Here is a 57,671-nt window from a genome sequence, read left to right as displayed (position 1 = left end):
TCGAGATTGAATCGTTCCATTTTCATCATAGAAAGCTAATTTATCAATACATTTTCGAATAGCATCTTTCTCAGAAACCATTATGTGAATACCAGCCTCTTTGAATATTGATTTGTTTTCTGAGAAAAAGGTAAGTTCTCCGTCGCGGGAAGGAATGATTAAACGAATTTTTCGCGCTTTACACTCTTTAATGAATTCTTGAATATCAATTTGATTGATTAATGGAATTTTCCAAAAATCATCCGCGAAGTATTTTGCCAAACAAGTGTCAGAAGCATCTGCGGCAATAACTTGAATCGAAGGATGAATTTTATTTGCAGCTTTTTTTACTGCTTGAATCAGCCCGATCTTACGTGAAGCACTCGTAACCAAAATGTGCTCGTAGACTAATTCTTCAACTACCATTTTTTGTTGTTCAAAAGCAATGATTTCAGGAATAGTATCTTCTAAAGTACGCTCTGGAGACCAGTTGATATAATTTTTTAATAAGGTAATATCTGCTTCTGAGGCTTCAATCAGTTCGTCTGGTTTACGCACGTATTCTGCTTCCATTTGAGGGAAATGAGATTGAAGAATTTGAACTAAATCTCCCACTTGGCGAGCTCTTCCAGTACCTAAATTCACAATTCCTGTTTTATCAGAAAGAGCCAGTTTTAACAATCCTTTTGCTGTATCCTGTGCGTAGATGTAATCGAAAAACCCTTCTGGATTGTAAACGGTAATTTTTTGATTGTTCAGTAGATCTCGTACCCATCTTGAAATGATGTCTCGTGAGTTTTTACCATATCCACGGTAAATTCTTGCTGAAATATTGGTGAATTTATCAGATTTGAAAATAGCCAAAAAGTCCAGTTCTATTTCATGAGCCAATTTCGCCAATCCGGTTAGATTTCGCGGATTGATACTTGTTGATTCATTGAGTTTTACTGCTTTGTCTTGTGGAGTATTGAACTGATAATGAGCTTTGTCGTAGATTAAGTAACTAGATGCGTTCACGACTCTTTTCAATCCCGGAACATTTCGCATAAGTGTCATTAAATGATGGCTCAGTAAAATATTGTGATGGAAGTTTTCTTCCCAGTGTTCATAGGTTTCAGCTGAACGCTCAAATGTTGCTGCTAGATGAATGAAGTATTCTGGATTGAAATGATCCAATTCCTGTTGTGTAATGAAATTCAAATCTCCCTGACGGTAAGTGATTGTAGAAGGAAAATCAACAGGAATAGGTTTCAAATCACCTACCATGATAATTGCATCTTGTTGCTGAAGTAATTGTACCATTTCAGTACCAATGACACCAGCTCCACCACTTATAAAAACCCGTTTACCACTAAAATTCATAATCTTTGTTTAATATTCCATGTATTAACGAATCTACAAAGATACCATTAATACATACGTGAGACCTCATTCTGCCTTCAAGTATAAACCCACACGATTCCAAAATCCGAATATGTTTCTCTCGAATATCATATGTTTCTGTAAAGATTCGATTAAAACCAAGTTCTTTGAAAGTAATTTCTTTCATCAACTCAATGAAATGTTTGAAATCACGCTCGTAAATTTCAGGATCTCTAGTATGAACAGGATTCACAAGAAAAGATAATTCAACACGTTTGTCTTGCCAATGAATATTTGTCAAGCCGCCATAACCAATACATTCACCCAAGTGGAGAAAGCTAAAAAGCATAATGGAAGGTTGTTCTTTTTCGAAACTTGATTTTACAACTGATTGATAATAATTTGATTGGTCTTCATTACTGATCAATTTGGTTTGTCTTAATACATCAAGCTGTGCATTTCTCCAATCCTTGATTAAATAAATATCGCTTTCTCTCATCGGAGTTACCTGAAAGCCATTAAGCGAATAAGAAGTGTTATTCAAATAATTTGAGTAACTCATGGCTTGGTGAAATAAGCGGTTAATTGTCTTCCAGAACCTAAATTTGCAAATGCCTCGTATAGTTCGATTGTTTTTTGAATTGAGATGGAGCAATGTAGATTATCCAGCCACATGCGAGCCTGGTGACAATTCTTTCCTTTTTTTCCATCCTCAATGTAATTGCTATCGGGGTTGGCTAAAAAGTAATCTATTGGAAAATCGGATAGACATTTGTGGAATTTGAATTGATGATCTTCGCAAAGGGCTATTAATGATTCTTTCGAGAAATAATTTAAATGATCTGGTGTTTTTACCCAAAATTTCTTGGATATTTTCTGATCTGCCAAAAGGTTCTCTTGTAAAGCCGAAAAATCATTAGGAACTAAAATAATTAATAAACCACCAGTAGAAACTAATTTACGGAGTTGTTTCAAGACCAAAACAGGGTCAATGACATGTTCCAACACATTCAAAATTAAAATCACGTCGTATTGTTCTCCCTTTTCAATCAGTTCCTCAATGCGCATGTAAATATCTCCTTGTAGAACAAAAGATTCCATTGCAGGATTTTGTTTCTGTACACCGTCAAAGGAATAATCAATTCCGGTAACTTCCCAGCCTTGTTTGAAAAAGTAATTCATGGAAAAACCTTCACCGCAACCAACGTCTAGTAGTTTCCGTTTTGATTTTCTATCTGTTTTAAAAAAATCAGCGATAACTTCTGATTTTAAGTGGTTGGAATTGTCAAAAAACTGCAATTCATCTTTCGAATAAATAGCTTCATAAGCACCTTGGCTGGTTTGGAAATAAGTTTCAGCATAGTATTTTTCCAGTTCTTTCGGAGTTGGTTTTTCTGCAATTTCTAGGTAGCCATATTTGTTTTTGACAACTAAATCGGTTTTAGAAGTATTCATTTGCTAAGCTTTGAGTAGTTTATATTTCAATTCAGCTAATTTCCAGTCCGTTTCATTATCAATATCCTGAACAAAAAGCTCATCCAAAATAATGTAGCCTGTATTGTCTGTAAAAATTCCTTTTTGTTGAATTATAGGATCTATTTTCATCCAGTAAAATTGACCTGAATCGTAATAGGATTTTTCCAAGTCCTGTGATCTTGTAAAGCGATGTTCAGGATTTATGTATTCTAACTTTTCTTCTGAAACTTTTAATGCTCTTTGAATAGGAGTAGAATAGGAAACAATTGGATAAACCGAATAATAATGGTCTTCAATCAATGTATGGTACGCGACAGTCAAATCTTTTATCTGAAGCAATGGTGTACAAGGATAAATGCAACAAGTCTCTTCAAAAAATCGATTTAATTTTCGATATTCCAATATGACCTCTTCGATAACTTCAAAAGTTCCAGCAAAATCATTGCTATTTTCAAGGCTCCTCATAAAAGGAACGGATGCACCGTAATCTTTTGCAATGGAAGCTATTTCTTGGTCATCAGTCGATACCATAACTTCATCAAATAATCCAGACTCCAATGCATTTTCAATGGCATATGCAATCATTGGTCTTCCTAAAAAAGATTTGATATTTTTCCGAGGAATTCGTTTACTTCCTCCGCGAGCTGGTATTATTGCTAATCTTGCCACAATCCAATGAATTGATTTTTAATTCGTGTAAAATTCTTTGATACTTGAAATAACGGTTTTAATTTCATCCTCTTTTAAGCTTGGAAACATGGGGATACTAATACATCTGGAATAATAATTTTCAGCATGTGGTAAATCACCCTCTTTCCAACCTTGTTTTTTGTAATAAGGCATTAAATGAACGGGAATGTAATGAATTTGAGCATAAATTCCCTTTTTTCGTAAGAAATCATACAATCCTTTTCGATCTGTCACTTCCAAGATAAAAAGGTGGTATGCGTGTCCTTCAATCAATCCAGAGGAATGAATGATTCCTGGTGTTGAGTTCAAAGAATTGGTATATTTCTGAGCAATACTTCGACGTTTGGATAAATTTTGTTCAGCGCGCTTCAATTGAGAAATTCCAAGTGCTGCTTGAAAATCGGTAATTCGGTAATTATAACCCAATTCTTGCATTTCCATGTACCAAAGCGGAAATTCACCAGTTGAAACACTATTTCCAATGGCAAATTCAACAGAGTTTTCAAAGATATTTGCATTTCGAGTAATTCCGTGAGTGCGTAGTGTTAATAATCGCTGGTATAGGTTTTCATCATTGGTTGTAATCATTCCGCCTTCACCAGTTGCAATGTGTTTTACAGGGTGAAACGAGAATACGGATAATTCTGCAAAAAGACCATTTCCTGCAGTTTGTTGCTGATTGTTCTGATCTGTAAAAAATCCTCCTGGAGAATGACAAGCATCTTCGATAATCCAAAGTTGTTGTTCATCAGCGAATTTTCGAAAGGAATCTAATTGGGGAACTCGTCCTGCAAAATCAACGGGAATGATTCCCCTTATTTTTTTATCGGGGTTGTTTTTGATGACTGATTTAACCGATTCGAGATCCATTAAATAAGTTTCAGGATCGATATCTGCAAATAAAACTTGTCCTCCGCAGTATTTTACACAATTAATAGAAGCTGCAAAGGTAATGGGGGTACAAATGACATATTCATCCTCCTGAATTCCTAAAGCCATTACAGCTAGATGAAGAGCTGCTGTACCATTACTTACAGCAATAGCATATTTTGAACCAACATAAGTTGCAAATGCGATTTCGAATGCCGCTATTTGTGGTCCTTGGGTTAAAAAATCGGATTGTAAGGTTTCAATAACCGCTTGAATGTCATCTTGAGTTATTTCCTGTCTTCCATATGGAATGATTTTACTCATAGTTCAAATGTCGGATCAACGTGTTCTTTAATCAAATTTCTAAGGCTATCGATTGTTTCCCATTGGGAATTTTTATCGGAAGTATAAGAAAAACCTTCTTCAACTTTGGTGGCATCAAATTGCTGTATAAAATCCGTTATTTTCCAATTAGGTGTTTGCGGAATTATGGCATAGTATTTTCCCAAATCGTAAGTGAAAAATGAATCGGAAGAAGTAATCATTTCTTCGTGAATTTTTTCTCCAGGTCTTATTCCAACTACAGGTTTTTCACAATCAGGCCCGATTGCTTCTGCGACATCTAAAATGCGATAAGATGGAATTTTAGGAACGAAAATTTCTCCTCCCCAAGCTGTTTGAAGTGCATGCATGACCATATCTACTCCACCTTGCAGGGATATATTGAAACGTGTCATACTTTCAACCGTTATTGGTAAAGTATTGTCTGCTTTTTTTCTTTTCAGAAAGAATGGAATCACGGAACCATTTGAACCCATGACGTTTCCATAACGCACTACCGAAAATTTGACATCTTTTTTACCACGGATATTATTAGCTGCCACAAATAATTTATCAGAAGTCAATTTGGTAGCACCGTATAAATTGATAGGTGCGCATGCTTTGTCTGTAGATAGTGCAACCACATGAGAAACGTTGGTTTTTAATGCTGCTTTAATAACATTTTCTGCGCCACCAACATTCGTTTTCACACATTCATCTGGATTGTATTCAGCAATATGTACATGTTTCATTGCTGCAGCGTGAATTACGTAGTCAATGTCTGAAAAAGCCCTTTCAAGTCTTTCCATATCACGTACATCACCAATGAAGTAGCGAATTTGAGGGAAAATTCTAGCTGGAAAATCTTGTTCCATTTCGAATTGTTTTTGCTCATCCCTCGAAAAGATTACTAAACGCTTGATTTTTGGGTATTGGGTTAAGATATGCTTAGTAAGTGCTTTACCTAGTGAGCCAGTTCCTCCAGTAATAAGGATTGATTTGTTTTCCACTTGTATTGTTTTGAAATTTAAAAATACCAAAAGAAATGAAGAGTCAAGCTATCAAATTCTTACCAAATCAGTTATTCATCTATTTAAACTCTTGATACCTGCTTTAGATATTCAAAAAAGAGAGCGTCTACTTGGAATAATTGTTTCGTAATTTTATTGATGAAGCCATCTTCATTTTAAAGTCCATTGGATTTACTTACTGAAATTAAAATCACCTCGCTTAATTCGCCACCACATTTTAGAAACTAAAGACTTGTAAGATCTTGGAAATCTTTTGGAATAGGTTTCCAACCAATTTTCATCAATCACTTTTTTATAAGCAACTGGTGCGCAAATTAACGTGTCATCATGAAAGGTGATAAAATTAGTTGGTAGTTCTTGCATCAAATAGCGCATAACTGAATCAATAGTTGGGTAATTTTCGCCATGATCATGCGGATTTGGACCTAGGAAATACCTCAAATCATCAATTAAAATAACAGAATCTTTTACCTTGCTTGCTTGTTCCAATTCGTCCATAATTGGACATTCATTGTATTTACCACCTGTATTTCTTCCACACCAATGCCCGTCTAACCAAAAAACAGCACTGCCTTTTATAGATGGAATAATTTGAGGTAAAACGGTTTTGCTGTCTCCTAAATTGAAATGAAGATTTTTGATATGTTTAAACTTATTGGAAGTTTCGTTGAATATTTCCTCACTAATTTCAATGGTATGAACTTCTTTGAAAATAGTAGCAGCCCAAGAGCTCGTTCCGCCTAAATATGTTCCTGTTTCAATGAAGTTGTTTATGTTAAATTCCTTTGCCAATTTTTCTACCAAAGGTCTGTTAATACCAAAATTGATTACTCCCATTATATTTTTTTAAATTGGTCTAAAAATGATTCACTTGAATAATTGATTATTTCAATATTTTGGTTGATAGCAAATTTAGCAATTATATCAAATGAATAGAAGAAATGGTGAAAAATCAGGAAGATTTCGGAGGACGTAAATGTTCTGTTTTGACTTTTGTCTTTATAAAAAGGTTTGTAAGTAATTTCATCGTCATAAAAATGAGTTGATTTGAGACAAACGATGTTTTTTGCATCAACGATGATGTCCTGATGCTGATTCAAATCTATTCCTGCAATTTTTATTTTTTTGTATTTCATCTGAATGGCAAGCATAAGCGCCGGGATCGCCACGGTTGTTGGTCGTGGCATACCTAGTCCTAATTTGAAAAAGAAGTAGTTAAACCAATTATCACCGTTGAAATTCACATTGTTATAACCACTAATTGTAATTTTTTCATTAAAAAATTGTAGTTCCTGAATGATTTTTTGTGCTTTTTTGAGACTTTTATACGGTACAAAAAAGGTCAACTCCCAAGTTGTTTTTTCATATAAATTTCTGTAAAAATCTTTGAAAACGGAATCGCCTTCTGGTAGATTTACAAAAGAAGGGTCACAAATCACATAATAATTGGGTTTTAATTCTTGATATAATTCGGAATTACAAAAGAAATTAGTCACCATTATGTTAGAGGGGAATTCCTCTTTTTTTATTTTCTCTAAAGCGCTATTCAATGAAGGTCCATTTGCTAGTAATGCGATGGTATCACCATTATTTGGAGGGAATTTTTTGAACCATTTTGATAAAAACAAAATCTTGAAAAATGATAACACAAATTGTGAAAACGAACTAATAAAATTGCGGATTGCCAATGCTGCTTTTATCATACTTCTTATGACTGAGTAATATAATTTCCAATGAAACGGTAAGAATCGTTTACCATTTGCGTTAATTCTTTCGAATAAATAACTGCTCTTTCTGCTTTCTGTTGAATCAAATCTGTTGTAATATTCTGACAGAATTTTTGAATTTCAACATGCATTTCATGACTATCTGGAATAAACCAAGCGGCATCTTTAAACATGACCCAATTATCAGCTTCCTGATTACCGCAAAAAACAATCGATTTACCCATAGAAATGGCACTTACAGCTTTTGATGGAACAGCATAATGAGTAAACGAAGGAAGAAGTGTCACCATGTGAATATCGATATAAACCAATTGTTCTCTTGGAACGGATTTTACTAAAATTACTCCTGGTTTATTTTGAGCATACTCAATTAATGCTGGAGATTTACTGCCGTATAAGGCTAGTATTAATTGTTGGGATTCAGGTAAAACCGAATCAATCATGTATTTAATGAAATCAGGATTGTGAGCATCGTTTACATTTCCGCAATAACCAATAGTTGTTTTTGATTCATCGTACCAATCTGGAATACTTTTCGGAGGGTCTCCATCAAATGAACCACAGGGTAATAAGGTAACCGCAATCTCTTTTTTATAGCAAGTTTCGGTGATATATTTGGCTTGACTTGGTCCCAATGCGATAATGAAATCAGGATTATCTGAATATGTTTTTTTGACAATATGCTTGTAAATTGGACTTTCAGGTTTGATGTTTCCATTTGCCATCAACATTTCTGGAAATAAATCCAAATCCCAAATAGCGCGTTTTTGATCTTTTCTCAATCCGCGAGCTGCCCAAAATGGCAACATGGGTGGGGAAGTGGTAACAATATAAAGATCTGATTTTATTTTTCGCGCTTTCTTGATCAGAATGTATCCATCATAAAGCATCTTGAATAAACGCATAAATCCAACATTCTGGTCAAATTTATTTTTAATCTTTATCAGATTTCCAAGAGGTTCACGTTTTCGTCCGCCGTGTTCCGTTATCATATCAATGAACACAATATTGCATTCAATTTCAGGATAATTCTGTTGAAGAAATTCGACTAAATCACAAACGGATTCCCCATTAATATTCAAAGAAGGAGGATAATTCCGTGTAATAAAAGTCACTGATTTTTTCATAAACTAAACGCTTTTTGCAACGCGTCCTTTCATCGAATTATGAATTTGTGATACGATATCATTCAAATCGTATTTATAACTCCAATCGGGATAATGATCTTTGAATTTTTGAATATCACTGATGTACCAAATGTGGTCGCCAACTCGATTATCGTTCGTATACGAATAATTCATTTTCTTACCAGAAACCAATTCAATGGCATCAATTGCTTCAATCATAGAACAATTCGAAAAACGACTTCCTCCAGCATTATAAACTTCACCTTTTCGTGGATTTTGGTAGAAATGCCAAAACATATTTACCAAATCGTAGCTGTGAATGTTGTCTCGCACCTGTTTCCCTTTGTATCCGAAAATGGTATAATGATCACCGCTTAAATTGCATTTCACTAAGTAAGAAAGGAAACCATGCAACTTAGCTCCTGAGTGATTTGGACCAGTTAAACAACCACCTCTAAAAACAGCAGTGTTCATGTTGAAATATCTTCCGTACTCTTGAACCAAAACGTCAGCCGCCACTTTTGACGCTCCGAAAATCGAATGTGTTGTATGATCGAGTGACATTTGTTCGTCGATTCCTCGTTCAAAATAAGGATGAGAAGCATCAATTTCCCAACGTTTTTCCAATTCTACTAAAGGCAAGATATTCGGATTATCCCCGTAAACTTTGTTTGTAGAGGTGAAGATGAATACAGATTCTGGGCAATGATTTCTGCATAACTCCAGCATGTTCAACGTTCCAGTAGCATTTACTCCGAAATCCGTTAAAGGCTCTTTTGCCGCCCAGTCATGTGAAGGTTGAGCCGCAGCATGAATGATTAATTTGATATCTTTTCCGTATTCGCTGAAGATTTTTTCCAAACCAGCATGGTCGCGAATATCTATGTTGTAGTGTTTGTAATTGGAATAGTTATTTTTCAATTCTTCCACGTTCCAATTAGTAGAAGCTTCATTTCCAAAGAAATAAGATCGCATATCGTTGTCAATACCGATAATTAAATCAAATTTGTCAGCGCAAAAGATAACTGATTCACTTCCAATCAATCCTCCAGACCCTGTGATTAGTGCAATATTCATGATACTTTATTCCTTATTTGAAGTTATTTTAAGAGTATTCAAAAATAACCATTTTTATTCACATTGTGAAACGGGAAAACAAAGTGACTGTTGATAAAAAAGAGAAAATAATCCTTAATTTCGCACCAATGGGTTTGGTACAAAAAGATGCTTTCAGAACAATGATTATTTCCTATTTGGGAATTGTTTTGGGTTATCTGAATAAAGTATTCCTTTTTCTTTTATTGTTTAATCCAACTCAAATTGGATTAATTACTTTGATAATTTCAATTGGAACCCTATTTGCTCAATTGGCAAATTTTGGAGCAATTTTTACGGTTTGGAAATTCTTTCCCTTTTTTAAAAATCCAGAAAAGAAACATTTTGGTTTTCTTCCCTTTATTTTGTTGGTTGTTTCATGTGGAATTTTAGTTTTCACGATACTTTATGTGGTTTTTCGCAATCAAATTCAACATGAATATTCTGAAAATTCCCCCTTGTTCAATAACTATTATTACTGGACATTACCCATTGGGATTTCGTATGTAATTTTCCTAGTATTAGAAGCTTATCTGAGAAGTTTGTATAAGAATATTGTTGCGGTTTTTGCATATGAAATAGGATTGAGGGTCATGACATCTCTCTTGCTTATCTTGGTAATTCCGGGATGGGTTTCTTTTGATTCTTTTGTGATTCTACATAGCCTTTTGTACCTGATTCCAACGATTATTGTTTTGGTTTATCTGTATAGATTGAAGGAATTAAATTTGGCTTTTTCTGCGATTCAGATATCCAAACGATTTAAGAAAATTATCTTTCAATTTTCCTCCTTTTATTATTTGAACACACTTGGTGCAGTTTTGGTAAATTCATTGGATGTAATGATGATTGCCCAGTTAATTGGATTGGAAGGAGTGGCACTTTATTCCACAGTCATTTTATTAAGTAGTGTTATTCAAGTTCCTTATCGATCGATCATTCGGGTAAGTTCACCCTTGGTTTCTGATTATTGGAAACACCGTGAATTTGATAAAATGAAGGTTTTGTATCAGAAAGTAAGTTCTGTTTCGTTGGTGATAGGTTTAGCGATGTTTATATTAGCTTGGGTCAATATTGATTTCTTGTTTTCCTTTTTTAAAACGAAGTTTCCTGATTATCAGGATGGAATTTGGGTATTCCTTTTCATCATGATTGGAAAACTAGTCGATATGTATTTCGGGCTAAACGGCGCTATTTTCACCACTTCCAAGAAGTATAAATTTGAATTGATTTTTACTGTTGTTCTAATTGGTATTGTATATTCCTTGAATTTGGTAATGATTCCGAAATGGGGAATTGCAGGGGCTGCAATTTCAACTTCCATTGCTTTGTTGGTCTTTAATTTCGGTAGACTGATTTTTATTTGGGTAAGCTACAAAATTCATCCTTTCACCAAAAATCAGTTTATCATCATTGGCTTGGGAGTTGTAACATTAGTTGCAGGACATTTTACCCAAGGGCTTATAAACAACAAGTGGATTCAATGTTTGTTTGAATCCACCCTTGTAATTATCCTGTTTTTCGTTCCAATAATTGTCTTTTCACTTGAGAAGGAAACAATCAATTATATGAAGAAAGCACTGACGTTTATTCGTTCTAAAATCGGTTAAGCAATTTCTTGTTTCACCTTTTCGATTGCTTCTTTTAATCCGTTTGCATTTTTTCCTCCAGCTGTAGCGAAGAAAGCTTGTCCGCCTCCACCTCCTTGTATCAAAGAAGCCACTGATTTTACTAGGTTCCCTGCATTCCATCCTTTAGAAGAAACTAATGATTCATCCACTAGAACACTGATGGCACATTTGTCTTCTTCTTTGGAGCCGATGACAGCAAACAGATTTGGAACTTCACCTTTCAATTGGAATAAAATATCTTTTACCGAACCTGCATTCAAATCAATCAATGCATCGAGGTAAGAAAAATCTCCTTTGGAAATAATTTTTGTCTTCAAATCGGCTTTCACCAATTTCGCATGTTCTTTCTTGAAGTTCTCCACCTGCTTCTGAAGCTGGTTGTTTTTTGAAATCAAATCCTCTACGGCTTTTGAAACATCTTTCGGGTTCTTCAATAACTCATTTACTGATTTCAATTTCGATTCCTGATCAGCGTAATAACCCTCAACAGCGACATTGGTAATCGCTTCTATACGACGAATACCTGCAGCAACAGCAGATTCAGATTGAATTTTAAACAAGCCGATCTGACCAGTATTTTGAACATGTGTTCCTCCACAAAGCTCTATCGAATCTCCGAACTTAATCACACGAACAGTATCTCCATATTTTTCGCCAAATAATGCCATTGCACCCATTTCTTGAGCTGCATCAATTGGAACATTGCGACTTTCTTCTAATGATAAATTCTGACGAATTCCATCAATAACAATTGCTTCTATTTTTGCCATTTCTTCATCTGTCACTTTTGAGAAGTGTGAGAAATCGAAGCGCAAATAATTCGGATTCACCAAAGATCCTTTTTGCTCAACATGCGCTCCCAAAACAGTTCTAAGGGCATGATGTAATAAATGTGTTGCAGAGTGATTACTTGCAGATAAACGACGCGATTCTTCATTTACTCTTGCAGTGAATTGTCCATCAATTTTTTCTGGCAATTCATCTACTAAGTGAACAATCAATCCGTTTTCTTTTTTCGTATCAAAAATTGTCAATGATTCGTTGGCATTTGAAATTGTCCCAGTATCTCCAACCTGTCCACCACCTTCTGCATAGAAAGGAGTTAAGTTGAATACCAGTTGATAAAAAGAACGTTGTTTCTGTTTCACTTTACGGTATTTTACAATTTCTACCGTTGTAGTTAAATGATCATATCCAACAAACTCTTCTTCCGAATCTTTTTTCAAAACTACCCAATCATCAGTTTCAATACTCGTAGCAGCACGCGAACGTGCTTTTTGTTTTTGAAGTTCCGTATCAAAACCGTCTTCATCTACCAATAATTTGTTTTCTCGTGCAATCAAAGAAGTTAAATCGATTGGAAAACCGAAAGTATCGTACAATTCAAAAACTGCTGGACCTTGCAAAATAGTTTCTCTTGTTTTTCGTGCCTGAGCAATCAAATTGTCCATTCTTTTCAAGCCTTGTTCTAAAGTTCTAAAAAAAGAAAGTTCCTCTTCACGAATTACTTTTTCTACTAATTCACCTTGTTTGATTAATTCTGAGAATGGATCACCCATTACTTTTCCAAGAACAACAGACAAGCCAGAAAGGAAAGGTTCTTTTAATCCTAAAGTTTGGTAACCGTAACGAACTGCGCGTCTCAAAATACGACGAATCACATAACCAGCTCCTGTGTTGGAAGGTAATTGTCCGTCAGCAATAGAGAATGCAATAGCACGTACGTGATCTGCAATGACACGTAATGCGATATCCGTCGTTTCGTTTTCTCCGTATTTCTTTCCAGAAACCTGTTCCATGTGTTGAATCAAGGTTTGGAATAAATCGATATCGTAATTAGAAGTTTTGTCTTGAAGGGTCATTGCCAAACGTTCCAAGCCCATTCCTGTATCTACGTGAGTTGCAGGTAAAGGCTCTAAACTTCCGTCGGCTTTGCGATTGAACTGCATGAAAACGTTGTTCCAAATTTCAATCACTTGCGGGTGATCTTCATTCACATATTTTTTTCCGTCTTCTTTTGCTCTTTCGGTAGCAGGACGATTATCTACGTGGATTTCGGTACATGGTCCGCATGGTCCAGTATCGCCCATTTCCCAGAAATTATCCTTTTTGGAAGCCATGATAATACGGTCTTCAGCGATGAATCTTTTCCAGATATCATACGATTCCTGATCTTTTGGAACACCGTCTTTTTCGTCACCTTCAAAAACAGTAACATACAAGCGGTCTTTCGGAATTTTGTACACTTCTGTCAATAATTCCCAAGCCCAGGTAATCGCTTCTTCCTTGAAGTAATCTCCGAAAGACCAGTTTCCAAGCATTTCGAACATCGTATGATGGTACGTGTCGACACCAACTTCTTCTAAGTCGTTGTGTTTTCCAGAAACGCGTAAACATTTTTGAGAATTGGCGACACGACGGTTTTTTGGAACCGCATTACCCAAGAAAAAATCCTTGAATTGGTTCATTCCGGCGTTTGTAAACATCAATGTTGGGTCATTTTTGACAACCATTGGTGCTGAAGGAACAATTTGATGTCCTTTCGACGCAAAAAAATCAAAAAACTGCTTGCGAATTTCGTGTACTGTCATTTCTGTTAACTTGAGAACTAGTGTTCAATAATAATAAAGTCCACAAATTTAGTCGAATTAGTCAATTTTTAGACTTACGAAGAGCAACTATTTTCCAACAAACAGGCTTTTTAATCTGCTTTTGAAGTAATTGGTTTGATCAATTTCATAAAGAAGAGCATAGAAGCTAATGGAAGTAAAATTATAAATAGCGGATCTGTGAGCCAATAGAAAAGTAAGGTGTGTTTGGTGTACAGATTTCCGCAGGAAGAAAATACTTCTGTCCGTAACAAGTTATCGATTATCCAAAGCAATGCATGCGGTAAGAAAATGGTCAGAAAAAAACAGAGGTAAAAAGTAATGTTTAGAATGCGTTTATGAACCTTTTTTGAATAATAGAACAGGATAAGCAGTAAGTACATCAGGAACATGAATACCACAACCTGTGAGCTGACTTTTAGTTCTATATTGTAATTTGTCCCAAAACTGGAAAATCCTAAAATCAGAATATTTATGACGAGTAACAAACCACCAACTGGAATGGTTAATAATAAAGTAATCAACTCGCTGAATGAGCACAAAATAAACAAAAAAGAAAGGGCGATTGCAAGTGCTATCGAAGTTATTAGAGTCATCCAATTGATTGGAGCATGATAAGCAATTTTTACATTTTCATAAAGGCTATCTAGTTGTGCTTTTTGAATAAAAAAAGCGGGTTGATAATCTTCTGGATGAAAAAGCCGTTTTCTTTGATATTCCTCAAAGGAATGAAGTCGTTTTCTTTGCTTAAAAACTTTATCCATTCTCCAGTTTTCAGAGGATACTATATTGTCTAATCGAGTATATTCTGGATACTTGAATATATAATCAAGGATAGTATCGACTTCTAAATAATGTCTGATTTCATGCTTATTTAAGAATCCTTTATAGTTGTGAAGGAGTTTTGAGATGTCTTTTTGAGAAGCATTTTCCAAAAATTGGTTGAATTGTTCATTCATTTCCAATGTTTGAGTTCCATTCGTTGAATAATAATCGGAATAATAATGTTCAGAGAATCGGTATTTATACGAATCAAAAATAGAGTGCGAGGAAACCTTGAAATAGGATTTACTAACGACTTCGGAGCTGTAGTTTTTCAAATCAGATAACTCGTTTGTTGTCAAATCCGCATATTTTAACGGTTTTAAAACCAGAGTGATGTAATTAGGATGACATTCGTCTGCACTAAAAATTTCTTTGGTTTTCAGGAATTGAAATTTTCTATTTTCAACAGTAACGGTAGAGTTTGGATAGTTTTCAGGTAAGTATCTGATTCGCTTACTAAAATTACTTCCAGATTCATAAATGGTATTACTGGAGTTGTTCCATGTTGTATCGTCAGAATTCAATTCAAAAATCTGAACATCTGGAAATTTTAATTGGATGAGAGATTCTATTTCGTAGAGGTCGTTTCCGTCAGGTAAAAAAGCATGAGCAAGATTGATTGTATCGATTTCTTTTACGAGTTCTTCCAATGAAACCAACTCCTTCACTTTTTGCTTGACACCACTGTTGAAAGTAAAGTATGGCCAGCTTAAACTCCAAAAGATAATCACTAACTGGAAAAATAGTTTGGAAAAATAGAATCGTTGAAGCGGATAATAATTTTTGATTGCATTCTTCTTGAAATAGCTCAAGGCCCAGAAAGTAATTCCGATAATGAAGAAGATAACCTGGAAATAGTTTGCAAAGCTGCTCGTGAAGTAATAGTCAATATTCTGATAGTTTATGCGTCCTTGCGTCGTCTCGAAATATCCCCAGAAATAGAAGACAACAGAAAGGAAAATGCTGTAAAGAAGCATATAGCAAATTTTTGTATGCCACAAAAGAGGAAAGCGCTCCAGAAGGAATAAGTCAAATTTCTTGATTCTGTTCATGAGTTCGCTTTTTGAATGAAGAAACGTCTTGTTGATTTGGAAATATCTCTGACGTAGATCAGTTGAATATTATTGTTGATAAGTACTTGAAGTACTTCATTTATACACGATTTTTTATTAAAGTGTGCGATAAAAACTCCACCATTGAAATTTATTTTTTCCAAAGAGAGATGAAGTAATAGTTCTGATAACTGTTCCTTTTCAATCTCTAAATCCATCTCCAAAATAGTTTGAGATTCTTCCTCAGATGATTCACTTTCTCCGTTATGATTCACATAAATCGGTTTTCCGTTTTTTAGGAAAATCAGTTTGTCGGCAATTTTTTCTACTTCGAACAATTGCTGTGAACTCAGGACAATTCCCAGAGGGTTGGAAAGACTTTGACTCATGTTCTTTAAATCTTCCAAAACTAATTGCTGAGCCAAGACATCTAAATTTGCCAAAGGTTCATCGAGTAAGAGTAATTTGGGACGTCTTAAAAAGGTTCGTGCTAGCTCAAAACGCATTTTATATCCCGAAGAAAGTTCACTCCAAGCATGATTTCTAAATTTCCACAATCCGAATCGAATAATGTACATTAAGACTGTCAGTTCATTTTCTTCTTTAAATAATCCGTATTGAGTTGCGGTGAATTTCAGATTGCTTTTCAATGATCCGTACCATTTTGGCGTTCTTTGCGGAATATAAACGAGTTGTGTTCTCAGTTTATAATTAGTTGAATCTTCGAGTTGATAATCAATCGATCCAGAATCAAATGCTAAATCCTTTGCTAAAACACGTAGTAAAGATGTCTTTCCATTTCCGTTCTCACCAACTAATCCCCAAATCTCTCCTGCTTTCAATTCAATGTCAATTGGGCCGATTGAAAATGAACTTCTTGCATATTTCTTTTCGAGATTGCTAGTAGAAATAAGTGTTCCTCCAAAGCCTTTATCAGGGATTTGAATTCTTTCTAATTGAACAATTAATTGGTGTAGCTTATTGAGATATCCTTCTGTTTCAGTTGGATTTTCATCTTGCCAGCTTACAATCTCAATAACTTGAGAATAAAGATTTAGCTGCTGAGTATCTAAAACACAGTCAACCAATTTTCGAAACCCCAAATCAATATCTTGATTTAGCAAGTGATTTCGGCATTGATCAATTTTGATTTGAAATTTATTCATGGTTTATTTTGCCCTAAACATCAATCTAAGAACTACGAAAACGGAAATCACAACTGTTGTTACAAAGAATACATCTGGGAAATTTCCAAATGCTTCTTGCATAATTGGCTTTCCATTTTTATAGATAACCGTTTTGACATTGAAAATTTTCAATAGTGTGGCACAAATCAATAACATACCCAATAACATGATTGAACCGAAACGGTAAATATGCCTTCTAATTTCTGTATTACCGATTGTATTTCCTGTTTCGCCAAGTTTAATATTGTGCTGAAGTCCGCCTTCTTTGAAATTAGTGACGATTGTTTTAATATCCTTTGGAAGAGATTCAACGAGATACAAGTAATCTTCTGCCGAACTGACCAATTTAGATTTGATACTTTTCCAGCCAAATCGTTCTTTGATTTTATCTTTCGCATAAGGCTTCACCATTCCAATTAAGTCCAGCTTCACTTGAAGAGATTCTGCTACCTTTTGGATTGTTACCAAGGTTTTCAAAAGCATGTACAAACTGCTAGGAATCGAAATACCATATTTCATCAATAATTTGAATGTGTCAGTAAACAAGCCAGAAATGTCTACATCATCGTAGGTGTAGAAAGCGTATTTTTGATTTAATTCTCGAATCTCAAATTCCAAGCTTTCCAATTCACGTAAGTTTTCAACTTCTGTTAATTTCAACAATGCCTTGGCAATTTTGTGGGGATTCTTATCGGAAAACCCAATGAGGAAATCGATTAAACCATCAATTTGTTTGGGCTTTAAACTGGCGCACATCCCAAAATCGATTAAAACCAATTGGTTATTGCCGCGAATAAACATATTACCAGCATGTGGATCTGCATGGAAAAAACCATGTTTCAAAATCATTGTCAGGATAATATTTACGCCGTTTTCAGCAATTATTTTAGGGTCATATCCTTTTGTAACCAAGTTGGCTAGATTGTCGGGAGCTTCTCCAACAATATATTCCATGATTAAGAGCTTCGAAGTTGAATACTTGCTGTAAACCTTAGGTACATAAACGCGGTCATCGTCTTTAAACATGTTTGTAAAGCGCATCATGTTTGAAAGTTCATTCATGAAATCCAACTCTTTCAGCATGATTTCACCAAAATCCTCAATGAAAGTGATCAAATTGAAGTTGCTTATTTCAGGATATTGAGCTTGAATTTTTCGCGCGAAAATTTGTAAAAGCTTAATATCTAGTCTTATTTTATTTCGAATATTGGGGCGTTGTACTTTCAATACAACTTTTTCACCAGTAATCAGAGTTGCAGTATAAACTTGCCCAATAGATGCTGAAGCGATGTGTTTCTCGTTAAATTCAGAAAAAACGGTATCAATCGAAGCTCCAATTTCGTTTTCAATGATTTGGATTGCAATATCGTCAGGCATTGGTCGCGCCGAAGATTGCAATTTTTTCAATTCCGTTCTTAAACCTTCGGAGGCGATATCGGGTCTATCAGCAACGATTTGTCCAAATTTGATAAACGTTGGACCTAAATCTTCGATAATCAGGCGAAGTCTTTCAGAGCGTGTTTTTCTATTTTTACCTCTAGGATCAAAAATAAATCTGAGCGGACCAGTAGTGAGCCAGTTAGATATATAATGCCCGAGAATAATTCGGATAATAGATAGTAAACGAAAAAAGTTCTTAAGATTGGAGCTAAAACGAAAAATCCACATACTAGAAGGTTATATCTATCAAATGTAACTTAAAGTTTAGTAATCTAATGAATGATGCATTAAAATGAGAACAAATAGGCAGATTTTAGCATTCATTCACATTTTTTCTATCTTTAACGACTTGAAAACAAATTAACGGCTGTTTTATTACTCACAGCACAAAGAATTAACTAGTATAGCTTATGTCTAATATTTTCAAAAAGAAATCGATTTCATTATTATTAAAAGATGCGGCTGCAAACGAAGGCGGATTAAAGAAAACGCTGGGAGTGTGGTCCTTGATTGCATTAGGAATTGGAGCAATTATCGGGGCTGGATTATTTGTAAGAACTGCTGCTGCTGCTGGTGAAGCTGCGGGGTCAGGAGTAACTTTATCTTTTGCTTTAGCGGCAATTGGTTGTGCTTTTGCAGGTCTGTGTTATGCGGAATTTGCTTCTACTATTCCAATTGCTGGTAGCGCTTATACTTATTCGTATGCAACATTAGGTGAAATTGTAGCATGGATTATTGGTTGGGCACTTTTGATGGAATATGCATTGGGTGCTGCAACAGTTTCGATAGCCTGGAGCGAATATCTCAATAATTTGCTCGGAGGAGCCATACCCTATGAATGGTGTCATTCGCCATTCGAACATGTAAACAAGTTAATCGGAACTGAAAATATTACACTATTAACCAAAGAATTGGCGATGACAGCGAAGAATGGAGTTGTGATTCTTTCAGATGGTGAGTTAGCTAAATTAGCTCCTGAAGTTAAAGGTTTAGTTCAGACTACTTCAGGTTATTTGAATGCTCCTGCATTGGCTATTTTATTCTTAGTGACTTTATTATTAATTAAAGGAACTCAAGAATCTGCATTTATTAATGGAATCATGGTTTTCTTAAAAGTTGCTATTGTATTGGTATTCATATTTTTAGGGTGGCAATTTATTAATCCAGCTAATCATACACCTTATTTAATTCCTGAAGGAGTTGAAAATCATGAAGGTATTTTCCAACATGGTTGGGGAGGTATTGTTGGTGGTGCTGCAATTGTATTCTTTGCATTTATTGGATTTGATGCCGTTTCTACGGCTGCTCAGGAAGCAAAAAACCCGAAACGGGATATGCCGATCGGAATTTTGGGATCCTTAGTGATTTGTACAATTCTCTATATTCTTTTTGCTCACGTACTTACAGGTGTTGCTCCATGGGAAGAGTATGAAAAAGCAGGTAAAGAAGCTTCCGTTGCTTATGCAGTTAATACATATATGCCTGGATACGGTTGGTTGGCAACAAGTATCACAATTGCAATTTTAGCAGGATTCTCTTCTGTAATTTTAGTGATGTTGATGGGACAATCTCGTGTGTTTTATTCGATGTCTAAAGATGGATTGATTCCTAAAGTGTTTTCTGATTTGCACCCGAAATTTAAAACACCCTATAAATCAAATATTATTTTGTTTGTATTGGTAGGGTTATTTGCTGCGTTTGTCCCAGGAAGTGTCGCTGGTGATTTAACATCATTCGGAACCTTATTCGCGTTCGTTATCGTTTGTGCAGGTATTATTGTCATGCGTAAAAAATTCCCAAATTTGGAACGTCCCTTTAAAACACCTTTGGTTCCACTGGTTCCTATTTTAGGAATTTTAGTGTGTACATTTATGATTGTAGCATTAGACTTAACAACACTAACTGTTGCTGGAATTTGGATGTTTGTAGGCTTCTTGATTTATTTTACATACGGTAAACGTAATAGTAAAATCGATCAAGAACAAGAACGAGAAAATAAAATGGATAATCCAGAATAAGAATAAATTAAAGCATTTAAGGTCTCGTCTGCCACATCGTGGACGGGACTTTTTTATTACTACAAATGGAAGAAAACAACACTAAAAAATCACTCGGACTACTTGATGCAACCTTCTTAGTTGCGGGAAGTATGATTGGTTCAGGAATATTTATTGTTTCGGCAGAAATGTCGCGTGATTTAGGAAGTTCTGGCTGGTTGCTTTTTACTTGGTTAATCACGGGAGTTATTACTCTTTTTGGAGCTTTGAGTTACGGTGAATTGGCAGCGATGTTTCCAAAGGCTGGCGGACAATTCGTTTACATTCGGGAAGCTTGGGGGAAATTACCTGCTTTTTTATATGGCTGGACGACTTTTGCAGTGATTCAAACCGGAGTTATTGCGGCTGTGGCAGTTGCTTTTGGAAAGTTTGCAGGAGTTTTCTTTCCTGTTTTAGTAGATCAAACAATTCTAGAATACGGTTCGATTAAGATTAACGGAGCCAATTTTGTTGGAGTTGGGACGATTCTAATTCTAACCTTGTTAAATGTTCGTGGAATCAACTACGGAAAGATTATTCAGGCTGTTTTCACTAGTTCCAAATTGATTGCATTGGCCGTCTTAATTGTTGCTGGAATAGTCGTTGGATTTTCCTCTGGTTTTTTTGACGAGAATTTTCAAAACATGTGGGAAGCTAGTTCCATCAAAAAAGCAGAAGATGGTTCTTGGTTGTCGGCCGTTGATCTCTCAACTGTTGGGTTAATGATTGTACTCTCTACCACGATTATCAATTCGTTGTTTTCTTCGGATGCATGGAATAACGTGACATTTATTGCTGGAGATATTCGCAATCCTGAAAAGAATTTGCCGCGTTCTTTGTTCTTAGGAACATTCATTGTTACCATTTTATACATTTTGGCGAATGTGTCTTATTTGGGATTACTTCCGCTTCATGGATCTCCTTTTGAAGGCGATTTTGTGTACACCAAAGAAGCAGTTCAGTCAACTGGGATTCAATTTGCAAGTTCAGATCGAGTAGGGACTTCAGCTGCATATATGTTATTTGGAAATGTAGCGAATTACCTCATGGCAATCCTAATCATGATTTCCACTTTTGGATGTAACAATGGAATCATTATGGCTGGATCTCGGTTGTTTTATGCCATGTCGAAAGATGGATTGTTTTTTCAAAAAGCAAGTCGAATCAATCGATTTGGAGTTCCTGCGTGGGCTATGTGGATCCAAAGCCTTTGGGCAATTGCATTGTGTTTTTCAGGTTCTTATGGGATTTTAATCAAGTTCGCGACTTTTGGTTCCATGATCTTTTACATCGTTACGATTTTAGGTTTATTCAAGTTAAGAAGAACCATGCCTGATGCAGTGAGACCTTACAAAGCATTTGGTTATCCAGTTATTCCGTTTTTGTATTTGGTTTTTGCAACAGTGATTTGTGTTTCCTTGACTATTTTTACTTTTTGGGATACATTCGGAAGTATTGTCTTAATACTTGCAGGTATTCCGATTTATTATTTGGTGTTTAAAAAGAAAGAGTCTTCAAATTAATCCATCATGGTTCGCTATTTAGCGAATTGACTAATTGGCTTCCTAATAACAATCGAGATGGCAAGTTTTGTGACAAAATGACATGGATAATTGTCTTGATTGGGTAAGTTCGTCAGTTATTTTTGGCTCCAAGGTTTTAATACTGACATTTTTGACAGGAAATTTATCCAAATAGTCACTGGCACAACCTTTGACTTATGGAAGGAAATTCGAAAAACGAAAAATAAATTAAAATGGGAAAAATAATTGGAATCGATTTAGGAACAACAAACTCATGTGTTTCCGTAATGGAAGGAAATGAGCCGGTTGTAATCGCAAATTCTGAAGGTAAACGTACAACACCATCTGTTGTAGCATTCGTAGACGGTGGTGAACTAAAAGTTGGTGATCCTGCAAAACGTCAGGCGATTACCAACCCAACAAAAACAATTTACTCGATCAAACGTTTCATGGGATCATCTTTTGACGATGTGAAATTGGAAACTGGGCGTGTACCTTACAAAGTAGTAAAAGGCGATAACAATACTCCACGTGTGGATATTGACGGACGTATGTATACTCCACAAGAAATTTCTGCAATGGTTCTTCAAAAAATGAAGAAAACTGCTGAAGACTATTTGGGCCATGAAGTAACTGAAGCAGTTGTAACTGTTCCTGCATACTTTAATGATGCGCAACGTCAAGCAACGAAAGAAGCTGGTGAAATCGCTGGTTTAACAATCAAACGTATTATCAACGAGCCTACAGCTGCAGCGTTAGCTTACGGTTTAGATAAAAAAGGAATTGACCAAAAAATTGCAGTATTCGACTTTGGTGGTGGTACGCATGACGTTTCTATCCTAGAATTAGGTGATGGAGTGTTTGAAGTATTGGCTACAGATGGTGATACTCACTTAGGTGGTGATGATGTGGATGATGCAATCATTAACTGGTTAGCTGAAGAGTTTAAATCAGAAGAAGGTTTGGATTTACGCCAAGATCCAATGGCATTACAACGTTTGAAAGAAGCTGCTGAGAAAGCAAAAATAGAATTGTCTTCTACAACTTCTTCTGAAATCAACTTGCCATACATTATGCCAGTGAATGGTATTCCAAAACACTTGGTAAGAACTTTACAACGTTCAAAATTCGAGCAATTGATTGCAACTATCGTTGAAAGAACTATCGCTCCATGTCGTTCTGCTCTTAAAAATGCTGGATTGTCAACAAGTGATATCGACGAAATTATTTTGGTTGGTGGATCAACACGTATTCCGATCATTCAAGATGCAGTTCAACGTTTCTTCGGAAAAGCGCCTTCAAAAGGTGTTAACCCGGATGAGGTTGTAGCAGTTGGTGCAGCAATTCAAGGTGGTGTATTAACAGGTGAGGTGAAAGATGTCTTGTTATTAGACGTTATTCCTTTGTCTTTGGGTATTGAAACAATGGGTGGAGTTTTCACGAAATTGATTGAGTCAAATACAACTATTCCAACGAAAAAATCGGAGACTTTCTCAACAGCAGCAGATAACCAACCAGCAGTAGACATTCACGTATTGCAAGGTGAACGTCCAATGGCAACGGATAACAAAACTTTGGGTCGTTTCTCATTGACAGATATTCCACCAGCGCGTCGTGGTGAGCCACAAATTGAAGTAACATTCGATGTAGATGCTAACGGAATCATGCATATTTCTGCAAAAGACAAAGGAACTGGAAAAGAGCAATCAATTAAAATTGAAGGGTCTTCAGGTTTGTCTGACGAAGAAATCAAACGTATGAAAGCAGAAGCGGAAGCAAATGCAGATGCGGATAAAAAACGTATGGAAGAAGCAGAGAATTTGAATAAAGCGGATTCATTGATTTTCCAAACTGAGCGTCAGTTGAAAGAGTATGGAGATAAAATTCCTGCTGACAAAAAACAACCAATCGAAGATGCTTTAGCAGCGTTGAAAGTGGAGTTTGATGCAAAAAACATGGCGAACTTGGAACCAGCAATGGAACGTTTAAACACAGCTTTCCAAGCAGCTTCTCAAGAAATGTACAACGCAGCAAACGCTGGTGGTGCAGATCAAGGAGCTCAAGGTGGTAACGCTGAAGGAAATGCAGGTGATGAAGTAACTGATGTTGATTTCGAAGAAGTGAAAGAAAACGAAGGTGAAAACGAAAAGAAGTAAGGATAAATCTTCAAATAGTAAAAAATCCGTTGGTCATTGATCAACGGATTTTTTGTTTTTTATTAAGATTACTACCCTTTGGGATGGCGATGCCAGCAAAAGTATACCTTTAGATGTTAAAACTAAAAAACCTTGTAATGTGAGTGACTGGTAATTAATATTTGAATAGTTATGAGAATGAATTTAAAAATAGCAGCGTCTATGATTTTTCTATTATATGCATGCGAAATGGGAACCAAACCAATGTTCGACAAATGTGAAGAAAGACCACAAACATTAAAAGAACAGTTTTTTGTTGATAGTTTAAATTCGGTTTATAATAATCACGCATCAATTTTAAGAGTTGATTATCAATATAAACCTAATTATAAATTGACTTGCGAGGATGATGGTAAAAAATACTATTTAAATCTTTTGGGATTAATGGATAGCCAAATGAATGATACTGCTTTTAGACGACAATTAGCAAAAGATTTGTCTTTTAGATTATACAATAGGGTTCTGGAGGATTCTATAAAATATTTCATCAATAGCTTTGAAGTCTCAATTGGTAATTTTGATAGTGAATACGATAAGCGTTTCAATATCGATTTCACAATTTATAAATCAGACATTGAAAATTATATAGGATCAAAACTAATGGTGAAAAATAAGAGTTTTTTTTATAAAAAAATCCAAAAAGTTTATGAGTTAAAATATGTAGAAAAGATTGAAAATTAGGCGGTAATGCATCAAATTGTCAACTCTTTATATTCCTCCAAAATTTCATCTTCCAAAACAAGAAAAAAGTCTGCATATATTCTCAGACAAGTTGGCGGAAAGACAATTCGCGTATAAGAACAGTGGAGAGAATAAGGCGTATTAAAATCCTATCCTTTGAAACGATAATCAGAGATTACTTTAATTTACGTGGATTGTTTCTGTTATCCCAAAAGAGCAGTAAGCGTATCTTTTTCTTACTGTCTATGCGATAAAACAAAGTGCTGTGTGGATGAATAACCGCTTTTCTAGCACCTTTAAGTAATTTTGTTTCGGGGTATGCTTTTGGAAATTCAGCAATTGCGGTAAGCGTTTCTAATACTTGAATAACAAAAACATCTTCTTCCTTTTGTGAGAAATGTTTTCCAATATAATTCGTTATTTTATCTAGAGAATTTTCGGCTCTCTTATTCCAAATAATCATATTAGAGATTCAAATGCGGATACTGTTTTCTGAACTTCTTAAGCATCACTTCATGAGGTATACCAACATCGGTTCCATTGTCTGCTTCCTCAATTGCCAAACGCAATTCTTCCAATACATGTTCTGGAAGCTCCTCAGCCCAATCTGTTTTTTTTTCTTTTTTTAAACTACGAGCATACTCTAACACCTTTGAGACAAAAGTTTTATCTTCAGATTCTACAATCATCTGAACCAAGTTTAATTTATTTTCTGCCGCGCTCATAAACCAAAGGTAAGAAAAAAATGTTAGTTTTTTTATTCTAAGCAAACGTAAGTGCGAGTTGTTTGGGACGTAAGAACATTGATTGATAAGTTCTTAACTGTATTTCAAACCCTCCAGCTTCCGCTGATTCTCCAAAAGTGTTTCTTTGTATTCCCTTTTCAATTCATTCACAAGATTTGCAACTGATTCTACCTTTTCAATGCCAGTTGTACCTTGTCCTGCAGACCAAATATCTTTCCAAGCTTTGCTATGTTCATCTGATAATTTCGAGAAATCTTCTTCTTTCTTTTCAGTGAGATCCACTCCTGACTTTTCAATGCTAGGCAAAAGGAAATTTGCGTTGACACCTGAAATTCCATCTGTGTAAATAATGTCTTCAATATGTGAAGCAACAAGCATTTTTTTATAATCTGATTGCGCCAAGCTTTCTTCGGTAGCAATGAATCGAGTTCCCATATATGCGAAATCAGCACCCATATTTTCAGCTGCAAGAATGTCTTTTCCTTTGGTAATTGTACCAGCGAGAATTAATGTTCCGTCGTAAAAAGATCGAATTTCTTCTACTAATGCAAATGGATTTGCCGTTCCCCCGTGTCCACCAGCACCGTTTGCAACAGCTATAATTCCATCAACTCCCGATTCAATGGCTTTTTCAGCATGTCGTTTTTTGATCACATCGTGGAAGACCAATCCGCCGTAACTGTGTACTGCATCTACGACTTCTTTCACAGCTCCCAATGAGGTAATGATTATAGGAACTTGGTATTTGACACACAATTCTAAATCAGGCATTAATCTAGGATTGGTTTTGTTTACGATTAAATTCACACCAAAAGGAGCTGGTTTTATTCCCGTTTCTTCTTCGAATTGTTTTAATGTATTTGTGATTTCGATCAACAATTGTTCAAAAGCTTCGGAAGTTCTTCCGTTCAAAGAAGGAATCGTTCCTACAATACCGTTTTTGCAACTTTCTATTGCTAATTTACTTCCAGAAACTAGAAACATCGGTGATACAATAACTGGAAGTGTCAATCTGTTTTTAAGTTCTGTGATAGTCATAATTTGTGTTTTTTTGAACGAGTGTTTGTAACTGAAAATTACGGATAAATCGGATAGAGAAGTAAAATATTAAACTGAATAATCTTGTTTATTTCATTTATTAAGCAAGCATACAATTATGAATTCCAAGCAATTTTAAACCAATGAGTAGTCATGAATATAGCATCGTTTGTATATTTTTTAAACAAAGCTCATTGATAAATGACTTATTTTCAGTGTTCATCCGTGGACTTTCGTGGGAAATAATATTGGAAAATCTCTTACTTTAAATAATACAAATTCCCTTTTTCAATCTTTAAAGGAGCTTCAAAATTCGTTTCATACAATCCGCCGGTTCCTAAACCTTGCGGTAAATTTGGATTGTAAGTTGCTGTAAATTGAGCAATTGCATTTAAACCGATATTGCTTTCCAAAGCGGAAGTAATCCACCATGGAATCCGTCTTGCTTCGGCTAATTCGATCCATTCACTTGTTCCGCTGAATCCTCCGTGAAGACTCGGTTTCAGAATGATGAACTGAGGTTTGATAGTTTCCAGTAAATCAATTTTTCGCTCTATTTGATTGATTCCGATTAATTCTTCATCCAAAGCAATGGGCAAAGGAGTTTTCTTACAAAGAGATTTCATTTCATTCCAGGAACCAGCTTTAATGGGCTGTTCTATGCTGTGTAAATCGAGTTTTGCCAATTCTTCCAATTTCCAAAGTGCATCTTCCAAAGTAAAAGCACCGTTTGCATCTACACGAAGCACAATTTGCGAAGCATCATAACGAGTGCGAATTCCTTCCAATACTCTCAGTTCTTGTTTGAAATCGATGGCACCAACTTTCAATTTAATGCATGAGAATCCAGCAGCCAATTTTTCGGCTATTTGATCTTGCATATAACTTACTTCGCCCATCCAAATCAATCCATTGATTGGAATATTGAATCCGGAAGGATTTTTGGCAGAATCAAAATAAATTCGCTTTCCTTCATTTTTCAGGTCGAAATAAGCACTTTCTAATCCGAAAAGAATGGAAGGATAACCGGCTAACAGTTCTCTGTTTTCGATGAAATGAGTGGGATTTTGGCAAATTTCAGTCAATTTAAACTCGTATTCCTTGTCAGAACTATAATCAGGAGATAAGCCTGGTATTACCGAACATTCGCCTAAACCAATTATACCCTCTGAATTAGCTAGTTTAAGCTTCCAGCCTTGCTTTTGAGTTAAAACACCGCGACTTGTTCCACTTGGGAGTTTAAAGTCCAGTGTGAATGCTTCAAAAGAAGCCTTGAGTTGATTTAAAGAACCCATTGGTTAATAGAAACACTAATAACGTAAAGAATACTGATGAAAAAGGTTCCAAGAGCTACGATTTTCAATTGGGAATCCAATTCTTTTGGAACGGTATTCTTCGAAACAAAGAGTAGGTGTTTGATAAAAAGAATAATTGGAATTAAAGAAATGAATCCGAGCCAATTTTTAGTGAAAATCAAAAATAAAATCCAGCTAGTGAAAGCACTAAGAATTAGAAAGTAATGGTATTTTTTTGCATTTGAAGCACCGAGTTTCACAACTAGAGTTCTTTTGCCAACCTTTTCATCATTTTCACGATCTCTTAAGTTGTTTAAATTAAGAACAGCTGTACTTAGAAAACCGATTGTAATTGCTGGAAAAATTAAAATCCAAGAAAGAGTATCTGAAAACAGAGGATAAACTCCAATAACACTGACCAATCCAAAAAAGATGAAAACAAATAAATCACCCATTCCGTTGTAACCGTATGCTTTTTTTCCAATCGTATAAGTAATTGCAGCTAAAACAGATGCTATTGCTAGTCCAATATAGATATAAACGCTTGATATAGATAGATTTTTCGTTCCAAAATAAATCAAGAATCCAGCGCTTATAAATGACAAAACGGACGTCAATATAACGGCGCTTTTCATGGCCGATTTAGAAATCGCTCCTGACTGAACAGCTCGCATCGGACCAACTCGATCTGAATTGTCAGCTCCTTTTAGTGAATCTCCTAAATCGTTTGCAAGATTAGAGAGAATTTGAAATAAAAGAGTTGTAGATAATGCCAAAGAGAAAATAATCGGATTCCAGAAACCTTGAAAAACGGCAATAAATGAACCAACAAGTATTCCGGAAATTGATAATGGAAGTGTTCTTAAACGAAGCGCACTAATCCAATCAGATGAATTTGCCATGCTCAAATTTCGGTATTTTATCTCATCGATCTGTTATTTGATGAGACAAAAAGAATAGAATAATGAAAAAATATCCTTTCTTTGCTTCAATTAAACTTAATTTATGAAAAAACTAATAGGAATTTTTATTCTTTCTGTCGTTTCATTTGCTACCTATTCACAAGATGATGAAGAAGCAACAAGCAGAAATTTCGTGCTCAAATTTGCACCTACTCAAATTGTGGCAGGAGAGCTTAATTTCAGCTACGAGCAAAGAATAGCTAGAATCATCAGTTTGGAGTTAGAAGTTGGACCAACAATTTCTCAATTCGGATTAAACTTTGGAAATCAAAAATTGTGGAGAGGATCAGACGGTTTGGGGATTTGGAATTTCGACCCAATTTCTTACGATGCTTCTTCTGCGATTGGTTTTCATGTTTCCTTAGCACCAAGATTTTACCCTGCTTCAGATGATAATCTTTTGAAAGGACTTTATTTATCTCCTGTCTTTAAATTTAGACAATACAATTATAATATTGAAGATAATCAAGGATTACTGGATGATGAAACATCAAGAATCAATCAAGGGATTTTCAGATTTAACTTTGGTTTACAGTTTTGGCCAAAAGGAGGTAAGTTTAGTATCGATATGTTCTTTGGAATTGGTTTAAGTACATTCAATCTTAAAGATCATCAAGCTATTGGAGAATATGACCCTGTAACGATGGATTATACGACTAAATGGGTTGAAACTACAGATAAAGGAGTTAGATTTAATGCTGCTACAGGCATTAAATTTGGATTTGGAATGTAATTCAATAAAAAAACAGCTTTATAATAAGCCTTTCGGAGAAATTCGGGAGGCTTTTTTGTTCATTCAAAATAGAGAATCCCGATTGGTCGGGACAAGTAGTAAAATTGAAAAGTTTTTTAATTCAACTCAACTGTTTTTCATTCCGGTAGCTATCGAAACTTAAATTCATATTTTTAATTATAATATGCACGCATAATTTATTTTATATATATTTGAAAGTAATCAATTGAAAATGGAAAAGTTAGCGCTGAGCAAATTATTGAATATCGAATATCCAATTATCATGGCACCGATGTTTTTGGTTTCCAATGAAGAAATGATTGTTGCTGGAATCGAAAATGGAATTGCAGCGGCTATTCCAGCATTAAATTACCGATCTACTGAACTTTTACGCGAAGGATTGAAACGGATGAAGACTTCTGTAAAAGGACCTATTGGAATTAATCTAATCGTCAATGCGTCTAATATTTACATGGAAGAACAATTACGGATTTGTGTGGAAGAAGGCGTTGATTTTTTTATTACTTCATTGGGTTCTCCCAAAAAGGTGATTGAAGTAGCTCGAGAAAAAGGAATAAAAGTTTTCTGTGATGTAACAGATGTTGAGTATGCAAAAAAGGTAGCAGATTTGGGTGCAGATGCAGTCATTGCTGTTAACAACAGAGCAGGAGGACATGCAGGTAAAATCGACCCGAAAGCATTGATTCAAACGATCAAAAAAGCGGTTTCTATTCCCGTTATTTCAGCGGGTGGAGTGGGAACAAAAAAAGAGATGGATGAATTGATTGCTGCTGGTGCAGATGGTTTTTCTATTGGTTCCATTTTCATCGCATCCAATGAAGCGGGCGTTTCGAAAGAATACAAACAAGCGTGTGTAGATTATGGTGAAAAGGATATCATTATGACTTCAAAACTTTCAGGAACACCATGTACAGTTATAAATACGCCATATGTCCAAGAAATTGGCACAGAACAATCCTGGATTGAACGATTTTTGAATAAGAACAAACGCTTGAAAAAATGGGTGAAAGCGTTGACATTTTACCGGGGAATGAAATCTTTGGAAAAAGCTGCTTTTAGCGCAACCTATAAAACGGTTTGGTGCGCTGGACCAAGTATTGAACACGTGAAAGAAATAAAATCAGTGAAAGAAATCATTCAAAGCCTTGTCTCTCATGAATAAATCATCGATTAAAAAATACGCACTGATGTTGCGTCTCATGGGAATTTTCAAGATTCCAATGATTGGTTATGTACGTCCGAGATTGCAAAACATTACAGATGAAGAAGTAGTTGTAAAAATTAAATTGTGTAGGAGAACAAAAAATCATCTAAAAAGTATGTATTTCGGATCTTTGGCTGTTGGTGCAGATGTAACAGCAGGATTGCATGCGTTCTATTTTTGTGATGAATTGAATGTGAAACCATCATTTGCTTTTAAGGGAATGAAAGCAGAATTTTTGAAACGCGCGGAAACGGATATCGTGTTTACTTGTACAGAAGGATTAGTTATTAGAGAACAAGTACTGAAAGCAATTCAGACAAATGAACGACAAAATCATTGGGTAAAAGTAACAGCTAAAGATTTGAATGGGGAAGTAGTTGCTCTATTTGAGATGGAAATCTCCGTCAAGATAAAGTGATTCGAAGTCACTTTTGCATTTTGACTTTTGCATTTTGAATTAAAACCTATCTTTGCCAAAAAAAAGAATGAATCGTATTACCCCCGAAGCTTGTAAGCAACTAATTCAAAACAAGGAGGCCGAATTGATCGATATCCGCGAACCGTGGGAAGTTGAAATATGTGCTATCGGTGGAATAAAAACGCCAATGCATTTGATTCCTAGTGTAGCAGATACGATGGATAAATCCAAAAAATACATCATTCTGTGTAAAACGGGAAGAAGAGCAGAATCCGTTGCAAATTTGTTGGAATGTGGACATGGATTTGAAGATGTTTCTATTTTAGAAGGCGGAATTACAGCTTGGTACGAAACGTTCGAACCTACTCACGAAATATATTAATCAATCATGATAGAATTTTTTCACCAATTATTTGATTTGCAAAATTTTGGCACTTTCATAAATACGTATGAAAATTACATTTATGTCATATTATTTCTAGTAATTTTCGTTGAAACGGGCTTGGTAATCATGCCATTCTTGCCAGGCGATTCATTGCTTTTTACAGCAGGATTATTTGCCGCCTCAGGTCATTTGAGTATTGCGCTATTACTTAGTTTACTCGTTTTTGCAGCAATTCTCGGAGACAACGTAAACTATTGGATTGGCAGAAAAATTGGGTTAAATGTCTTTAATTGGAAAATTAGAGGAAGACAACTGGTAAAACCTATTTATTTGGAAAAAACGGAAGCTTTCTTTGAGAAAAATGGAGTAAAAGCGATTATCATGGCACGTTTTGTTCCATTTGTAAGGACTTTCACACCCTTTGCCGCTGGAATAGGTAAAATGAATTACCGTAAATTCTTCTTGTTTGACGTGATTGGTGGATTCCTTTGGATTTTCGGGCTAACACTTGCAGGGTATTTCTTAGGAGGAATTGACTGGATAAAAGAGAACATTGAAAAAGTTTGTTTGGGGATTATCTTCATTTCCTTACTTCCAATGATTATTAGCTTTTTGAAGTCAAAATTCACTAAGAAAGATGTCTAAATTCGGACTGGTCGGCAAGACTTTGGGGCATTCTTTTTCAAAAAGTTATTTCGAAGATAAATTCAAAAATGAAGGCTTAGAATACACTTTTGAAAACTTTGAATTGCCAGTAATCAATGATGTTTCTAGTGTTTTTAGTATTGACGACCTAAAAGGGTTGTCAGTAACAATTCCATACAAAGAAACCATTATTCCTTACTTAGATTCTTTAAGTGAAGAAGCTGTTGCAATTGGTGCGGTGAATTGCATTTCTTTTCAAAATGGAATGAAAATCGGACACAATACAGATGCTTTTGGTTTTCATCAAATGATCAAACCTTTTTTGACTAATGAGCACGAAAGAGCACTTATTCTGGGAACAGGCGGTGCTTCAAAAGCCATCGCGTATGTTTTACGGAATATTGGTTTGGATGTTCTTTGGATTTCTCGCAATCCTCAAAAAGAAAAAGAATTTTCCTACGAAGCAATCAACGAGCACATGTTGAATGCTTGCAAGGTTATCATCAATTGCACGCCTGTTGGTACATTTCCAGATGTAAATGAATGCGTTCCTTTTCCCTTTGAATTTTTGACGGATAAACATTTGTGTATCGATTTGATTTACAATCCAGAGGAAACCAAATTTCTAACACAATCCAAGTCGCATGGAGCCACCATTTTAAATGGACTTTCAATGCTCAAAGAACAGGCGAATAAAGCTTGGGAGATTTGGAATAATTAAGGTTTTAAAGGTCATTGTCATCGTATTGTAGATTAATTTTCCGACTTCAATCTTCTAACTAAAGTTCCGTTTTCTTCGTAAATTTGTAGGATGCAGTCGGTAAAACAATTGATCAAAGAAGGAGAGCATCAGCAACAGGATTTCAAATTCCGGATTGATGATTCTAAAAAGATTGCGCGAACATTGGTTGCTTTTGCGAATACGGATGGCGGCAGACTTTTGATTGGTGTGAAAGACAATGGAAAAATCACAGGAATCGATCCAACGGAAGAAATTCACATGATTGAAGCCGCAGTAGATATGTATTCAAAGCCGAAGTTGGAGTTTCAATCACGCGTTTGGCAAGAAGACATGAAATTGGTACTAGAAATTACCATCGAAAAAAACACAAATAGACCTGTTTTTGCTTTGGATGAAGAGGGTAAATGGAAAGCTTACGTTAGAAGGAAGGATCATACCTTACTAGCAAATAAAATCTTACTTAATGTATGGAAACACGAGCGGTTCGATCAAAAAATACCAGAAAAAATAGGAGCCGAAGAAACCGAATTACTTCAAATAATTGCTCAGAATCCACTCATTACATTAAGTAAAATTTACCGTTTTTCGAGTTTGGATAAATCTCATATTGATCGGTTATTGCCTTTGTTTATTTGTTGGGATTTGATTTCCATGGAAATGAATGAAAACGGTACTTTTTATCGCGTAATTGAAAATTGATTTCTCTATTTCTGTGATAATCAGATTGTTTTTTTTAGGAATTTCAAAATAAAGTCATATATTCGCGCCAAATTTGAAGATTGAATAAAGCTCTTTATATTTCAAGTTTGGTTCTTAGCGTACTATTCGGGTTTATAATCATTTATTACATTGATATGGTCAGCTACGTGAGGTACCCGGATTCATTTTGGAATGCTCCGGATTTTTACGGTCAGAATGAATGGGGCGTGAAGACAGAAGAAGCTGGTTGGATTAGTCTGTTATTCTTTTCTTTTTTTGGGATTACATTTACACTCGGATTAATTAAAATTAAGCGAGTTACAAATAAGGTTTTATCAATTATTGGCTTGTCTTTAACTGCATTGTTTTTGCTGTGGGATTTGGTAATGTTAAGTGCTAGTGAGAACTTAAGTTTTGATGAAGTAGGGATAGGTTTTTTCTTTTTTGTGCCCGTGATTACAGCATTTTCAATTGTTGGAATTGTGCAGTCAACTCGGTATAAAAGACAAGGAGCCTCAACCAAACAAATAAGGGGATCAGATTTATTAGATTCCTAAAAAAATATAATTTTAAACAAATCGTTTAATGTATTGTTATATTAGACGTACGAAAAACACAAACAAATGGGTAGACCTCCAACGAAACCAGCAAGATTGCGAGATGGTTTTTACATTGAAGTAAGAAATTCCGGATCACAGGGTATACGAATTAGAAGAGATACTAGAGAGCAAATGCTTCTTGCAGCGGATGATTATTCGCGTACGAAAGACGTAGTGATCCTTGGTGAAATGAAAGATGATAAGTGGATTGACTAATAGTCGATCATCGCAAATTGTGTAAAAGAGGTTTTTCGGGATGAAAAACCTCTTTTTTATTTACTATTTTCCGTTCTTATCAAATGATTAATATCATTATTTAACATTTTTGAAAATCGATTGGCAGCTTTTTCATTCAAATGAGTAATGTCAGTATAGTCTTTTGTATTGAAATTCGATGTTGTGCTATAGTTCAAATAATACACATTTTTGATTTTTGTAAATGTTTTAATAAATGCATTGAATTCATCTATTTCAACTTTGCTATATGAAATCAATTCATTAGATCTACATGGAGGCATAACAATAAAAACCCTTACTTTCTTTTTTTGACAAAAATCGATTACTTTTTTAAAGTATTTGGTTTGAAAATCTAATCGTTTAATATCTCTTTCGATTGAATCATTCTCAGTTGCCAGTCCTGGAGATATATATTGGCCATTTTCTTTTAAAAAGGGCTTCTCTTCTTTAGATTTAAATGATAGGGCTTTCAGATTTTTCGGATCAATATTATTGATGTAATAATCTATTTTTTGATAAAATAAATTTTGTGTATCATAATCTTTTAGATACTCATCACTGAGCAAATCCCCATAAATATAGTTGCGGGTATTAGAAATGAAACTAAATTGAAAGTAGTCTAGCCCCAAAATCACAGAGCTTATTTTTTTTCTTTTTCCTTCCAAGAATTTTAATTTGAAATAAATTTGATTGTAAGAATCATTATCATGTGAAAAATTAAAGGTTCTCTGGTTAAATTTATCGGGATTTAAACCTCTATAAGTTCTACTATTACCTACTATTACCATGTCATAATTCAAAAGGGAAGCATTTTCAAATGAATATTGAATTTGTTGTCTCGTACTCGGACCATTTGACAAAGAAATAATATCAGGCATATAAAACATAGAAATTATGCAATAGCAAATGATTGGAATCAAGAATTTCAGTAATTGTTTTATGAATGTTTTCAAAGCTTAAAATTGAAAATAAATAAATTGCTGTTCTTTAGCGCCAAAGTAGAAAATACTAAAGATTATTGAATAATAGAATAATAATCGGAATGACCTTTTCCACGTTTGACCAATATAAGAAAGTGGATGTGAATATTCTCGACCACACCACTCAATAAAAAAGAAGATTCCAATTAAAAGTAATAAGATATGTGGCTGTAAATTCATATTTCCGAAATCAGATCTATTTGGTAATGTAAATAGTGATTTCGAAAATATTTCTTGGATATATTTAACTGCATGCCCCATGTTTTCTGCTCTAAAAAATATCCAGGCAAATGCAACCAACCCGAAGGTAAGAGCTATGCTAATAAATTCTTTTAGTGTAGGAATGAGTTTTCCTTGTGCGGCAATTTCAAGATTGTTTCTATTTCTATTAGTAAGTAATAGTGGGAGGAAGTATACCGCGTTTAATGCTCCCCAAGCAATGAATGTCCAGTTGGCTCCATGCCAAAAACCACTAACAATGAATATGATAAAAGTATTCCTGACTTTTTTCCATAGAGATCCTTTACTGCCCCCCAACGGAATGTATAAGTAATCTCTAAACCAGGAAGACAGTGAAATGTGCCATCGTCTCCAAAATTCAGCAATATCTCGGGAAAAATAAGGGTAAGAAAAGTTTTTGAGTAATTCAATTCCAAAGAGTCTGGCAGTTCCTAATGCGATGTCTGAGTATCCAGAAAAATCTCCGTAAATTTGGAAAGCAAAAAAGATAGCTCCTAAAATCAAAGTACTTCCTGAATAATCAGAAGAATTATTGAAAATTTGATTTGCATATTCAGCACAGTTATCTGCAATAACTACTTTCTTAAATAACCCCCAAAGAATTTGTCTTAAACCATCTATTGCTTGCTGATAATTAAAAGTTCTTTTACTCTTTATTTGAGGAAGTAGATGTGTTGCACGCTCTATTGGACCAGCTACTAGTAATGGAAAGAAACTCACGAAAACGGAATAACTTACAAAATTTTTCTCGGCTGAAATTCTGTTTTTATAAATGTCAATCACATAAGATAATCCGTGAAAAGTATAAAATGAGATTCCCACAGGAAGAATTATTTTCAATGTCCAAGGATCAATTATAAATCCTAAATGAGAGGCAGCTTCCATGAATGACTCTGCGAAGAAATTATAATATTTAAAAACACCAAGAAAACCTAGGTTAATAAAGATACTTAGCCAAAACCAGATTTTCCGTTTACTATGTGTCGATTTTTCCATTTTTAACCCAGTATAGTAATCTAAAAGGGTTGAAAACATTAATAAAAATAAAAACCGCCAATCCCAACAAGCATAGAAATAATAACTAGCTACTAGAAGAAGAATATTTTGAATCTGGACCTTTTTATTTGTAATAGACCAATAGAGAATAAAAATTATTGGTAGAAAAATAGAAAAGTGAACGGAGTTAAAAAGCATGATTTATTAAGGAGAGTTATTAGGATAACTATTAAAATTGTACAAAAGTAGTAACAAAAAACAAAAGAATCAGAGTTGACTTAAATATTACAAAGATGAAAATTTAAGTCAGTGAATTACAACCAACTTAACTGGACATTTTTGCTCAGTCAAGCCAATATAGCGAACATAATAAACTCCTTCTGATAAATTCTCTGTACTTAAATTTAATGATTGACTAGAAGGATTAATCGGATATTGAGAAATTGTTTCACCACTCAGATTCACTAACTCAATCTTTCCACCTTGAATTTTTTGATCGAATACAATCGATACATGACTACTAGCAGGATTGGGAACTAAGTGAAATAATTGAATCTCATTTTCAGAAAGTCCAGTTGCATCAATGTTGTAAAGGATTTCAAAATCATCAAAGTAAAAGCCATCACCTCTTGTTCCACCGTCTGATTTTAATATGAAACGTACACGGATACTGTCACCAATGTAATCACTCAGATTAATTTCTTCTCTTACCCAATTGGATTCTGTTCCTTCATAAACGGGTTGTCCATTTGGTTGTACAGATCCATCGGCACTATTTCCAGGCACTGTGTAATTCCCACATTGACCAATCCATGTAGTTCCATTGTCTGTTGAAACTTGAAATTGACAATAGTCGAAATCTGCTTCAATTTCCCATTTTGCATAGAAATTAATTTGTGCAGCTGTCACATGTGTCAGGTCGATGGTGTTATTGAATAAGTAAGTTCTAGTTGTGTTATTTGCATAATCTCCACTTGGACTATCTGTAAATGAAGTGCTCGGAGAGACAAATATTGATGTAGTAGTGGCCCAGTTTCCTGTCCAATTTGCCGCACTATTGGCTTCATCAATGAATTGAGAGTTGATATTCCCAAAGGTTTTTACAATGGTGTCGTGTTTTGTCCAGCCAATATATTCTGTATTTAAAACATATTTGATGATATCTCCAAATTGAATAGTAGGATTCAGTACATAAGAAATTCCGCTGTTTTGAGAACCCATAATTGCCAAATTGTGAGTACTTGCAGTTCCTACAGATTGAATGCCTGTAATCGGTGTAATACTCACATTTACAGGTCCGTCTTCCAAACCTAGTCGATAAGCACTGTGATTGAAATTACCCGTTGTTGTAGAAACCATACTTGGATCAATATCGTTTACTTCTAAATATCGGTGAGTCAAATGAGATAAAATCAAGTTGGGAAATACCATGTCCTGACAAATCCCTGTGATTTCATTACTTGCTGGCCAAAATCCGTCACTCGTATTGCTGACTTCAGGTGTCATTGCAAAAATCTTAGGCTTCACAATGGTGTCTGACTTGTACATATAATCATCTGAATCTCCAGAAGCAGGATAGAGAGCCGAAGATTTCTTGTTCTCATAACCATTGTATTGAACCATGTGATGTGTAAATGCCTCAAAATAATTGTGGTCTACTGCAAATTCAGCAGTTGTTGTTCCAATGGGGAACAAAATATCGTTGGCGTAAGTATGTGCATTGAAAGCATATTGAAAATCTCTATTTTCACAAAACCACTTAATAGCTTGTGTTTCGGGCTCTGAGAAAGCAGCAGTACCGCAGTAAGTATCATTGTTTTGCTGAGTTGATGTTCCCGTTGTTCCCCAACCATACGAATAATTTCGATTCAAGTCTACTCCGTAAGATCCACCACTATTCAATCGACGATTTTTGCGCCACATTCCACCACCGTTAGGATTGGTTGTTTGATTATGAATGTATCCATCTGGATTGATCATTGGAACGAAGTACATTTCTGTATTGTCGACTAAAAATTTAACTTCTTGACTTGAATTGTAGTTTTCAAGTAAGTACCACATATAAAAAATGACCTCAGAAAGTGAGTTTGGCTCTCTTGCGTGGTGAACAGCCGTATAAAGTACCTCAGGTTCTGCTTCATCTGAGTTTGGATTATCGCTCAAACGCATCCAATAAATCGGTCTGTTTTGAATACTTAAAAAGTTGCTGATTGTGTCCTTAACTGTAATTAAATTGGGATATTGAGTAGCCATGGCATCAATTTCAGCAAGGAATTCTTGGTAGGTATAAAATCCGCCCATTGTACCTAAATTAAAATTCGAAGGAACTGTTGGTGTAAATGTAGATGAACTAGAACTAGGCGGACAGGTTGTGTTTTTTTCCGTATTTGACGTTGTTCCTGAGTTGTTTAAATTTCGGTTGACGTAATAAGTTTGCACGTCTGCAATCAGAATTTCAACTTCGAAACCAACTTCGCGCATTTGCTTAATTTCATCTTTGGAGAAATCAGAAATAAAGAAAGTTTCGCGTTTGATTGTTCCATGATCAATGGCAATCCCTAGTTCAGCTAAGGTTTGTAGACCTTTTGAGTCTGCAAAAATTTTAGCTCGAGAATATTCTTGTGAATATGCCAAACAAGAAAGCAGGAAGGAAAATAAAAGGAGAGTAGTTTTCATAGAGAGAAATATAGTTTCTATAAAAATAATGAATCTTACTCATTCTAAGTAAACTACTTAGTAGAATTACGAATTACGAATTACGAATTACGAATTACGATTTTTTGATTTCGCCAATTCTCCAATTTGCAATATTGCGAACTGGAAAACAAAAAGTTGATTTTTGAATGTTGATAAAAGAGATCAAACTTAGTTGCTCTAACTTTTAATTCGGAACTCGTAATTCGTAATGAGCGAAGCTATTTCCATTCAACAGTTTCAATCAAATGAATTAAATCTGCTTTGAGGTAATTCAATGAGGGGCGAAGCGAATCGTAATTAGGTCTACAATTCATCAATATTTCCCCACGAAGAAAATGAGACGTCGAATCGGTTAGATAAAATTGAAAGTTCGTTGCAACATTTCCTTCCAATTCGAAGAGTGTTCCGTATACTTTTTTTCCTGGGAAAATGAAATTCTGATCGCTGATTTTAGTCGCCTTTATCTGATGCTCGTCCACTTTATCATTGGATAAATTGATGTATCGAACCAAAGTGTCTCTATTTGGAATGGGGTAATAATTCAAATACAAAACCCCATTTAGAGGGCCTAAATTAATTTCAGCATGGTCAGTTGCTTTTCCTTGATACATGATTTGCTTCGAAAAATAAATCTTCGACATTTCAAAAGAATAAGTAGATGCTTCGCTCACTTTTCGATAGCTGTGCTCTGGAAAGTCCGTTCTCAGGTAGGTTGGTGGTTTTGGAATTAATAAATCATCGCCTCCGCAACTGCATAATAAGATTGTTAAAATCAATGCTGAACCTATAAGCTTAATCATTTTCTAGAATTGTTTTAATCATTTTTATTCTTCGTTTGTCGGAACTTTCAACAATTAATTTGATGTTTCCACAACGAATGTATTCGTTATTTCGGAGAATTCGTCCTGCTTGTTCAATAATAAATCCTCCAATGGTATCGGATTCTCCTTTCGTTTGGTCAAAGTCTTTCCCATCAATTTCCAAGACTTTGTAGAAATCAACAAGGGAGGTTCTTCCTTCAAAAAGATAGGTTTGATCATCTATTTTTGTGTAAATCAAATCGTCATCATCAAATTCATCGGTAATATCGCCTACAATTTCTTCTAATACATCCTCTAAAGTGACTAATCCACTTGAACCACCATATTCATCCACTACAATTGCCATGTGCATTTTCATGTCTTGAAATTCTTTTAGTAAATCATCGATTTTTTTATTTTCAGGAATGAAATATGCCTTTCTCAGAAGTGTCTTCCATTCGAACAATTCGTTATTGATATATGGAAGCAAATCTTTGATGTATAAAATTCCAATCACATTATCGAAAGAGGATTCATGAATTGGAATACGGGAATATCCTGCATCAAGTATCACATCGAGTACTTCTCTAAAAGTGGCATCGCTAGAAATCGTTACAAGATCAAGTCGAGATTTCATAATTTGGCGAACTTCCGTATTTCCAAATTTGATAATTCCTTCTAAGATTCGGTGTTCATCTTCGTTATCTGAATCTTCTTTTGTTAAGGCGAGCGCGTGTTCTAAATCATCGGAAGATAAATTAATTCCTCTTTTCTTAGCGCGTTTATTGATCATGTTCGTTCCGTTTACCAATAACCAACGTAACCAGGAAAAAGGAGGTAGGATGTTGATGAATATGATTGGATTCGCCATGAAACGGGCTGTAGATAAGGTATTTCGAGAAGCATAGAGTTTTGGGGCAACCTCGCCTAAAAGCAAAAGAAAAGTACTAATTCCAACAACTTCAATCAAAAAGCGAAGCGTATTTGGTTTATCCGAATTCGGAAAAAATTGATCAATTACTCCAGTTGAAAGAATAATGATGCAAACATTGATAAAATTGTTTGTAATTAGAATACTTGCAAGTAAATCCTTTGGTTTTGAAAGAAGCTTTAAAATGGCTTTCGAGCTTCTAGAATGTTCTTCTTCTAAATCTTTTTTTTCAGAAGGACTCAAAGAGAAAAAGGCAACTTCAGATGCTGAGACAAGCGCTGAACATGCAATTAGAATGAAAATAATGACTAGTGAAGCGATATTGTCTGATACAGTGAATCCAGCTTGAATACTGGCGGGAATAATATCTGAACTTAATCTGGGTATACTATCCATGATTAAAAGGGTAAATCGTCATTCGGGCTAATGCCTAAATCCATGGGGCTTTGATTCTGCGGTTCTTCAGTTGGATAAGGAGGATTGTTGGTGTTCGCTGGTCTATCTTGATCATTTCTTGGTGTAAGGATGGTCAATTCATCAGCGACAACTTCTGTCGTATAACGTGTTGCACCAGCTTGATCGGTCCAAGAACGTGTTTTTAATTTTCCTTCAACGTAAATTTTCTGACCTTTTCGCACATATTTCTCCACAACTTCGGCCAATCCTCTCCAAACCACAATATTGTGCCAATCGGTATTGTCTTTGCGCTCTCCTGTTGTTCTATCGGTATAGGTTTCAGATGTCGCAATCGGGAAACTAGCCACAACAGCTCCGTTTTCCAATCGTCTTACTTCAGGGTCTTTCCCTAAGTTTCCTATTAAAATGACTTTATTTACGCTACCAGACATATTTCTCAAAATATAACAAACATAAAATTACGAATTCCTAAATGAATTGAAAATTTAAAATGGATAATTTAAAAGAAGAGAAAGCAAAGCTTTTGATGTAAACAAGCGTTAGCGCAGTTTAACATTTCAATTTTCCATCCTTCATTTCAAATTCGTAATTCAGGATTGGTCATTTGGAATTAGACTCAAGGTATTTCTCCATCAATCGATGAATCGGATAATCTTCGAAATGACTTTTTTCAACGAATTTAAAGTCCAATCCCGCTATTTCAGACTTATCTGAGGTATAAAAGAATGCATAAATGTGTTGATGGCTTAAAATGTGCTTAGTTTGGTATATTAACTGGGCAGAATCGGCAAAAATCAATGGAATTGATTCATCGGTACTTTCAATCATAGGAAATTCATATAGTTTCTCCCAAACATCTTTTCCCGTTCGCTGATCTAACGCAATTTCATGCTTATTTTCAATATGTAAATAGTGGAAATAGCGCTTTCTTACTTTTGTTTTACCTTTTTTGATGGGTAGTTTTTTGATTAATTCTGAATTAAATGCGCTAAAACAGCTTTGATTCAAGACACATGATTCACAATTCGGATTATTCGGAATGCACTGCATGGCCCCAAATTCCATAATGGCTTGGTTAAATAGAGCAGGATCTGAGCTGGGAATCAATGAATCTGCTAATGCTTGAAATGTTTTCTTTCCTTGTGTAGAATCAATCGGTTCGTCAATTCCATAATACCTGCTCAATATGCGATAGACATTTCCGTCTACTACTGCATGAGGTAAATCAAAGGCAAAAGATGAAATTGCAGCAGCTGTGTAAGGACCAATCCCTTTCAATTGAATGATTTCGGAATACGTTTTTGGAAACTCTCCTTGGTATTCATCCCGAACTTGTTGAGCTGTCTTATGCAAGTTTCGGGCTCTAGAATAATACCCTAATCCTTGCCAAAGTTTCAAGATAGATTCTTCATCTGCATCGGCAAGTTGTTTCAAATTTGGGTAGTTTTCGATGAGGTTTAGGTAGTATTTCATCCCTTGATCAACCCTCGTTTGTTGTAAAATCACCTCCGACAACCATATAAAATACGCATTTTTGGTGCTTCGCCAAGGTAGCTCGCGAGCATTTAGTCTGTACCAATCGCTTATTAGTAGGGCAAAATCAGTCATTTAGGGAAAAATTTCATAATTTTTAATAATAAAGCAAAAATAAACGCTTTTGCTGACTACTTTTGCACCTGAAAATCACAAAGTTGAAAATTTTTAATTTATAATAAGATGACAAAGGCAGATATCGTTGCTGAAATTGCAGAGGAAACAGGATTGGAAAGAAATGAAGCGCAGAAAGCTGTAGAGGCATTTATGACTTCTATTAAAACTTCTTTGACTAAAGGTCAAAATGTTTATTTGAGAGGTTTTGGTAGCTTCATCGTGAAAGAGAGAGCAGAGAAGACGGGACGCAATATTTCAAAAAACACAACGATTATTATCCCAGCTCATAATATTCCTTCATTTAAACCAGCTAAAACATTCGTTGAAGAGGTTAAGAATAGAGTAATTGTAAAATAATTCTATCTTTTTTCTTACAACTAGTTGTAGAAAAACTTATTTTGATATCTTTGCACTCCTGTTAACACGGGAGTGCTTTTTTTAAAAGCTATTGAAAAAGAAATAATTGTATTAATAACCATAAAATAATATTGCTATGCCAAGCGGTAAGAAAAGAAAAAGACATAAAATGGCGACGCACAAGCGTAAGAAAAGACTAAGAAAAAATCGTCATAAAAAGAAGAAATAAAAACTTCTTGTAGATATTGGAAGAGCTTAGTAAGTAGATTTGCTTACTAAGTTTTTCTATTTTAGTTACTTTCTAATTTATACGTTCGTGAGTTTAGAACTAGTTGTTGACACCCGTGATGGTGGTGTTTGGCTTGCTCTCTTGCGCGATGGGAAATTGATTGAGTTGCATCAAGAACAGGGAAGTACTGATTTTGCTGTGGGTGATATATACCTAGGGAAAGTTCGAAAAGTAGTGCCCAGTTTAAATGCAGCGTTTGTGGATGTTGGATATGAGAAAGATGCGTTTTTGCATTATCTTGATTTAGGTCCGCAATTTCAATCGTTGAATAAATTTACCAAAGATACCCTGCAAGGGAAGCAGAATGTCTCTGATTTGTTGTATTTCAAGTCAGAAAAAGACATTCCGAAAGATGGAAAAATTACTGAGATTTTATCAACTACTTCGCCAATTTTGGTACAAGTTGCTAAAGAACCAATTTCAAGTAAAGGCCCGCGTTTAAGTGCAGAATTGACACTTGCTGGGCGTTATTTGGTATTAGTTCCTTTTTCAGAAAAAGTATCGATCTCTCAAAAAATTAAAAGTCAAGAAGAGCGTGATCGCCTACGCCGCTTGATGGATGATATCAGACCGAAAAATTTTGGTGTCATTATCCGCACTGTTGCCGAAAACAAAAAAGTAGAGGCAATCGATCAGGATTTACGTAATTTGATGGAAAAGTGGAAGACGATGCATGCTAATTTGAAGCAAGCTACTCCACCACGTCGTGTTTTAGGTGAAATCGATAAGACTTCGTCTATTTTGCGCGACCTATTGAATGCTGATTTCTCGAATATTCACGTTAGTGATGAAAAACTGATGGGTGAATTGAAAGATTATATCAGTGGAATTGCTCCAGGTCGAGAAAAAATCTTGAAATTGTATGATGGAAAACTCAATATTTTTGAGCGTTTCGGAATCAATAAGCAAATCAAAACCATGTTTGGTAAGAAAGTTCCTTTGCCTTCTGGCGGTTACTTGATTATTGAGCATACAGAAGCTATGCACGTCGTTGATGTGAATAGTGGAAATAGAAAAGGTGCCGACGGACAAGAATCAAATGCGCTTGCTACCAATGTAGAAGCTGCTGAAGAAATTGCTCGTGTCTTGCAACTAAGAGATATGGGTGGAATCGTTTGTATCGATTTCATTGATATGCACGATAAAGAAAATAACAAAGATTTATTCGAGAAGTTGAAGGAGTTTATGCGTTCTGATAGAGCGAAACACAATATTCTTCCTCCGTCTAAATTTGGTGTTGTGGAAATTACGCGTCAACGTGTAAGACCTGAAACGGATATCAATACTTCTGAAACTTGCCCAACCTGTAAAGGGACAGGTGAAGTTCAGGCATCTATTTTGTTTGCTGAAGAGATTGAAATGAACTTGAATTTCTTGTTGTCAGATAAGAAAGAAAAGAAAATATCGCTTTTAGTTCATCCGTATTTAGAGGCTTATTTTAAGAAAGGATTTATTTCCAAACAATGGAAATGGTTCTTGAAGTATAAAAAATGGGTCGATGTTCGAGGTGTTACATCACAGCATCTCTTGGAATATAGCTTCCGAGATAAAGATAATAACGAAATTGCTCTCTAATCATGGAGGGCAATTTTTCGTTTCAGCAAGCCAAGCACAAAATTGAATCGTATTGCGCTTACCAAGACCGTTGTCATTTTGAAGTCAAAAACAAATTATTTTCTTGGGGATTGAGTTTCGAACAAGTGGATCAATTGACCGCTTATCTCATTGAAAATAAATTCCTAGATGAAGGTCGTTTTGCTGAATCTTATGTCTCTGGAAAGCTCCGAATCAAGCATTGGGGTAGAATTAAGATCAAACAAGGCCTTCGACTAAAACACATTCCAGAAAAGATTATTCAGCTTGCTTTCAAAACGATTGACCCAGATGAATACTATGAGATTCTCCGAAAAGAAATCTTAAAAAAACAAAAGGACCTTTCTACGGAGAAAGATCCTTGGAAAAAGAAAGCGAAAGTACTTCGTTATGCACAATCAAAGGGTTTCGAAAATGATTTGATTTATGAAATCTTGAAATTTTCAAGTGATGAAGTTTGATTACTTAAACGACGACCCCTTGAATAAATCCAATATCTTCTTTTTGTCAGCATCGTTGTTATAAGCAATGGTAACTGTCATAAACTTATTTTTCACAAGAGCTGTCATCAATAATTGATTGGCGAAATTCTTTGCGTTTTTATCAAATAACGAAATTTGGTAGGTATCAAATGTGATTCCACTTACTTTTAATTGTCCTGCAACTGAGTCTAAAGGAGTTCTTTGATCCAAGTAATTGTTATAAATCGTTTTGTGAATATCTGAAATGATGCGCTTGTATGAAGTTTGATCGCCAGAAAATTCTTCCCAAGTGGATTGAAAATTGTTGTCGTAGTTTTTTTGAAAAGCAAGTGTACGCTTTATCCCTGCCATATTTGAGCTTGTATCTTCTACAATTTCTTTGGTTCTTTCATCCAATGATTCCAAGCTCGATTTTTTAGTAATTATCCAATTATCTGGAAATTCCATTGTCCAGCCAAGTGCCTGACTTGTATATTGATTTCCATCAAAAGTACCTTCATCTACTTCTTTGGAATAATCTTTTTTAGCAGGTGCACCGCAAGCTCCCAAGAGGATTAATGCGATAGTTAAAACGGGAATTAATGTGATTTTCATATACTTGATTTTAGATAACTACAATTTTTCGAGTGATTTCTTCTTGGTTATTTCGCTCATCGTACAGATGAATTCTTAGTTGATAGGTTCCAACAGCAAAGTTCATAGGGATTTCTACTGAATTAAAATGTTCAATTTCACCCTTTGAAACTTGTTTTCCTTGTAAATCAAAAATCTGCCATTCAACCCGTTCCGTCTCCAAAGGAATCGTCATGAAAATGGATTCAGATGAAGAAATCGGATTTGGAAAGATATTGATTGATTCACTAAGAGGAAAGCTTTTTAAGGCATTTTCTTGATTGAAATGAAGTAGAAATAATCCATATTTTCGGTCAGAAACCAATAAGCGTTTGGAAGGCAAACTAGCATAAATTCCCCAGTTTCCATTCATTTTATAGACCTTTTCATCCGGATATGTATCGTAATGAGCAATTTCCAAAGGAATAGGATATCTCAAATCAAAAATCCGAAGGCCTTCGTTGTAATAGGCAACAAAAGCAAATTCATTGGTGGCTTTAATATTGTGTGGAACAGAGCCGTTTTGGTAATTGGTTCCAAAGTAGTTTTTAATGGTAACGATCGAGCCATCGAAGCTGCAGTTTTTCACTCGTTTTCCGTTTGTTTCATCTGCGAAAAGATACCTTGTTCCATCTGGAGTTAACCAGCCTTGATGATTGTATCCTTGATCTTGGTATATGGACTTAGAATCGAGGTAAGCAGGATTCGTGGTATTCGTGAAGTTATAAACTCTTAATCCATCGTAACCACAGTTTAGAATAGCGACTCCATTTCGAACATAAATATCGTGTACTTCATTTACATCACTCGGGCCGCTCCATAATTCTTGCAATGCTAAAGGATTAGCTAATGAGAAAATTTTTAAAGGTGCATCAATAGTTTGAGTGTTTACGGTACTTCTGTGAATACATGAATACAATTTTTGCTGAATCGTATCTATGAAAATGTTGTGAACTCTTCCAAATAAGGTACTGTCTTCTTTTGCTAAATAAATGGAGTCTGGTAAGTGTTGAAGATCAATGATTTGCAAACTACTCACACCTTCGTCACAAACTGCATAGAGGTAGTTTTTAAACACGGCATATTCTCGGTGTTCAACAAAAGTGCTCGAATAACGACCTTTTATGAAACCTTTAGGGATTAATTTATCCTGATCATTGATTAAAAAAACGTGCGTTCCTTCAGTGGACCCAATAACTGCATATTCCTGTCCGTTTTGCACAAATCCGTAACAATCTGAATAGCGATTAAGAGAAGTGTTCGTAATTAAACTGTCTTGATGCCATTGATCTAATTTCGTGATATTTTGGAATGATTGCGCAACTAGTTGTTGGCTTTGAACAATCAATACAATCAAAAAAATACGATTAGCAATCCATTTCATCTCTTTCAAAGATAAGAAAAAGCAATAGCTTTTGAAGAGCAAATTACAACAAACGTTAGTGCGACAGTAATTGAGAGGAAACATGTGTTGAGAAAATTGAAAAGCATCGAGTTTATTAGATGAAAGTAAAGGAATATTCTCACTTAACTTTACATGCAATTTTAAATGTAGGGAATATGATGTGAAGTGCGTTTGTTATTTAGTTTAAAAGATTTTTAAGTTTTAAGACTTTTAAAATTTGTTAGAAACAGCATATTATCAACAAAGGAAGCGGAATTTGACTATTTTTATCCTCTGAAATAAAACCCGCGTGACTCGAGCAATTGTAATTATACCAACTTATAACGAAAAAGAGAACGTTGAGCGTATGGCTCAAGCTGTCATGGCTTTACCTGTATCCATCGATATTCTTTTTGTTGATGATAATTCTCCAGATGGAACAGCATCTATTATTCGTGATTTGATGACTCAATTCCCCAATCGTATCTTTTTGGAAGAACGTCAAGGGAAAATGGGACTAGGGACGGCATATATTCACGGATTTAAATGGTCTTTGAATCATAATTACGACTACATTTTTGAAATGGATTGTGATTTCTCACACAACCCATTGGATTTACCCCGACTTTTAGAGGCTTGTACTGTAAAAGGTGCAGATGTTAGCATTGGATCACGTTATACAAAAGGAGGAAAAGTTCAAAATTGGCCATTGGGCCGTATTTTAATGTCTTATTTTGCTTCAGTCTATGTGAGAATGATTTTGTTTATTGGTATTTCAGATACAACTGCTGGATTTATGTGTTATTCCAGTAAAGTGTTGAAGGCAATTGATTTGGACAATATTCATTTTAAAGGATATGCTTTTCAGATTGAAATGAAATATGCAGCTAAGAAAAAAGGGTTTAAACTAATTGAAGTTCCAATTACATTTATTGATCGCCAATTTGGAGAATCAAAAATGTCATCTAGTATATTCAAAGAGGCATTTTTTGGAGTTTGGAAAATGAGAAATCTCAAAGTGTAATGACAAAAATTTTATTGAAGAGCGCAACGCTTGTTAACGAAGGGAAAGAGTTTGTATCTGACGTTTTAATTGAAGGCAAGCGAATTATCAAAATTGCATCTTCGATATTAGTAGATGGAATTGTGGAGGAAATCAACTGTGAAGGTTTACATCTTCTTCCTGGCTGTATTGATGACCAAGTACATTTTAGAGAACCTGGATTAACTCACAAGGCGACTATTCAAACGGAATCTAGAGCGGCTGTTGCTGGAGGAATAACTTCTTTCATGGAAATGCCCAATACGGTTCCAAATACATTGACTCAAGAATTATTAGAAGCAAAATACCAAAGGGCTTCAGAAGTTTCTCCAGCGAATTATTCATTTTTCATGGGAGCTTCAAACGATAATTACGAGGAAGTCATGCGCACAAATATTGAAAATGTTTGTGGTGTGAAGATTTTTATGGGATCATCAACAGGAAATATGTTGGTTGATAATACGAGTACTTTGGAGCATTTATTTGCAAATGTTCCCATGCTGATTGCCACTCACTGTGAAGATGAAGGGACAATTCGCACGAATTTGGAGATTTACAAGGAAAAATACGGAGAAGACATTCCAATGTCAGCTCATCCTTTAATACGTAGTGCCGAGGCATGTTACATCTCTTCTTCGAAAGCAGTTGATTTAGCTAAAAAGAACAATACTCGTTTACACATATTGCATATTTCTTCTGGAATTGAAACGGCTCTTTTCCGAAATGATATTCCTTTGGAACAAAAACGAATTACTGCCGAAGCATGTATTCACCATTTGTGGTTTTCAGCTGCTGATTATACTGAAAAAGGCGCTTGGATAAAGTGGAATCCTGCTGTGAAAACAGAAGTTGATAGAGCGCAAATTTGGGAGGCATTGCTCGATAATCGAATAGATGTGATTGCGACTGACCATGCGCCGCATACTATTGAAGAAAAACAGCAAAAGTATTTACAAGCACCTTCAGGCGGCCCCCTTGTTCAACATGCATTGTTAGCGATGTTAGATGCCTCAGCGAACGGAAAAATCCCATTAGTTAGAGTCGTTGAAAAGATGGCTCATGCTGTAGCAATTTGTTTTCAAGTGAAAGATCGTGGTTTTATTCGAGAAGGGTATTTCGCGGATTTGGTATTGGTGAATTTGAATCGAAAAACAACGATTACGAAAGAATCCTTATTGTCACAATGTGCTTGGTCACCTTTTGAAGGAACGACTTTTTCAGCTTCTATTGAGAAAACCTTTGTGAATGGTCAATTGGTCTTTGATGAAGGAAAGTTAACGGGAGTTCAAAGTGGGGAGCGTTTATTGTTTAATCGATGAAAATAATTCTATTCATAGCATTGTTGGTACTTACTCAGTCATGTCATGATGGGTTAGAAGGTTTGCAGAAACCCGACAACTTAATACCTAAAACTGAAATGATTGATTTGATGACAGATATCTATATTTTGGAAGCTCATATTTCAAACACCTATACAACCGTAAATCGATACTATAAAGTCATGAATGCTTCTGGAAGGGCTTATCTTAAGTCCAAGAATATTACTGAAAAACAATACGAAGATTCTTACATTTATTATAATGGAACGAAAGAAGAGTTCAAATTTATCATTGATAAAGTTCAAGAGAATCTTCAAAAGAAATCGATTGAAATGCAGAAGAAATCTTAATTACAAGGTGTGATTGAGATCATCAATTTTTGAAATTCAGCTTTGTAAAGGTTTTCACTGAACCATTCTTTTTGATTTTGAAGAACGCAGTTCCACCAACCATATCTCAGAACTTCTAACCGTGCAATAAACTCATTATTCGGACTATTCCAACTTTGTTCGAAAGTTTTGCTTAATAATTCTGGATTATTAGCAGTTGCAATTTCTTCTTCAGTCATTTTTTTCCAAAGTTTTAGAAGTATTTCCCCACCTTTTTCTAATGCAGAAATATATTCCGAACATTCTTTGCAGTAAGGTGTTCCTTTTAAAGCTTTGGGATTAGTCAATGCGATGACTGCTTTTTCATGTAAAAGGCATTGCTCACGTAAATTGTTTGCTTTTTCCTTTTTTATTTTTGTCCAGTATTCTCCTTTTGGATAGTCCATTTTATCCAATTCATTCAAGAAATTTCCGCACTCGAATTGAATCCCCTTCACGTTCATGTAAGTCGTGTCTTTTACCTGGTAAGCTAAAAACGGTTGACTTAAATCAGAAGCTTGAATCAAAGTGTAATGCGCATTTTGAATTTGATTATAGGTTGCTTTTGAAGTGTCTATTTGAGCTTTCATGTAACAGGTTCCTTCATACCATTCGAAAGTTTCTTGGGCTTTCAGAGTGGTTGAACTTATAACAATTAAAAGAAAAATGATTTTTTTCATCTGATTTTACGATCTGGGTTATTACTAATGAAATTGGTCCAGCTATTTCCTTTGCTTTTATTGTTTTCACCAATTCCTTTGGAAAAATGATGACAAACGGCAGCCGCTAAACCATCCGTGGCATCTAAGTATTTTGGAATTTCATCGAATTTTAGTAAAGTTTGGAGCATAGCCGCAACTTGTTCTTTTGAAGCGTTTCCATTACCCGTAATTGCCTGTTTAATGCGTTTTGGAGTATATTCTTCGTACGGAATATTTCGTCGAAGAGAAGCTGCAATTGCGACTCCTTGAGCTCTTCCAAGTTTTAGCATGGATTGAACGTTCTTCCCAAAGAAAGGAGCTTCAATTGCCATTTCGTCTGGTTTGTACTCTTCCATTAGACCGTCAATTCGATCAAAAATGCGTTTCAATTTATCGGGTTGGTTGTCCAATTTGTTTAATTGAATAATTCCGAAGTTGAGCATTTCAATTTTCGTGCCTTTAATGTGGATTAATCCATATCCTAATACAGTTGTTCCGGGGTCAATCCCTAAAATTATTTTATCTTCGGCCATGCAAATGAAAGAGAAAGATAAAGCTACTAAAAAACGAGCTGTTTTAATGACATTGATCAAATTAATGGTCTTTGTAGCTGTGATTTGGAGTTTGTATTTCCAATTGCGAAATGTGGATTGGGAACATACGAAAGGTTTGGAGATTAAACATTGGTGGGCATTGGTTATCAGCTTTATACTTTTAGTTCCGAATCTTTGGATGGAATTTTTGAAGTGGAAAGCGATTACAAAGCCCTTAAACGCAGATCCTGTTCTAGTGAAAAATGCCTTTTGGGCAGGTGTTGCTTCTGGATTTATGACTCCAAATGGTTGGGGTAATTTCTTGGGAAGATTGATCTTTTTTCAAAAACGAGAAACAATTTACATCATCTTTTCTACGGCATTAGCCAATTTGAGTCAGTTAATTCCAACGCTTGTTTTTGGATTATTAGCATTATTACTGAAATATGGCAACTCCAACTCTTGGTGGATTTCCACCTCAATTGGTGGAGCGGTAATCATTTTGATTTATTTCTATGGAGATTATATTCTTCCCAAGAAAAGAAGTTCTTATCCATTTATTCGGAGATTGCAAAGTATCCATGGAAGGTATCAGCATTTAAAAAGTCCTCTTTTAGTTTTTTCATTCATTCGGTTTTTGGTGTTTAGTTCTCAGTATGTTTTCCTGTTTGTTGCTTTTGGATACGACGATATTTGGTTCTTATTTCCGCAAATTTGGTTGATTTACTTATTAACTTCGTTCGTTCCATCTTTGTGGTCGGGGAAAGTATTGATTCGTGAAACTGCCGCTTTATTTGTATTTGCTGGTACTGTGGTTTCTGTTCCTGATGTCATTGTATCGAGTATTCTGATTTACCTCTTTAATAGTGCTCTACCAGCATTTATGAGTAGCTTTGTTTGGTTGCCAAAAAAACGATAGCAGACTTTTAGTCGCTTTGTTTCATAAGAAAAAAGTAAGATATGTGGTTGATTAGTTCTTGGGTTCTTATTTACATGCTTTCAATTTTGACAGTCTTTTTTGGCGTAAACCGATTGAGAATTAGTAAAAACGCAAAAAGAATGATGGCAATTGATGAAATATCTATCGTTATTCCTTTTCGCAACGAAGCACACAATCTGGAAAAATTCATGGAATGTGTTTATTCCCAACGTTACCAACCAGCTCAGTGGATTTTTGTCAATGATCACTCTTCAGATGCATACATTGATTTGATCCAAAAAATGGACGGATTTCCGATTCGTTTGTTGCATTTGCCAGAAGAACAGCGAGGAAAAAAACGTGCTATTCGGTTTGGAATGGATCATGTGCGAACAGATTTTTGTTTGACAATGGATGCAGATGTGACTTTTGGAAAAGATTACACGAAATCTTTGTTATTACTTCCAGAAGGAGAGTTACTCATTTTACCTGTGGAAATGACTGGAACAAAATGGTGGCAATCTTTCTTTACTCTAGAGTATTTATTTACGACGATCCTCAATAAAGGAATCGCTGGTTGGAGTAGACCCGTTAATTGCAGTGGAGCAAATCTATTGATACATGTAGAAAGTTTCGATCAAGTAGATGACATTGAAGATCATGATCATGTTTTGAGTGGAGATGATATTTATACTTTAAGAGCGTTTAGAGATTCTGGAAAACGAATTGAAATTGTGGAAAACGAAGCGCTAAAAGTGGAAACAGAAACACCAAATACTTTATCAGCAGTGATGGAACAACGTGTTCGCTGGTTGAGTAAAACGGGTCATGTTGCAGACAGGTTAAACAATTTTCTGGGAATTTGGGCTGTTGGCTTGCATTTGTATTATTTCTTGTTGCTTATTATTACTTTTTCAGCAGGTATTTATTGGTTAACACTTTGTTTGCTGCTCTTCAAATTTGGATGTGATTTTATGTTGGTGCGAATGGATAAAAAGAAAACTACCAGTTTTGATTTGATTGGTTTGGTCTTGTTTGAATGTTTTTATCCAATTTACCTCTTTGCATTATTGGCTTATACAATGGTTACTCAGCCAGAGTGGAAGGGAAGATAGATTTTGTGATTTCTTAAAAACAAGAAAGGTCTTGTAGTTGACGCGAAGAATCACGTGATTACAAGACCTTTCTAGCTAATGACTGGAAGTTATTTTTTAATAACTGTTCCGTCTTCATTAAAGTTTACCACATTTTTTTCAGATTTTGCGTTAACCAATTCTACTTCGTAGTATGGCTTTTCTGCTTTAATGATGTATGCTGTTTTAGCATTCCATCCTTGAAAAGCATCTGTGGTAAGTGCTTTCTGAACTCCAGCAGGTAATTCTTCCAATTTGATTTGTACTCTGTCAGGATTAGCTGCAGCTATTTCTGTTTGTACTTGGCTGATTTCTGCTTCTGCTTGTGCGTTTGCAAATACTGTTGTCGTAATTGCGACTGCTGCGATGATAAACTTTTTCATATAACTTATTTTTAAAAGATTGCTGACTACTCATTAGGGAAAACGATGCCAGTGACCAGTTTGCGTTTTGTAAAATAAGTTAAATTGACATTTAATTCATTAATCATCAATCTATTACACATGAGTCTGTCTTGTGTGTTTGTACATGCCAAATTCATCGAATCAGGAACTATTTATTCAAATTGAAAATATGCTCCCCGATTTGAAAAAATAAATTCAATGTTTAATAGGAAAACACTTTGTCGACTATTAATTGAGGTAGAGCTTCCCCTTGTTTTAATTTATACTGAATTTGCTGAGTTTTGTTTGTTCCAGCAATTGAATACCTCCTAACTAAGGTACTTTCTACTGTTTGGAATTGATCGCCACCAGCAAATTCCCCTAAATCAGTTTTCTTTGCTTCTTGCAAGTTTATCTCACTCAAAGATTTTCCTTTATTTAAGTTATATGCTATCAAACGAATGTGTTGATCTTTTCCCTCTCGCACATACACATAAACTTCAGGAAAGCCATCGACATCTAAATCAGCAATCTCAGCATCAGCAATAGAACCTTTGAATGGTATTTTGATTTCATTCACACGGCCTAATGGAAGAGCGGGTTGAAGTGTTAAGGTATCTCTAATAGCTTGAACCGAAAAAGTATAATTGTTGTATTCTAAGAATTTCCAAAATTGCGAATGATCGATTTGCTTTTGATCTGCTTCACCTGAAATACGTGTATATTTACCAGCTAATGTTGCTCCTCCAGAACAGAAATAGTTCAAATTTTTATTAGATGGAGAATAGATTTCAATCAAGTCTTTATTTATTTTGACACCTACTTCAAAGTCATATTGTACCCCAACTAATTCGCCTTCGTCTGTTAAACGAGCTTCACAAGTAATCGTGCAAGTAGGTTTTTTGATATCAGCACGTGAGCGGACTTCCAATCGAAATAACTTTTCGGTGATGGATGTGATTTTTACAGAAACCCAATCTGAACCTTCTTCCTTTTTAGAATAGTCTTTAGAAACAAATGTTCCTATAAAAGGTGAAATCGATTGTTCCGTTTTTACTGCTTTTTCGTTGCTTGTTTTTTCTGTAGTAGTTGTACATGAGCTGCTCAAATTAACTAGAATTAATACTGTTAAAAGAAAACGAAAATATAACATGGCTTATGTTTTTTTATTAATATTCGATCGGATTGTTCAGGTTTAATTGATGTATCACTTTTTTTTGAAGTGGAAAGAGAGAGATGAAATATAGAATTCCAAGTCCACTTAAAATAACGAAATATGAGTTGGTTGTGAGGACAAAACACACGATAGCAAATAGAATAGAAGCATCCATCATTGCCATCTGAATGATTTTTGAGGAGGTATATGCTTTGATTAGCTTCGCTGGATTGGTTTCATTGTGAATTTTGGCTAATGTTGATTTTCGAAGAAAAATGGATGTAGAAACAGCGATTACCATAAAAATCGGAGCAATTAGCTGAAACAGTTCATTGGAAGGATTAGTTTGAGAATTGAAAGGGACGATGATAATCATAGCGGTGAGAAAACTAACAATCCCAAATAGTAATCCTCCGAAAATGATTCGAATCAAGGTAAGACTGTTTGTTAATTTGCGCGATATTTCAGTATTCATAGTGTGTGTAGAAGATAATTAAAAAGAAAAACCCTAACAATAATTGCTAGGGTTTTTGAATTATTAAAACGGTAAATCGTCGTCGTCGCTTGGAGCAGTAGATGCACTTGGAGTTGCGATTGGATCTAAACTCATTGCAGTTGGCCCACCAGATGGAATACCACCACCCATTGAAGGAGTACCTACTTTTTCAATTCTCCATGCCTCTAAGGTATTGAAGTATTTCACTTCACCTTGTGGGCTTGTCCACTCACGACCTCTCAAATTGAAAGAGACTTCAATCTGATCTTGCATATTGAATCCATCAATCAAACTACACTTATCCTGAGTTAACTGGAACATGATATCTTGAGGATACATACTCGCATTATCAGTTAACACAAATTCTCTCTTCGAAAATTTCTCTGATACTTGTACTGTATCATTTTTCACCTTAAGGATTCCGGATATTTTAAACATATTTCTACTGGTTATTTACATTTTTAATCATTAAAAGAAAGCAAGGTCATCCAAGCTCCTTCAATGTCATTATTTGTTATTAATTCTTTTGCACGTTTATGTAAAGCCTCTTCCAATTTTACGGGCTCATCTTCTAAATTAAGGAATAAATCACTTAATTCCAATAGTTTATATTCATTTACATCCGTTTCATTTGGAATTTCAGTAACTCCAGCTAATTGCGCTAAATCGTTTCCTGAAAGAATGGAACTTGTACGAATATCTTCTGGAAGCTGATCAAAACCAATTCCAATTGTTGTGATAGGTTTCGTAATTTCGAACATGGAAGCTTCATTGGCATGACAATACCAATTTCCTCCCATTCGAGCAACCAAATTGATTTTCTTTTGGTCTATTGTTCCATCTTCAGCTAAAATGTCTTCGTGAATATGGATCTTAGTCACTTCACAAATTACTAAATTTCCAGCTCCACCTTCAGTGCCTAATTCTTTCACTTCAAGAACTTTGCATTCGAATTGTACAGGAGCTTCTAAAACGCGCATTGGCTTGATGGTATCGGAGGCAATTGGAGTCAATCCAGCCTTCACGAATTCATCCACATCTGATGGAAACGGAGAACTACTCAAACTCATCTGTTGCAAAATATCCATGTTCACAATGTTAATAACCACTTCTGGAATATTTTTCACATTGTTGTAGGTATCCTTCGTTGTATTTGTTCTTCCATTTCTAGCTGGAGAAAAAATAAGAATGGGAGGAGCTGCAGAAAACACGTTAAAAAAACTAAACGGAGAAAGATTGTTCACCCCGTTTTCATCAATAGTTGAAGCAAAAGCAATAGGTCTCGGTCCAATTGCACCAAGCAGGTAGCCATGTAATTTTGGAATTGGAAGTTCTTTTGGATCGAGTGTTAACATCAATGAAGTTTTCTACAAAAATACCAAATTCAAGAGGGCATTTTGAGGTAACTTGTGAGAATTAATTAACAAAATTTGAAAGGGAGTCTTATTCTTTTTTTGACTCCTTTTTCAGAACATACAAATTCTTATTCAGTTCGAAGGAAGAATAATCATGCTCAATCGAATAGGAATTCCATTTGGAAGTACAAACGAGTTTTTGTTTTTCATTCATAATCGGCATATTGAAACCTGCTACACAATTAACCCATCTGTAT

At 35.2% G+C, this 57,671-nt stretch carries 58 protein-coding genes (2 of these 58 running past the window's edge); 22 read left to right on the top strand and 36 right to left on the bottom strand.

What is annotated here, in order from left to right; all coding sequences use genetic code 11:
• The 10 genes from FLUTA_RS21085 to FLUTA_RS01055 form a co-directional block, all read right to left on the bottom strand.
• On the bottom strand, positions 1–1,341 hold the 5' portion of the coding sequence (locus FLUTA_RS21085) for an NAD-dependent epimerase/dehydratase family protein (RefSeq protein ID WP_013685005.1). The gene continues 561 nt to the left of window position 1, outside the view; 1,341 of the gene's 1,902 nt are visible here — the first part of the coding sequence; the start codon lies at positions 1,339–1,341; its stop codon lies beyond the left edge, outside the window.
• Positions 1,331–1,903 (bottom strand): GNAT family N-acetyltransferase, encoded by a 573-nt coding sequence (locus FLUTA_RS01095; protein WP_013685004.1) that lies wholly within the window; start codon positions 1,901–1,903, stop codon positions 1,331–1,333. Before FLUTA_RS01095 ends, FLUTA_RS21085 begins: the two co-directional genes overlap by 11 nt.
• Entirely contained in the window at positions 1,900–2,796 is an 897-nt protein-coding gene (locus FLUTA_RS01090; protein ID WP_013685003.1) for a class I SAM-dependent methyltransferase, read from the bottom strand. Before FLUTA_RS01090 ends, FLUTA_RS01095 begins: the two co-directional genes overlap by 4 nt.
• Before the next feature lie 3 nt (positions 2,797–2,799).
• Positions 2,800–3,486 (bottom strand): pseudaminic acid cytidylyltransferase, encoded by a 687-nt coding sequence (gene pseF / locus FLUTA_RS01085; RefSeq protein ID WP_013685002.1) that lies wholly within the window; start codon positions 3,484–3,486, stop codon positions 2,800–2,802.
• 18 nt (positions 3,487–3,504) lie between these two features.
• Positions 3,505–4,701: a UDP-4-amino-4,6-dideoxy-N-acetyl-beta-L-altrosamine transaminase gene (gene pseC / locus FLUTA_RS01080; RefSeq protein WP_013685001.1), complete on the bottom strand. Its 1,197-nt coding sequence runs from the start codon at positions 4,699–4,701 to the stop codon at positions 3,505–3,507.
• Positions 4,698–5,708, bottom strand: a complete 1,011-nt coding sequence (gene pseB / locus FLUTA_RS01075) for a UDP-N-acetylglucosamine 4,6-dehydratase (inverting) (RefSeq protein WP_013685000.1) — start codon at positions 5,706–5,708, stop codon at positions 4,698–4,700. Before pseB ends, pseC begins: the two co-directional genes overlap by 4 nt.
• Positions 5,709–5,900: 192 nt before the next feature.
• Positions 5,901–6,566, bottom strand: coding sequence for a hypothetical protein (locus tag FLUTA_RS01070; RefSeq protein ID WP_013684999.1), 666 nt, complete (start codon positions 6,564–6,566; stop codon positions 5,901–5,903).
• Positions 6,566–7,432 carry a 6-hydroxymethylpterin diphosphokinase MptE-like protein gene (locus tag FLUTA_RS01065; protein ID WP_013684998.1) on the bottom strand — a complete coding sequence of 289 codons (867 nt, stop codon included), beginning with the start codon at positions 7,430–7,432 and terminating at the stop codon, positions 6,566–6,568. Before FLUTA_RS01065 ends, FLUTA_RS01070 begins: the two co-directional genes overlap by 1 nt.
• 5 nt (positions 7,433–7,437) lie before the next feature.
• Positions 7,438–8,583 carry a glycosyltransferase family protein gene (locus FLUTA_RS01060; protein ID WP_013684997.1) on the bottom strand — a complete coding sequence of 382 codons (1,146 nt, stop codon included), beginning with the start codon at positions 8,581–8,583 and terminating at the stop codon, positions 7,438–7,440.
• Positions 8,584–8,586: 3 nt separating this feature from the next.
• On the bottom strand, positions 8,587–9,660 hold the full coding sequence (locus FLUTA_RS01055) for an NAD-dependent epimerase/dehydratase family protein (RefSeq protein ID WP_013684996.1): 1,074 nt from the start codon (positions 9,658–9,660) through the stop codon (positions 8,587–8,589).
• A gap of 128 nt (positions 9,661–9,788) precedes the next feature.
• On the opposite strand from FLUTA_RS01055, the gene FLUTA_RS01050 reads away from it, so the two are divergent.
• Positions 9,789–11,288, top strand: coding sequence for a lipopolysaccharide biosynthesis protein (locus FLUTA_RS01050; RefSeq protein ID WP_013684995.1), 1,500 nt, complete (start codon positions 9,789–9,791; stop codon positions 11,286–11,288).
• On the opposite strand, the gene alaS is transcribed toward FLUTA_RS01050, so the two are convergent.
• From alaS to FLUTA_RS01030, 4 genes are all read right to left on the bottom strand, one after another.
• Positions 11,285–13,900: an alanine--tRNA ligase gene (alaS, locus tag FLUTA_RS01045; protein WP_013684994.1), complete on the bottom strand. Its 2,616-nt coding sequence runs from the start codon at positions 13,898–13,900 to the stop codon at positions 11,285–11,287. The two genes, FLUTA_RS01050 and alaS, sit on opposite strands and share 4 nt — an antisense overlap.
• A gap of 110 nt (positions 13,901–14,010) precedes the next feature.
• Positions 14,011–15,795 (bottom strand): hypothetical protein, encoded by a 1,785-nt coding sequence (locus FLUTA_RS01040; protein ID WP_013684993.1) that lies wholly within the window; start codon positions 15,793–15,795, stop codon positions 14,011–14,013.
• Positions 15,792–16,961, bottom strand: a complete 1,170-nt coding sequence (locus tag FLUTA_RS01035) for an ABC transporter ATP-binding protein (protein WP_013684992.1) — start codon at positions 16,959–16,961, stop codon at positions 15,792–15,794. Before FLUTA_RS01035 ends, FLUTA_RS01040 begins: the two co-directional genes overlap by 4 nt.
• A gap of 3 nt (positions 16,962–16,964) precedes the next feature.
• Entirely contained in the window at positions 16,965–18,650 is a 1,686-nt protein-coding gene (locus tag FLUTA_RS01030; protein ID WP_013684991.1) for an ABC1 kinase family protein, read from the bottom strand.
• A 182-nt stretch (positions 18,651–18,832) separates the two neighbouring features.
• On the opposite strand from FLUTA_RS01030, the gene FLUTA_RS01025 reads away from it, so the two are divergent.
• The 4 genes from FLUTA_RS01025 to FLUTA_RS01010 all read left to right on the top strand — a co-directional run bounded on the left by FLUTA_RS01025 (position 18,833) and on the right by FLUTA_RS01010 (position 24,857).
• On the top strand, positions 18,833–20,440 hold the full coding sequence (locus FLUTA_RS01025) for an amino acid permease (RefSeq protein WP_013684990.1): 1,608 nt from the start codon (positions 18,833–18,835) through the stop codon (positions 20,438–20,440).
• 65 nt (positions 20,441–20,505) lie between these two features.
• On the top strand, positions 20,506–21,981 hold the full coding sequence (locus FLUTA_RS01020; RefSeq protein ID WP_013684989.1) for an APC family permease: 1,476 nt from the start codon (positions 20,506–20,508) through the stop codon (positions 21,979–21,981).
• 233 nt (positions 21,982–22,214) lie between these two features.
• Positions 22,215–24,137 carry a molecular chaperone DnaK gene (gene dnaK, locus FLUTA_RS01015; RefSeq protein WP_013684988.1) on the top strand — a complete coding sequence of 641 codons (1,923 nt, stop codon included), beginning with the start codon at positions 22,215–22,217 and terminating at the stop codon, positions 24,135–24,137.
• Between the two features lie 177 nt (positions 24,138–24,314).
• Positions 24,315–24,857, top strand: coding sequence for a hypothetical protein (locus FLUTA_RS01010; protein ID WP_043023555.1), 543 nt, complete (start codon positions 24,315–24,317; stop codon positions 24,855–24,857).
• 175 nt (positions 24,858–25,032) lie between these two features.
• On the opposite strand, the gene FLUTA_RS01005 is transcribed toward FLUTA_RS01010, so the two are convergent.
• The 5 genes from FLUTA_RS01005 to menA form a co-directional block, all read right to left on the bottom strand.
• Positions 25,033–25,320, bottom strand: coding sequence for a type II toxin-antitoxin system RelE/ParE family toxin (locus FLUTA_RS01005; RefSeq protein WP_013684986.1), 288 nt, complete (start codon positions 25,318–25,320; stop codon positions 25,033–25,035).
• Between the two features lies 1 nt (position 25,321).
• Positions 25,322–25,582, bottom strand: a complete 261-nt coding sequence (locus tag FLUTA_RS01000) for a hypothetical protein (RefSeq protein ID WP_013684985.1) — start codon at positions 25,580–25,582, stop codon at positions 25,322–25,324.
• 93 nt (positions 25,583–25,675) lie between these two features.
• Positions 25,676–26,641 (bottom strand): NAD(P)H-dependent flavin oxidoreductase, encoded by a 966-nt coding sequence (locus FLUTA_RS00995; protein ID WP_013684984.1) that lies wholly within the window; start codon positions 26,639–26,641, stop codon positions 25,676–25,678.
• A 260-nt stretch (positions 26,642–26,901) separates the two neighbouring features.
• The gene (locus FLUTA_RS00990) at positions 26,902–27,936 is read right to left on the bottom strand and encodes an o-succinylbenzoate synthase (protein WP_013684983.1); all 1,035 of its coding nucleotides are present in this window, start codon (positions 27,934–27,936) and stop codon (positions 26,902–26,904) included.
• Positions 27,924–28,838: a 1,4-dihydroxy-2-naphthoate octaprenyltransferase gene (gene menA, locus FLUTA_RS00985; protein ID WP_013684982.1), complete on the bottom strand. Its 915-nt coding sequence runs from the start codon at positions 28,836–28,838 to the stop codon at positions 27,924–27,926. The genes FLUTA_RS00990 and menA overlap by 13 nt, the downstream gene beginning before the upstream one ends.
• 103 nt (positions 28,839–28,941) lie before the next feature.
• On the opposite strand from menA, the gene FLUTA_RS00980 reads away from it, so the two are divergent.
• The 9 genes from FLUTA_RS00980 to FLUTA_RS00940 all read left to right on the top strand — a co-directional run bounded on the left by FLUTA_RS00980 (position 28,942) and on the right by FLUTA_RS00940 (position 34,560).
• On the top strand, positions 28,942–29,631 hold the full coding sequence (locus FLUTA_RS00980) for a hypothetical protein (RefSeq protein ID WP_013684981.1): 690 nt from the start codon (positions 28,942–28,944) through the stop codon (positions 29,629–29,631).
• 232 nt (positions 29,632–29,863) lie between these two features.
• Complete coding sequence (locus tag FLUTA_RS00975) at positions 29,864–30,814, top strand: NAD(P)H-dependent flavin oxidoreductase (RefSeq protein ID WP_013684979.1); 951 nt, start codon at positions 29,864–29,866, stop codon at positions 30,812–30,814.
• The gene (locus FLUTA_RS00970; protein WP_013684978.1) at positions 30,807–31,274 is read left to right on the top strand and encodes a DUF4442 domain-containing protein; all 468 of its coding nucleotides are present in this window, start codon (positions 30,807–30,809) and stop codon (positions 31,272–31,274) included. The genes FLUTA_RS00975 and FLUTA_RS00970 overlap by 8 nt, the downstream gene beginning before the upstream one ends.
• A gap of 67 nt (positions 31,275–31,341) precedes the next feature.
• Complete coding sequence (locus FLUTA_RS00965) at positions 31,342–31,656, top strand: rhodanese-like domain-containing protein (RefSeq protein ID WP_013684977.1); 315 nt, start codon at positions 31,342–31,344, stop codon at positions 31,654–31,656.
• 6 nt (positions 31,657–31,662) lie between these two features.
• Positions 31,663–32,304: a VTT domain-containing protein gene (locus FLUTA_RS00960; protein WP_013684976.1), complete on the top strand. Its 642-nt coding sequence runs from the start codon at positions 31,663–31,665 to the stop codon at positions 32,302–32,304.
• The gene (locus FLUTA_RS00955; protein WP_013684975.1) at positions 32,297–33,025 is read left to right on the top strand and encodes a shikimate dehydrogenase family protein; all 729 of its coding nucleotides are present in this window, start codon (positions 32,297–32,299) and stop codon (positions 33,023–33,025) included. The genes FLUTA_RS00960 and FLUTA_RS00955 overlap by 8 nt, the downstream gene beginning before the upstream one ends.
• Positions 33,026–33,115: 90 nt before the next feature.
• A complete protein-coding gene (locus tag FLUTA_RS00950; RefSeq protein WP_013684974.1) occupies positions 33,116–33,745 on the top strand; it encodes an AlbA family DNA-binding domain-containing protein in 630 nt (209 codons plus the stop codon).
• A gap of 80 nt (positions 33,746–33,825) precedes the next feature.
• Complete coding sequence (locus FLUTA_RS00945; RefSeq protein ID WP_148235367.1) at positions 33,826–34,302, top strand: hypothetical protein; 477 nt, start codon at positions 33,826–33,828, stop codon at positions 34,300–34,302.
• A gap of 66 nt (positions 34,303–34,368) precedes the next feature.
• Complete coding sequence (locus FLUTA_RS00940) at positions 34,369–34,560, top strand: hypothetical protein (RefSeq protein ID WP_013684972.1); 192 nt, start codon at positions 34,369–34,371, stop codon at positions 34,558–34,560.
• Between the two features lie 56 nt (positions 34,561–34,616).
• Here FLUTA_RS00940 and FLUTA_RS00935 read toward each other — a convergent pair whose 3' ends face one another.
• From FLUTA_RS00935 to mutY, 7 genes are all read right to left on the bottom strand, one after another.
• The gene (locus tag FLUTA_RS00935) at positions 34,617–35,459 is read right to left on the bottom strand and encodes a hypothetical protein (protein ID WP_043023554.1); all 843 of its coding nucleotides are present in this window, start codon (positions 35,457–35,459) and stop codon (positions 34,617–34,619) included.
• A 78-nt stretch (positions 35,460–35,537) separates the two neighbouring features.
• Entirely contained in the window at positions 35,538–36,995 is a 1,458-nt protein-coding gene (locus FLUTA_RS00930; RefSeq protein ID WP_013684970.1) for an MBOAT family O-acyltransferase, read from the bottom strand.
• A 108-nt stretch (positions 36,996–37,103) separates the two neighbouring features.
• Positions 37,104–39,473 carry a M14 family metallopeptidase gene (locus tag FLUTA_RS20395; RefSeq protein WP_013684969.1) on the bottom strand — a complete coding sequence of 790 codons (2,370 nt, stop codon included), beginning with the start codon at positions 39,471–39,473 and terminating at the stop codon, positions 37,104–37,106.
• A 239-nt stretch (positions 39,474–39,712) separates the two neighbouring features.
• On the bottom strand, positions 39,713–40,294 hold the full coding sequence (gene gldD / locus FLUTA_RS00920) for a gliding motility lipoprotein GldD (RefSeq protein WP_013684968.1): 582 nt from the start codon (positions 40,292–40,294) through the stop codon (positions 39,713–39,715).
• On the bottom strand, positions 40,287–41,621 hold the full coding sequence (gldE, locus tag FLUTA_RS00915; protein WP_013684967.1) for a gliding motility-associated protein GldE: 1,335 nt from the start codon (positions 41,619–41,621) through the stop codon (positions 40,287–40,289). The genes gldD and gldE overlap by 8 nt, the downstream gene beginning before the upstream one ends.
• A 2-nt stretch (positions 41,622–41,623) precedes the next feature.
• Complete coding sequence (locus FLUTA_RS00910; RefSeq protein WP_013684966.1) at positions 41,624–42,073, bottom strand: single-stranded DNA-binding protein; 450 nt, start codon at positions 42,071–42,073, stop codon at positions 41,624–41,626.
• Between the two features lie 169 nt (positions 42,074–42,242).
• Entirely contained in the window at positions 42,243–43,250 is a 1,008-nt protein-coding gene (mutY, locus tag FLUTA_RS00905) for an A/G-specific adenine glycosylase (RefSeq protein WP_013684965.1), read from the bottom strand.
• Positions 43,251–43,358: 108 nt separating this feature from the next.
• On the opposite strand from mutY, the gene FLUTA_RS00900 reads away from it, so the two are divergent.
• The 3 genes from FLUTA_RS00900 to FLUTA_RS00890 all read left to right on the top strand — a co-directional run bounded on the left by FLUTA_RS00900 (position 43,359) and on the right by FLUTA_RS00890 (position 45,992).
• Positions 43,359–43,649, top strand: a complete 291-nt coding sequence (locus tag FLUTA_RS00900; RefSeq protein ID WP_013684964.1) for an HU family DNA-binding protein — start codon at positions 43,359–43,361, stop codon at positions 43,647–43,649.
• A gap of 316 nt (positions 43,650–43,965) precedes the next feature.
• Positions 43,966–45,513, top strand: a complete 1,548-nt coding sequence (locus tag FLUTA_RS00895) for an Rne/Rng family ribonuclease (RefSeq protein ID WP_013684963.1) — start codon at positions 43,966–43,968, stop codon at positions 45,511–45,513.
• Positions 45,514–45,515: 2 nt separating this feature from the next.
• Entirely contained in the window at positions 45,516–45,992 is a 477-nt protein-coding gene (locus tag FLUTA_RS00890) for a regulatory protein RecX (RefSeq protein WP_013684962.1), read from the top strand.
• On the opposite strand, the gene FLUTA_RS00885 is transcribed toward FLUTA_RS00890, so the two are convergent.
• Both FLUTA_RS00885 and FLUTA_RS00880 read right to left on the bottom strand, forming a co-directional pair.
• Positions 45,993–46,607 carry a hypothetical protein gene (locus FLUTA_RS00885; protein WP_013684961.1) on the bottom strand — a complete coding sequence of 205 codons (615 nt, stop codon included), beginning with the start codon at positions 46,605–46,607 and terminating at the stop codon, positions 45,993–45,995.
• Between the two features lie 10 nt (positions 46,608–46,617).
• Positions 46,618–48,009 (bottom strand): choice-of-anchor B family protein, encoded by a 1,392-nt coding sequence (locus tag FLUTA_RS00880; RefSeq protein WP_013684960.1) that lies wholly within the window; start codon positions 48,007–48,009, stop codon positions 46,618–46,620.
• A 310-nt stretch (positions 48,010–48,319) separates the two neighbouring features.
• Here FLUTA_RS00880 and FLUTA_RS00875 point away from each other — a divergent pair, with 310 nt between their 5' ends.
• From FLUTA_RS00875 to FLUTA_RS00865, 3 genes are read left to right on the top strand one after another with little or no spacing between them, the layout of a single operon-like run.
• Positions 48,320–49,033, top strand: a complete 714-nt coding sequence (locus FLUTA_RS00875; protein WP_013684959.1) for a polyprenol monophosphomannose synthase — start codon at positions 48,320–48,322, stop codon at positions 49,031–49,033.
• Positions 49,033–50,370, top strand: a complete 1,338-nt coding sequence (locus FLUTA_RS00870) for a dihydroorotase (protein WP_013684958.1) — start codon at positions 49,033–49,035, stop codon at positions 50,368–50,370. The genes FLUTA_RS00875 and FLUTA_RS00870 overlap by 1 nt, the downstream gene beginning before the upstream one ends.
• On the top strand, positions 50,367–50,720 hold the full coding sequence (locus FLUTA_RS00865; RefSeq protein ID WP_013684957.1) for a DUF4296 domain-containing protein: 354 nt from the start codon (positions 50,367–50,369) through the stop codon (positions 50,718–50,720). The genes FLUTA_RS00870 and FLUTA_RS00865 overlap by 4 nt, the downstream gene beginning before the upstream one ends.
• Here the strand turns inward: FLUTA_RS00865 and FLUTA_RS00860 are convergent.
• Together FLUTA_RS00860 and ruvC are read right to left on the bottom strand one after the other, a co-directional pair.
• On the bottom strand, positions 50,717–51,418 hold the full coding sequence (locus tag FLUTA_RS00860; RefSeq protein WP_013684956.1) for a hypothetical protein: 702 nt from the start codon (positions 51,416–51,418) through the stop codon (positions 50,717–50,719). The two genes, FLUTA_RS00865 and FLUTA_RS00860, sit on opposite strands and share 4 nt — an antisense overlap.
• The gene (gene ruvC / locus FLUTA_RS00855) at positions 51,415–51,972 is read right to left on the bottom strand and encodes a crossover junction endodeoxyribonuclease RuvC (RefSeq protein ID WP_013684955.1); all 558 of its coding nucleotides are present in this window, start codon (positions 51,970–51,972) and stop codon (positions 51,415–51,417) included. Before ruvC ends, FLUTA_RS00860 begins: the two co-directional genes overlap by 4 nt.
• Between ruvC and FLUTA_RS00850 the strand changes: the two genes are divergently transcribed.
• Positions 51,971–52,891 (top strand): hypothetical protein, encoded by a 921-nt coding sequence (locus FLUTA_RS00850; protein WP_043023552.1) that lies wholly within the window; start codon positions 51,971–51,973, stop codon positions 52,889–52,891. The two genes, ruvC and FLUTA_RS00850, sit on opposite strands and share 2 nt — an antisense overlap.
• Positions 52,892–52,932: 41 nt before the next feature.
• Positions 52,933–54,006 carry a glycosyltransferase gene (locus FLUTA_RS00845; RefSeq protein WP_013684953.1) on the top strand — a complete coding sequence of 358 codons (1,074 nt, stop codon included), beginning with the start codon at positions 52,933–52,935 and terminating at the stop codon, positions 54,004–54,006.
• An 89-nt stretch (positions 54,007–54,095) separates the two neighbouring features.
• On the opposite strand, the gene FLUTA_RS00840 is transcribed toward FLUTA_RS00845, so the two are convergent.
• The 6 genes from FLUTA_RS00840 to FLUTA_RS00815 form a co-directional block, all read right to left on the bottom strand.
• A complete protein-coding gene (locus FLUTA_RS00840; RefSeq protein ID WP_013684952.1) occupies positions 54,096–54,407 on the bottom strand; it encodes a hypothetical protein in 312 nt (103 codons plus the stop codon).
• Positions 54,408–54,630: 223 nt separating this feature from the next.
• Positions 54,631–55,560, bottom strand: coding sequence for a hypothetical protein (locus FLUTA_RS00835; protein ID WP_013684950.1), 930 nt, complete (start codon positions 55,558–55,560; stop codon positions 54,631–54,633).
• A gap of 16 nt (positions 55,561–55,576) precedes the next feature.
• Entirely contained in the window at positions 55,577–56,038 is a 462-nt protein-coding gene (locus FLUTA_RS00830; protein ID WP_013684949.1) for a hypothetical protein, read from the bottom strand.
• A 63-nt stretch (positions 56,039–56,101) separates the two neighbouring features.
• Positions 56,102–56,497 carry a DUF3127 domain-containing protein gene (locus FLUTA_RS00825; RefSeq protein WP_013684948.1) on the bottom strand — a complete coding sequence of 132 codons (396 nt, stop codon included), beginning with the start codon at positions 56,495–56,497 and terminating at the stop codon, positions 56,102–56,104.
• 23 nt (positions 56,498–56,520) lie between these two features.
• The gene (locus FLUTA_RS00820; RefSeq protein WP_013684947.1) at positions 56,521–57,414 is read right to left on the bottom strand and encodes a flavin reductase family protein; all 894 of its coding nucleotides are present in this window, start codon (positions 57,412–57,414) and stop codon (positions 56,521–56,523) included.
• Positions 57,415–57,502: 88 nt separating this feature from the next.
• Positions 57,503–57,671, bottom strand: partial view of a M1 family metallopeptidase gene (locus FLUTA_RS00815; protein ID WP_013684946.1) — the final stretch only. It continues 1,478 nt past the right edge of the window; only the last 169 of its 1,647 coding nucleotides appear in the window; its start codon lies off the right edge, out of view — the gene reads right to left on this strand; it ends in the stop codon at positions 57,503–57,505.

The sequence above is a fragment of the Fluviicola taffensis DSM 16823 genome (assembly GCF_000194605.1).
Taxonomy (GTDB): domain Bacteria; phylum Bacteroidota; class Bacteroidia; order Flavobacteriales_D; family Crocinitomicaceae; genus Fluviicola; species Fluviicola taffensis.
The sequence above is the reverse complement of the archived record's forward strand: the minus strand, read 5'-3'. Positions and strand labels throughout refer to the sequence as shown.

Coding starts and splice junctions, on each gene's coding strand:
- FLUTA_RS01095 (WP_013685004.1), bottom strand. CDS start 1,903: ATGAGTTACTCAAATTATTTGAATAACACTTCTTATTCGCTTAATGGC.
- FLUTA_RS01090 (WP_013685003.1), bottom strand. CDS start 2,796: ATGAATACTTCTAAAACCGATTTAGTTGTCAAAAACAAATATGGCTAC.
- pseC (WP_013685001.1), bottom strand. CDS start 4,701: ATGAGTAAAATCATTCCATATGGAAGACAGGAAATAACTCAAGATGAC.
- FLUTA_RS01070 (WP_013684999.1), bottom strand. CDS start 6,566: ATGGGAGTAATCAATTTTGGTATTAACAGACCTTTGGTAGAAAAATTG.
- FLUTA_RS01065 (WP_013684998.1), bottom strand. CDS start 7,432: ATGATAAAAGCAGCATTGGCAATCCGCAATTTTATTAGTTCGTTTTCA.
- FLUTA_RS01060 (WP_013684997.1), bottom strand. CDS start 8,583: ATGAAAAAATCAGTGACTTTTATTACACGGAATTATCCTCCTTCTTTG.
- FLUTA_RS01055 (WP_013684996.1), bottom strand. CDS start 9,660: ATGAATATTGCACTAATCACAGGGTCTGGAGGATTGATTGGAAGTGAA.
- FLUTA_RS01050 (WP_013684995.1), top strand. CDS start 9,789: ATGGGTTTGGTACAAAAAGATGCTTTCAGAACAATGATTATTTCCTAT.
- alaS (WP_013684994.1), bottom strand. CDS start 13,900: ATGACAGTACACGAAATTCGCAAGCAGTTTTTTGATTTTTTTGCGTCG.
- FLUTA_RS01040 (WP_013684993.1), bottom strand. CDS start 15,795: ATGAACAGAATCAAGAAATTTGACTTATTCCTTCTGGAGCGCTTTCCT.
- FLUTA_RS01035 (WP_013684992.1), bottom strand. CDS start 16,961: ATGAATAAATTTCAAATCAAAATTGATCAATGCCGAAATCACTTGCTA.
- FLUTA_RS01030 (WP_013684991.1), bottom strand. CDS start 18,650: ATGTGGATTTTTCGTTTTAGCTCCAATCTTAAGAACTTTTTTCGTTTA.
- FLUTA_RS01025 (WP_013684990.1), top strand. CDS start 18,833: ATGTCTAATATTTTCAAAAAGAAATCGATTTCATTATTATTAAAAGAT.
- FLUTA_RS01020 (WP_013684989.1), top strand. CDS start 20,506: ATGGAAGAAAACAACACTAAAAAATCACTCGGACTACTTGATGCAACC.
- dnaK (WP_013684988.1), top strand. CDS start 22,215: ATGGGAAAAATAATTGGAATCGATTTAGGAACAACAAACTCATGTGTT.
- FLUTA_RS01010 (WP_043023555.1), top strand. CDS start 24,315: ATGAATTTAAAAATAGCAGCGTCTATGATTTTTCTATTATATGCATGC.
- FLUTA_RS01005 (WP_013684986.1), bottom strand. CDS start 25,320: ATGATTATTTGGAATAAGAGAGCCGAAAATTCTCTAGATAAAATAACG.
- FLUTA_RS01000 (WP_013684985.1), bottom strand. CDS start 25,582: ATGAGCGCGGCAGAAAATAAATTAAACTTGGTTCAGATGATTGTAGAA.
- FLUTA_RS00995 (WP_013684984.1), bottom strand. CDS start 26,641: ATGACTATCACAGAACTTAAAAACAGATTGACACTTCCAGTTATTGTA.
- FLUTA_RS00990 (WP_013684983.1), bottom strand. CDS start 27,936: ATGGGTTCTTTAAATCAACTCAAGGCTTCTTTTGAAGCATTCACACTG.
- menA (WP_013684982.1), bottom strand. CDS start 28,838: ATGGCAAATTCATCTGATTGGATTAGTGCGCTTCGTTTAAGAACACTT.
- FLUTA_RS00980 (WP_013684981.1), top strand. CDS start 28,942: ATGAAAAAACTAATAGGAATTTTTATTCTTTCTGTCGTTTCATTTGCT.
- FLUTA_RS00975 (WP_013684979.1), top strand. CDS start 29,864: ATGGAAAAGTTAGCGCTGAGCAAATTATTGAATATCGAATATCCAATT.
- FLUTA_RS00970 (WP_013684978.1), top strand. CDS start 30,807: ATGAATAAATCATCGATTAAAAAATACGCACTGATGTTGCGTCTCATG.
- FLUTA_RS00965 (WP_013684977.1), top strand. CDS start 31,342: ATGAATCGTATTACCCCCGAAGCTTGTAAGCAACTAATTCAAAACAAG.
- FLUTA_RS00960 (WP_013684976.1), top strand. CDS start 31,663: ATGATAGAATTTTTTCACCAATTATTTGATTTGCAAAATTTTGGCACT.
- FLUTA_RS00955 (WP_013684975.1), top strand. CDS start 32,297: ATGTCTAAATTCGGACTGGTCGGCAAGACTTTGGGGCATTCTTTTTCA.
- FLUTA_RS00950 (WP_013684974.1), top strand. CDS start 33,116: ATGCAGTCGGTAAAACAATTGATCAAAGAAGGAGAGCATCAGCAACAG.
- FLUTA_RS00940 (WP_013684972.1), top strand. CDS start 34,369: ATGGGTAGACCTCCAACGAAACCAGCAAGATTGCGAGATGGTTTTTAC.
- FLUTA_RS00935 (WP_043023554.1), bottom strand. CDS start 35,459: ATGCCTGATATTATTTCTTTGTCAAATGGTCCGAGTACGAGACAACAA.
- FLUTA_RS00930 (WP_013684970.1), bottom strand. CDS start 36,995: ATGCTTTTTAACTCCGTTCACTTTTCTATTTTTCTACCAATAATTTTT.
- FLUTA_RS20395 (WP_013684969.1), bottom strand. CDS start 39,473: ATGAAAACTACTCTCCTTTTATTTTCCTTCCTGCTTTCTTGTTTGGCA.
- gldD (WP_013684968.1), bottom strand. CDS start 40,294: ATGATTAAGCTTATAGGTTCAGCATTGATTTTAACAATCTTATTATGC.
- gldE (WP_013684967.1), bottom strand. CDS start 41,621: ATGGATAGTATACCCAGATTAAGTTCAGATATTATTCCCGCCAGTATT.
- FLUTA_RS00910 (WP_013684966.1), bottom strand. CDS start 42,073: ATGTCTGGTAGCGTAAATAAAGTCATTTTAATAGGAAACTTAGGGAAA.
- mutY (WP_013684965.1), bottom strand. CDS start 43,250: ATGACTGATTTTGCCCTACTAATAAGCGATTGGTACAGACTAAATGCT.
- FLUTA_RS00900 (WP_013684964.1), top strand. CDS start 43,359: ATGACAAAGGCAGATATCGTTGCTGAAATTGCAGAGGAAACAGGATTG.
- FLUTA_RS00890 (WP_013684962.1), top strand. CDS start 45,516: ATGGAGGGCAATTTTTCGTTTCAGCAAGCCAAGCACAAAATTGAATCG.
- FLUTA_RS00885 (WP_013684961.1), bottom strand. CDS start 46,607: ATGAAAATCACATTAATTCCCGTTTTAACTATCGCATTAATCCTCTTG.
- FLUTA_RS00880 (WP_013684960.1), bottom strand. CDS start 48,009: ATGAAATGGATTGCTAATCGTATTTTTTTGATTGTATTGATTGTTCAA.
- FLUTA_RS00870 (WP_013684958.1), top strand. CDS start 49,033: ATGACAAAAATTTTATTGAAGAGCGCAACGCTTGTTAACGAAGGGAAA.
- FLUTA_RS00865 (WP_013684957.1), top strand. CDS start 50,367: ATGAAAATAATTCTATTCATAGCATTGTTGGTACTTACTCAGTCATGT.
- FLUTA_RS00860 (WP_013684956.1), bottom strand. CDS start 51,418: ATGAAAAAAATCATTTTTCTTTTAATTGTTATAAGTTCAACCACTCTG.
- FLUTA_RS00850 (WP_043023552.1), top strand. CDS start 51,971: ATGCAAATGAAAGAGAAAGATAAAGCTACTAAAAAACGAGCTGTTTTA.
- ruvC (WP_013684955.1), bottom strand. CDS start 51,972: ATGGCCGAAGATAAAATAATTTTAGGGATTGACCCCGGAACAACTGTA.
- FLUTA_RS00845 (WP_013684953.1), top strand. CDS start 52,933: ATGTGGTTGATTAGTTCTTGGGTTCTTATTTACATGCTTTCAATTTTG.
- FLUTA_RS00840 (WP_013684952.1), bottom strand. CDS start 54,407: ATGAAAAAGTTTATCATCGCAGCAGTCGCAATTACGACAACAGTATTT.
- FLUTA_RS00835 (WP_013684950.1), bottom strand. CDS start 55,560: ATGTTATATTTTCGTTTTCTTTTAACAGTATTAATTCTAGTTAATTTG.
- FLUTA_RS00830 (WP_013684949.1), bottom strand. CDS start 56,038: ATGAATACTGAAATATCGCGCAAATTAACAAACAGTCTTACCTTGATT.
- FLUTA_RS00825 (WP_013684948.1), bottom strand. CDS start 56,497: ATGTTTAAAATATCCGGAATCCTTAAGGTGAAAAATGATACAGTACAA.
- FLUTA_RS00820 (WP_013684947.1), bottom strand. CDS start 57,414: ATGTTAACACTCGATCCAAAAGAACTTCCAATTCCAAAATTACATGGC.